Source organism: Paraburkholderia unamae (genome assembly GCF_003096875.1).
Classification (GTDB): domain Bacteria; phylum Pseudomonadota; class Gammaproteobacteria; order Burkholderiales; family Burkholderiaceae; genus Paraburkholderia; species Paraburkholderia unamae.
The window spans coordinates 1-47,574 of sequence record NZ_QEOB01000047.1 but is presented as its reverse complement, the minus strand read 5'-3'; the positions used below and the strand labels follow the sequence as shown (position 1 = coordinate 47,574).

The following is a 47,574-nucleotide window of genomic DNA, read 5'->3' as shown; positions in this document are numbered from 1 at the left end:
CGTGAACTGCACCCCGTGAAAGACAAACCCTAAACCCCGCAAGGCGGACACTTGAACTTGGCCGGAAAGCGGACATCTGAAAATGGCTTTGACATAAGAATGTTCGCAAACATCAACGACACCGGCAAACAGCCCCCAAAACCACCCACCAATCAAACCCACCCAGGACTCACGCCTGTGAACCGCATGAAAGTCCGCACAGCGCGCCCGTGCGTATCGTCATCAACCGGGTGCGAATTCGAAAGCGACGCGCCACGCGCCGCACCACAATCGGAATCATGCCTCGCAGACGATTCCCTTCGCACCCGGAGCCCCGACATGTACGTTCGACTTCTCGCACCATCCCTCATCGCCACGGGCGTGTTCCTGATGATCGGTGCGGCAACGCCGGGCGACTCCGGCTTGCGTGCGGCGTTCGTTGAGGTTGGCGGTCAGACGGAGTTGCCGCTCGAACGTGTCGCGCTGGGTATCGGCGAGGCCGCATCGCGCCATTCGCGCGCGCATGACGCGCCCGCCGAGGCGATACCGGCTGAGGCGATTGAATCGACGGATGCGACTGAACCCACCCGCGCGGCACGCGGGCAACGCAAGCGTCTCATGCGCCTGCAAGCCACGCCCGCCGTGCGGCGCGTGCGTGGCGACTACAAGTACTGGACTTGAGCGTACGCATCGCGCGTGTTCACGGCTCCATGGCGATATACCGCGACACGAACACCACGAACAGCCCGCATTTCACGACACATTCCACGAGCGAGAGCCAGAACGCGAGACGAAAATTCGCGTATTCGGCAGGCAGCGCGGGCGCGACGGCAAGCACGCTGAGCGCACAGAGAAAAACGAATACCCCGCGTGCCGTCGCGCCGCCCTTGAGCACGCGAAACACGATCGCAAGCCAGATCAACGTCGATACCGCGAGCGCCGCGCGCTCCAGGTCGTCAGCCGCGCTCCAGTACGCAACGGGCAACTCAACGAGCGCCCAGAGCGCCGAAAATTTCACGAGCCTGCGGGTCCACGCACCGTTGAGCCCGGCCGCCATTGCGTGGCTTGCACCAGCCGTCCCACGCCCGCGCAGCCACGCCGCGAAACTGGCGAACTCAGGCGCGTCGCCCATCGTGCGCGCGTCGGCGGCGGCGCGTTTCAAAGCATCATCGTGATTCATAGTCGTGTCTCCACACCGTGATTGCCGCGCCTCTCATCAATGAGGCCCGGCCGCTCGGTCATTGCGTTGCAGTATCGGGGCGTGCGGCAGCACCGGTGTTGTCAACGCACGATGCCTTTCAGGATTCGCACGCTCATCTGCGCCACCAGCCCACGCGTGGACAACGCCGCTCGAAAGCCCCCGCGCGCATTGCCGTGCGATTTCGAAATCGCCGTCCATGCGCCGCAAGCTGCGGCCACGCGAACACGTCACCCTTCGCACACGTGGCGTCCTCCCTCGCCGCGAAGGAATCGACATGGCTAGCGACAAGAAAACAATCCGCATCTATACGGAACCGGCGGGCGGCTGGGGCGCATTACGCGCCACGGGCGAAGCGCTCGCGCTTCAGGGCGTGGCAGTTTCCGGCGCTCGCACGCTGCTGCGCATGAACCAGCCCGAGGGTTTCGACTGCCCCGGCTGCGCGTGGCCCGATCCGAAGCACACGTCCTCGTTCGAGTTCTGCGAGAACGGCGCGAAGGCCGTGGCCTGGGAGGCCACGGACAAGCGCTGCACGCCCGACTTTCTCGCCGCGCACAGCGTGAGCGAGCTCGCCGCGTGGGATGACTACGACCTCGAAATGGCCGGCCGCCTCACCCACCCCATGCGCTACGACGCCGTCACCGACCGTTACGTACCCATCGGCTGGGACGAAGCGTTCGCGCTGATCGGCGCGCACCTCAACGCGCTCGAAAGCCCGAACGAAGCGGACTTCTACACGTCGGGGCGGGCTTCGAACGAGGCCGCGTTTCTCTATCAACTGTTCGTGCGCGAGTTCGGCACCAACAACTTCCCCGACTGCTCCAACATGTGCCACGAAGCGACCAGCGTGGGCCTGCCGCAGTCCATCGGCGTGGGCAAAGGCACGGTGCTGCTGGAGGACTTCGAGCACGCGGACGCCATCTTCATCTTCGGGCAGAACCCCGGCACCAACAGCCCGCGCATGATGAGCGACCTGCACGCGGCCTCGCGGCGCGGCGCGAGCATCGTCTCGTTCAATCCGTTTCGCGAGCGCGCGCTCGAACGCTTCGCCGCGCCGCAGAACCCGATCGAAATGGCCACCTTCAGTTCGACGCCCATCAGCACCTGTCTCTATCAGGTGAAGGTGGGCGGCGACGCGGCCGTGCTCAAAGGCATGATGAAAGCGCTGCTCGACATGGACGACGACGCGGTGGCGCACGACCGCCCGCGCATCCTCGATACCGAATTCATCGCGGGCCATACGCTGGGCTTCGAAGCGCTCGAAGCGGACTTGCGCGCGACGTCATGGGAATCGATCGCCGCCCACAGCGGCCTCGCGCAGGCGGACATCGAATCGGCCGCGAGCCTGTACGCGGCGGCAAAGAACGCGATCCTCGTCTACGGCATGGGTATCACCCAGCATCACTGCGGTACCGCCAATGTGCAGCAGGTCGCGAACCTCGCGCTCATGCGCGGCAACGTGGGTCGCCCCGGCGCGGGCGTGTGCCCCGTGCGCGGCCATTCGAACGTGCAAGGCAACCGCACGGTCGGCATCACGGAAAAGCCGTCTGCGGCCCTCATCGACGGCATCGAGCGCGCCTTTGGATTCCGGCCGGGCGCCGAGCATGGCCGCGATGTCGTCGCGACCATCGAGGCCATGCTCAAGGGCGAGTCGAAGGTCTTCATCGGGCTGGGCGGCAACTTCGCGGCGGCGGTGCCCGACTGGCCACGCGTGCAGGCGGCCATGCGCGGCCTCGCTCTCACGGTGCACATCGCGACCAAGTTCAATCGCAGCCATCTCGTGCATGGCAAGGACGCGCTGATCCTCCCCTGCCTCGGCCGCACCGAAATCGACGTGCAGGCGAACGGCCCGCAATCGATCACGGTGGAGGATTCGATGTCGATGGTGCACGCCTCGGCGGGCCGCAACCCGCCGGCCTCGCCGGAGCTGCGCAGCGAGCCCGCGATCGTCGCGGGCATCGCGCGCGCCACGCTCGGCGCGCGCACGCGCGTGCCCTGGGAGCACATGGTGGCCGACTACGACCGCATTCGCGAGGCCATCGAAATCGTCTTTCCCGCGTTCCAGGCGTACAACGCGCGCATTCGCGTGCCGGGCGGTTTCTATCTGGGCTCGACCGCGCGCGATCGCATCTGGGCGACGTCCACGGGCAAGGCCAATTTCCTCGTGTTTCAGGGGCTCGACGAAGACCCCGCGCACGGCGACCCCGACGCGCTCTGGCTCACCACCATGCGCAGCCACGACCAGTACAACACCACGCTCTACTCGCATTCGGACCGCTATCGCAGCGTATTCGGCCAGCGCGACGTGGTGTTCGTGAACGCCGGGGAACTGCGCCGCCGCGAGATGCAAGAGGGCGAGCGCGTGGATCTCGTCGCCCTGTCGCGCGACGGCGTCGAGCGCGTCGTGCGCGGCCTGATGCTCGTGGAATACGCGTTGCCCGACGGCTGCTGCGGCGCCTACTACCCCGAGGCGAATCCGCTCGTGCCGCTCTATGCCTATGACCCGCAAAGCCGCACGCCGTCCTATAAGGGCGTGCCCGTGAAGATCCGGCGCGCCGCCGCCGCGCAACAAGGAAGCCGCCATGGAGTTCTTTGACACCCTCGCCCTCTCGCGCCTGCAATTCGCCTTCACGGCCATCTTCCACATTCTCTGGCCGATCCTCACGATCAGTCTCGCGGCCTTCGTCCTGCTGGTCGAGGCGCTGTGGCTGCGCACGGGCGATCTCGCGTATTACCGTCACGCGCGCTTCTGGTCGAAGCTGCTGATCCTGAACTTCGCCGTGGGCGTGGTGAGCGGCATTCCCATGGAGTTCCAGTTCGGCACCAACTGGGCAGGCTTCGCGCAGTTCAGCGGGCAATTCATCGGCAACATTCTCGGCTTTGAAGGCGCGATGGCCTTCATGCTCGAAGCGGGCTTCATCGGCGTGATGCTGCTCGGCTGGGATCGCGTGCCGCGCGGCGTGCATCTATTCGCAACAGCAATGGTCGCGTTCGGCTCCAGCCTCTCCGCGTTCTGGATCATGGTCGCGAACTCGTGGATGCAGACGCCGGCGGGCGTCGAGGTCGTCGACGGCAAGATCGTCGTCACGAGCTATCTGCACGCGATCTTCAACCCCGATGTCGCATGGGGCGTGGGCCATATGTGGGTGGCCGCGATCGAAACGGGCATGTTCGTGGTCGCGGGCATTTCCGCGTGGCAAATGCTGCGCGGGCGTCATGCCGAATTCTTCGCGCGCTCGTTCAAGCTCGCGCTCGCGGTGCTGCTCGTCGCAGCGCCCTTGCAGGTATGGCTCGGCGATTCGAGCGGCGTGAGCGTGTTCGCCACGCAGCCCGCCAAGGGCGCGGCAATCGAAGGCCACTGGCACACCAATGCGCCTGGCACGGGGGCGTCGTGGTCGCTGCTCGCCTGGCCCGATCAGGACGCGCAGCGCAACGACTGGTCGATCGAGGTGCCGGGCCTGTTGAGCGTGCTGGGCACCCACACGCTGCACGGCACCGTGAAGGGGCTCGCCGACTTTGCGCGCGAGGACCAGCCGCCCATGCTGCCGCTGCTCTACTACGCGTTTCGCGTGATGGCGGGCATCGGCTTTCTGTTCGTGGCGCTCGCGCTGTGGACCGCCTGGTGCCTGCGGCGCGCGCGCGGCAGCCTCGACGCGCTGCTCCAGCGCCGCTGGCTGCTGGGCGCGTGGGTGGCCGCGATCCCGCTGCCGTATATCGCCGTCGAGGCGGGCTGGATCGTGCGCGAGGTGGGCCGCCAGCCGTGGGTGGTCTATGGCCTGCTGCGCACGCGCGACGCCGTGTCGGCCGTGCCGCCCGGCCATGTCGCCGCCAGCACCGTCATGTTCCTCTGCTTCTACCTCGTGCTGATCGTCACGTTCTTCCTCCTCGCGCGCCGCTGGCTGCGCACGGGACCGGATCTGCTCATCGCCCCGGCGCGCGCCGCATCGCAACCCGCCGATTCATACACCACGGTGGGCTGAAGCCGCCGCCTCCCGCTGATGAACGAAGGAATCCTCATGGAAACTTCCACGCATGTCATGCTGGCCTATACCTGGTTCAGCCTCATCGGGCTCATGCTCGCGTTCTACGTCGTCACCGACGGCTTCGATCTCGGCGTCGGCATCCTCACGCTCCTGCGCCGCGAGCGCACCGATCACGACGTGATGGTCGCCTCGATCGGTCACGTGTGGGACGCCAACGAGACCTGGCTCGTCGTGGTGGGCGGCGCGCTGTTCGGCGCCTTTCCGCTCGCCTACGCCCTCCTCCTGCAAACGCTGTACGTGCCCGTGATGGTGTTGATCGCGGGCCTCATCATGCGGGGCGCGGCCATCGAATTCCGCCACAGCGCGACGCGCGGCGCGCTATGGGACCGCGTGTTCGGCGTCGGCAGCCTCGTGGCGGCCACCGCGCAGGGCGTCATCCTCGGCAAGGTCATCACCGCGCTCGAACCGGGGCCCGTGAGCGCGCTCTTCGTCGCCTGCTCGGCGGTGGGCGTGGTCGCGGGCTACAGCCTGCTGGGCGCAACCTGGCTCGTCCAGAAGACCCAGGGCGCGATCGAACGGTGGGCGCGCGGCGCGGCGCGCGTGTACGCCGTGGTGTGCGTGGCGGCGGCGCTCGCGCTGAGCGCCGCGACCTGGCTCTACAGCAGCGTGGGCCACGACCGCTGGTCGCAAGCGCCGGTCGTGCACGTGCTTGGCGCGCTCGGCCTGCTCGCGGCGCTGGCCTTCGTCGCGATCCTGGTCGGCTTGCGGCGCGCGGCGGTGGGCCTGCCGTTTCGCGCCACCATCGCGATGTTCCTGATTTCGTTTCTGGGTCTCGCCATCAGCCTCTTTCCCGACTTCGTGCCGGGCAAGCTGCGCATTCTCGACGCCGCTTCCGATAGCGCGACGCTCACCTTCATGCTGACCGGCATCGGTTTCGTGTTCCCCATCATGATCGGCTACAACCTCTACCAGTACTACATCTTCCGCGGCAAGGTCGGCGTGCCCACGCATGCGGAGGAAAAAGCGTGAAACTTGGGCGTTCGTTCTGAACGCCCAATGAAAGAGGGGCGCTCCGGTGGAGCGCCCCTCTTTTCACATTCGCGACCTTCATCGTTTGCGGCTTCGACTGCCTTGCACCTTGCATCGCGCCGAGCGCGGCTTCCGCCTCAAGCGCGCCCCGCTTCGTCGAGAACGACGCTATGGATCATCGCGTCGGCGTTGAGCGCCTGCGGTCGCATCGGGCGCGGGCGATAGACGTCCTCGCCGCGGCGAATCTCGCGCCCGCTCACCGCGCACACGCCCGAGCGGCGCGCGCGGGTGCGGTACCACTCCTGATCGCAGTACGCGCAACGCGAGGGGTCGCGCCAGGCGAGCGTCACGCGCGTGGCGGTGGCGCGCTCCAGCACGCGGATCGTGAGGCCGGGCACGGGCTTGTCGGCGCTGCGGCGCGACGCGGGCTTGCGCGCCGCCGGAACGGGGTTGCCGGGGCACGTCTCGCCCGACAACAGCCCAAGCAGGCCAATCGTCATTTGCCACGGGTCGACAACTTGCGTTTGCGCTTCCATAGTTCGGACTCCTGTTATTACCGCATTCAACTTTGCTGTGGATTCTAGGATCTCGCTGCGCCAACGTTCGATTCTCGGCAGCAGCGTCAATGGTCAAGCATCAGGCCGGGAGCGGTTCCGCTTCGATGCCGGCAAACCCGTGCGGAAGCTCGAAACCGGATGCGCGTGCGGCGGGCGACGGGGGCATCGCCGTTTCCCCCTTCGGCTCGTGCGCCGCATCCGTGGCAAGATGACCAAGCAGATACTGCGTGCTGTGCGCCATGAAGCGCACGAGGTCGCTATCGAAGCCCATGGTTGCTTTTCCTCCAGGAACAAGGCGTCTCGCCCACGAAACGCTTGAAGACGGTCGTGAAGTGCGCCTGTGAGCGAAAGCCGCAGGCGAGCGCGACGTCGAGCACGTTGTGCTGCGAGCCGAGCAGCAGCGACTGTGCGTGGTCGATACGCCGGCGCAGCAGGTATTCATGCGGGCGCAGGCCGCTTGCCTGGCGAAACTGCGCCGCGAAGTGCATGCGCGTCAGGCCGGCGCTCTGCGCCATGTCCGCGAGCCCGATGGGGTCGCCGAGATGGGCGTCGACGTAATCCATCACGCGCGTCATGCGCCATTTCGGCAGCTCGGCCGCGGCGCGCGCGCTGCGCGAGGTTCCCGCGTACTGGCGGCTCACGAGGCGCGAAACGATGGCGAGGCTCACGCTGTCCGTAAAGACCTTGCCAAGCGCGGCGTCGTTGGTCTGCGAAACGGCCAGCGCCTGGCTCAGCCGTTCAATCGCGGGGTCGCGCAGCAAGCGGCCGTCGCCGAGCACGAGGTCGCCGTTGTGCGCGTGCTCGAACAGGTCCGCGTAGCATTCGTCGAGCACTTTTTGCGTCACGTACAGATGCAGCACATCGCATGGCGACGAGAAACACGCCCGCGCGGCCACGCCGGGCGCGCCCACGTGCGCGACGCCCGCCGACACGCGCCCGCGAATCAGCGGACGCGCGCCGTAGTCGAAATCGACCACGGTGCACTTGAGATTGAGCGCCACGCAATGCATCGACGCATGCCCGTCGCTCACGACATCGAGCGGCACGCGCGGCTTGCGCGACCAGCGCAGGACCTGCATCTCGGGCGACGATTGCAGCTTGCCGCCCGGCACGCGCCATTCGGTTTCCGCGTCGATCGGCTGGCGCGCCGCGTGCGGCGGCAGAAGACAGTCGGACAGATTGCTCATGAGATTCGCTCCTTTCTCGCCGCCGTCGTGTCGAAGTGCCGACCTGAAGCGCCGCGAAGATGAGTAATGTGATCAGGCTCCACGTTACCCGACGAATATCGCGCCCACTAGTCGTACAATGGATTGCGCCTTTGGCGTGAATGTTTGAGGCACTCATACCGACGTTTAACCCAATGCCCGCCGGAATATCCGGTAGTACGAAGCGAAGGCCGAGGCGCCCCGCGCACGCCCTGTTTCCGGCGGCCGTTGATTGGCGGCGCACCGTTCCACTCATACCTTGGTATGAGCCGCCGATAAAAAAGCGTGCTAAAGAGCAAAGAGAAATGCCGTGAACGACGGCGCGCCCGGTCATTCGCGCAATAGCGGAAATCGGCGGGCGTGCAAGCGTGGAAAACAGGGAATATTACGGGCGCTGCAATTCAGGATTCGTCGGCGGACGTGCTAATGCCAAGCGTCTTCGCCTTGAGCACGAAATCGGCGAATGAATTCGATTCCATTTTTCGCATCGCCTGGCCGCGATGAATCTTCACGGTGATTTCGCTCAGGTTCATTTCGGCGGCAATCTGTTTATTGCGCAGCCCCGAGGCCACCAGCGCCATCACTTCGCGCTCGCGCTGCGTGAGCGATCCATAGCATTTGCGCAGGTCCGAAACGGAGCGATCGGCGCTGCGCCGCTTTTCATCGGCCGCGAGCGCGTGATCGACGGCGTCGAGCATGTCCTGATCGCGAAACGGCTTGGCGAGAAAGTCCGTTGCGCCCGCCTTCATGGCCTTGACCGTCATGGCAATGTCGCCGTGCGCGGTCATGAAGATGATGGGAATGCGCAGATCGGTCTCGGCAATCTGCTCCTGCACCGCAAGGCCGCTCTGGCCTTTGAGGCGCACGTCGAGAATCAGGCAGCTCGGCACATCGGGCCGCTCGAAAGCGAGAAATTCGCGCGCCGAGGCGAACATCTGCACCGGCAGATCGACGGAGCGCAGCAAGGTACCCACGGCCTCGCGCATCGACTCGTCGTCATCGACCACGTAGACGAGCCGGCCCGGCGCCACGCCCCCTGCATCGCGCTGAACATTCATGTGACGATCTCCTCTTGTGCGGATTCCAGCGGCAGTGTAATCAAAAAGCGCGCACCGGGAGCCGCCGCCGCGTCAAGGCCGATGCTGCCGCCATGCGCTTCGACGATCGAGCGGCAGATCGACAATCCCATGCCCATGCCGTTGGCCTTGGTTGTAAAGAACGGATTGAACAGGCGTTCGCGATCTTGCTCGCCGATACCGGGGCCGGAATCCTCGATACTCAACTGCACCTCCTGTTCGTTCAACATTTGGGTTGCGACGACAACGCGGCGCGGCGCGCCCTCGCGTTCGGCCATCGCCTGCACCGCATTCATCAGCAGATTGATGACCACCTGTTGCAACTGGACATTATCCGCATGAACGAGCGGTTTTTCACGCGAGCGCTGCACGTCGCAGCGCACGCCGTTGCGCTGGAATTCGCGCGCCATCAGTTCCACGGCTTCGTCCACGACGTCGTCCAGCGCGATGCGGGTGAAGGCCGCGGGGCGCTTTTGCGCCATGGCGCGTATCTGGCGCACGATCTCGTTGGCCCGCCGCGCCGACTTGATCATCTGCCCGATCGAGCGCGCCGCCTCCTCGACATCGGGCTCGACGCGGTTGAGCCAGCGCAGCGCCGCGTCGCCCGACGTGACCACGGCGGCCATGGGCTGCGTGACTTCGTGCGCCATCGAGGCCGCCATTTCACCGAGCGTGGTCATGCGCGTGACGTGCGCGAGTTCCGCCATCGAGCGCGCAAGCGCCTCCTGCGTCTGGCGCGAGTCGGTGACGTCCATGAGCGCGCCCACGTAGGCGAGATCGGTCGATGCGGGTGGCCCGAGATGCGCGACATAGTGCACGTATTTGAGCGCGCCGTCCGGCATCACCAGCCGGTACTCCAGATCGATCAGCGGCGCGGGCGTGTCGCCGCCGCGGTGCGCGGCCTCGACCTGGGCGCGGTCGTCGGGGTGCGTGCGCGCGAGAATGAGCGCAAGGCTTGGCGTCACCTCCGAAGCGGGGTCGTAGCCGAAGATGCGCCAGGCTTCGTTCGACCAGATCATCTCGCCGTTCTCGGGGGCGACGCCAATGCTGCCGGTCTTGCTCAGCCGCTGCGCGTCGACGAGGAAAGCTTCGCTGCGCGTGAGCGCGTCCTCCGCCCGCTTGCGCGCCTCGATATCGGTGTTCACGCCGTACCAGCGGCGTACCGCCCCGCTCGCGTCGCGTTGCGGCTCGGCGGCGATATGCATCCAGCGGTAGCGCCCGTCGCGCTGGCGCACGCGCGAGAGATTGTCGAGCGGCCGGCCGGAAGTCACCGAGGCCCGCCAGTCGCCGCGCATGCGGCTCAAGTCGTCCGGATGCACGAGACCCGCCCACAGGTCCGCGCCCCGGTCCTTCGTGTCGATGCCGGACTCCTGCCAGCGCCGGTTCACGAACATCACGTCGCCTTCGTTCGAAGCGCTCCAGACCATGCCCGGAATCGCGTCGATCGCCGCGCGCAATTCCTTCTGCTGCTCCGCGAGTTCCTCGGCCATCTGCTTTTGCAGCGTGATGTCGTTGTTCGTCGCGAGGATCGCGCGCGGCTCGCCCTTGGCGTCGCGCCACACGGCCAGCCGGCTCATGACGCTCACGGCGCGCCCGTCGCGGCGCACGCGTTGCAGTTCGCCCGACCAGTGGCCGTTGCTCAGCAGCGTGGCGTAAATCTCGTCGAGCGGCGCGGCCGCGTGCGTTTGCGTGAGATCGTGGATGCGCTGGCCGACGGCTTGCGCCGCGCTCCAGCCATAGAGCGTTTCGGCGCCGTGATTCCAGAACGTGATCTTGCCGCCGAGGTCGTAGACGAGGATCGCGTCGTGCGTGAGGTTGAGCATGTCGATCTGCTCGTGCAATTGCGCGGTTTTCGCGAGATTGCGCAACGAGAGGATCGAGGTCGAACCGATCGCGAGCAGGCTCACCACGCAACGCGCGATCGAGCTGCCGGTGTAGTCGCTGCCGTGCGAGAACAGGAATCCCGCCAGCGTGAGCACGCCGACGGCGACCGTGGTGCCCACCACGGCCATGCTCGATCCGCTCGACGCGACGAGCAGCACGACCACGACATAGAACACGGCAACGGCGATATCGAGCGGCGTGAACGCGTCGACGCAAAATACGCCGAGCGCAACGAGCGCGGCGAGCCAGAAAACAAGGCCCCCTTCGGGGCGATGTCGTGTGGCGTCGGAACGAATGAGGGTGGCGTTCAAGTGGAACGACTGAGTTTTTCCAGGCATGCGAGAATCGCATCCCCGTTGACCGGCTTGTCGAGAAAGCACAGCGCGCCATTGGCAAGCGCTTCCTTGCGCCGCGCCTCGGAGCCGAATGCGCTGATAAAGATAATGGGCGGGGCGGACGCCAGTTCGTTGAGCTTGCGCTGCATCTCGATGCCGCCCATGCCGGGCATCTGCACGTCGGAAATCACGCAGTTCACGTCGCCAAGGCGGCCGGAATCCAGAAATGCCTCGGCCGATGCATACACCCGCACATCGCAACCCAGCGACCTCAGCAGGCTGCAAGTCGCGAGACGCACGTTTTCGTCATCGTCGACGATGGAAACTATCATGGGGGTTTGCAAGCGAATGGTCCTCGTCCAGTACAGCATTTCGGGCGGGGCTCGAGAAGTGCTGACCGCTCATGTTCGTTATCTTAGACAGGAGCGTCGTCGAGTAACACTATATCTCGATGTGTGACAACTATATCTAAGTATAGAGCGGCTAACGTTTCACTCATCGGGCCTCAAGCGGTTTGCAACGGCGAGCGGCGCCGCGCTCACGCAAGCGCCATTTCCTGCGGCACGTGCTGCGGGAGCATGGCGGGCCGCGGCGCGCCGTGCAACTCGTCGCTCAGGCGTGCGAAAGCGAAATCAATGAAACTTCGCACCCGCATGGGCATGGGCGCGCGCCGGGGATAGCAGAGCAGCACCTTGCGGCGCTCGCTCACATAGTCGGGCAGCACGCTCACGAGCCGCCCCGTCGCGAGATCGCCGCGCACGAGATACTGCGGAAGCTGCGCAATGCCCACCCCCGCCCGGGCCGCATGCACGATCGCGCCCACCTCGTTGAACGTGGCGACCGCCGCGATCGGGCAACTGAGCGGCACGCCGCCCGCGGCGAACTCCCAGGCCTGCGCACGCGAACCACGCGAGCCCCGTAGCCCGATGCAGCGATGCCGCGCCAGTTCATCGGGCGTGCGCGGCGCGGCGCGCCGGCGCAGATACGCGGGCGCAGCGCATTGCACCAGCTTGAGCGTGCCGAGCGCGCGCACGATCCAGCTACAGTCCGGCTCCACGCCCACGCGCACGGCCACGTCGATCTGCTCGTCGAGCGTCTCGTTGTGGCGTTCGTCGATCGACACGTCGAATTCGATCTCGGGATGCATCTCGCTGAAGGCGGCGATGAGCGGCGAAAGCATGGTGCCCGCAATCACCGGCGGCGCGCCAATTCTAATCACGCCGCGCAGGTCCGCGTTCGAGCGGCACACGTCGCTCATGCCCGTTTCGATCAATTGAATCCCTTCGAGCAGCGGCGCGAAAAAGAGCGCGCCCTCCTCCGTGAAACTCACCTTGCGGGTGGACCGGTTCAAGAGCCGCACCTTGAGCGCGCCTTCGAGGTCGGACACGGCGCGACTGACGGCGGGCGTGGACAAGCCCGACACGCGCGCGGCTTCCGTGAAGCTGCCCAGTTGCCCGACAGCGATAAAAGCCTTGAGTGACTTGAACATGTCCATAGCGAGACTCTCCACCTGTGAATGGCGCCGTAGCGCATGCCGGGACGCGTGACCTGGCGACGAGGTGGATGATGGACAGCCCGGCGAGCCCGAGTGCGTGATTTTTGCCCGCGTTTTCAGATTCGAACGATGCCGTGCGCCCAACCTAAACCAAGGTATGGAACATCAATCGATGGTCTGAAACGCACATATCACGGGCTGATGGTGCGGGCGCAGGCGCGTTGCTATCGTTGGCAGGCAGGAACCCGACGAGAGAGACACGACCATGCAGACCTTTTCCGAAGCCTTGACGACCCACGGCGCGAACGCGCCCTCGCCGCTGCCCCCGCCCATGAGCGGCGAAGCACGCGAGCGCCTCATCGTCTGGATGCGCCAGAAGATGGCGCGCGCGGGCATCACGCTGGAGGCGCTGGAGCACGCGCTCATGGCCGACACGCGCGCCGCGCTGGCCGTGCAGTACCGCGACGCCTATGGCAATACGTGGGACGGCGCGGGCGCGACGCCGCCGTGGCTCAATCGCGCGGTGGCGGCGGGCCAGTCGATCGAGCATTTTCGCTGCGCGGGCGAGACGTATTGAAGGCCAACTGAAGGACAACTGAAGGGGCAACTGAAACGGCTCCCGAAGCCGCGCCCGGCGCTTAAGCGCAAACATTTTTACCCTGTGCAATCCTGTCGGGCGCGCATCGACGGGTGTTTTGAATTGAGCCGAACGCAATCGACATACCGGCGAATCACAACGGCGTGACGCACGCGCGACCGACATCGAAGAGATCGAAAAGGACACCCATGAACGTGACGCCCGCTGGCGCCACACCGCCGCGCCTGCGCGACGAATGGCTCGCGTACTGGAACGACGACGCGCCGCGCTTCCTGCACATCGTCAAGGTGGGCCTGGCGGTCGTGCTGTCAATGGGCCTGTGCATGCGCCTGGAGTTGCGCTCGCCGGCCACGGCCATGCTTTCCTGCGTGATCGTGATGATGCACCAGCAAAGCGGCATCGTGATCGCACGCGGCTTCTATCGGGGCCTCGGCATGGTGGGCGGCAGCCTCGCGGGCCTCGTGCTGATCGCGTTGTTCGCCCAGCAGCCGTTGCCCTTCTTTCTCGCGCTCGCGGCGTGGATCGGACTGTGCGCGTTCGGCTCGGCGTACTTTCGCAATTTCCAGTCGTACGGCCTCGTGCTCACCGGCTTTGCCACGGCGATCACGGCGATGCCCGCGATATCGAATCCGTATGGCGTGTTCGACAATGTGGTGTATACGATCAGCGAGGTCGTGATCGGCGTGGTGTGCGCGAGCGTGGTGAGTTCGATCGTGCTGCCGCGCAACGTCGCGCCGGCGCTCTATGCCGCGAGCCGCGTGAGCTTCACGCATCTGCTGGGCGCCTTGCGCACGACGCTGGAGCGCGCGACGGTGACGCCGCAGACGCCCCCGCCGGCCGCGCCTCAAGCGGGCGCGCTGCTGGGCCTGATCGGCGAGCGTGCGAACGTCGAATTGCTGCGCACCGGCGCGCTGTTCGAAGATCCGTCGATGCGGCTCCTGCATTCGGTTTTTCTCGATCTCGACCGCAGTTTTCTCGACACGGTTACGTGGCTCTATGCGCTGCAACGGCTCAAGGCGCACGCGATCGTCGACGCGCATCCCCGCGCGCAGGCCGCCATCGCGACGCTGACCGACGCCACGCTCGCACTCATGCCTGCGCAGGCGGGCGCAACAGGCGTCGCGGACGACGCCGTGGCCGCCTTGCTTCCGCAACTCGATGCATTCGAAGCGGCGCTGCCCGGGCGGCTCGACGCGCAACTCCGGGCGCTCGCGGATCTGCCGCCCGCGCAACGCAGAGTGGTGGCCAGCACCGGGGCCGCGCTCCTCTTCATGACAGCGGATCTGCGCCTGCTCTGCCGCTGCTATATCGAGGCGCGCAACGCCGACCGCCAGCCCTGGACCGTCTCCGTGCTCCAGGCGATCGGCCGTATCGCCGGTATCGCCCGCCAGCACGCGGTGGCGAACCGCACGGCCGCGCTGGTCGCGGGCACGCGCGCGGCGCTCGCGGTGCTGCTGGTGGGCGCCGTGTGGGTCGCCTCGGGCTGGGTGGGCGGCGCGACCGCGATCGTCGCGGTGGCCATCACGAGCACGCTGTTCGCGCTCGTGCCCGATCCGCCCACGGCCGCGTGGCAAATCTTCCTGGGCTGTCTCGCGGGCTGGCTCACCGGCTTCGGCTTCAGCTTTTTCGCGCTGCCTCACCTCGGCACCTTCACGCTGCTCGCGGCGGCGACCGCCATCGTCGTGATGGTCGGCGGCTACCTCAACACGTTCCCGAAGACGGCCGTGCTCGGCCTCGGCTTCAACATCTACTTCTGCTTCATCGTCGGCATTTCGAATCCGGCCGTCTATAACCCGAGCGCGTATCTCGACACGGGCTTCGCGCTGCTGTGCGGGATCGCCACCGCCGCCGTGGCGTTTTCCGTGCTCGCGCCGCGCGCGGGCGAGTGGATCGCGCGCCGCTATCTCGCGGACGTGCGCGCCCTCATTGCCAGCGACGCGCGCGACGGCGAACTGGACGACGATCTGCTCTACGCGTTCGAGCAGAAAGTGCGCGACTGCATCATGCAGATCGCCTCCGCGCCCGCCGATCCGCGCGTCGATCGCGAACACATGATCGCGTGGGCGTTCGCCGTGCTCGAAGCGGGCCGCGCGATGATCCTGATGCGCCTCGACACGCAGCAGCTTGGCGACGCGCTGCCCGCCGCGTGGGCCGATCGTCTGCAAGCGTGGCTAGAGGCGCTCGCCGAGTTGTTCGACGCGCCCGCGCCCGAGCGCGCCAGGCGCGCGCTCGCCGCCACGGACGAAGCGCTCGCGGCGCTGCCGCCGGGCATCGATCTGGGCGCGGGCACGCAGGGCGACGCCCCGGCCGATCACGAGGCGCTCATTCGTTGCCGCATGCAGGCGTTGCTGCACTTCACGGAACTGGCGCTGCGCGACGATGCGCTCGCGCTCTGGGCCCGCACGGAGCGTTCCGCATGAAAGCGCGCACCGTACTCTCCTTTTTGGGTCCTCGCACCAGCGCATTCGCGGCAGCGCTGTCGGCGGCGCTCCTGCTCGGCGGCTGCATCAACAGCGGCGGCATCCACACGCACGCGACGATGGTCGATGCGAGCACGCTCGACCCCGGCGCCGCACTGCGCGCGACGCAAGCCGATGCGCAATGGCCGCAAGGCGACTGGTGGCGGCACTGGGGCGACGCGCAACTGGACCGCGTGGTGAGCGACGCCACGGCGGACAATCCCGACCTGCAAGCGCTCGCCGCGCGGGTGGAAGCCGCGCGTTTCCAGACGGAAATCGCTGGGGCGAGCGCGCTGCCCCAGGCGAACATGGACGGCTCGTTCGAGCGCCGCCGCTACGCGCGCTACACCACGCCCGCGCCGCCGGGCGGCACGACGGTGTGGAGCAACGACATCGGCGCGACGCTGTCTTACGACCTCGATCTCTGGGGCAAACAGCGCGCGATCCACGCGGGCGCGCTCGACAATCTGCACGCCACGGCCGCCGACGCGCGCTTCGCCGAGGTCGAGCTGCAAACCAGCGTCGTGCGCGCCTATGTGCAGCTTGCGCTCGACTACGCGCTCGCCGACGTGTATCGCGCCGTTCAGGACGAGGAGCGGCGCACCTTCGAGATCGCGACGCAGCGCTGGCGCGCGGGCATCGGCAGCCGCCTCGAAGCGACCCAGGCGCAAACGCAACTCTCCGTGAGCGCGACGCGCCTGCTACGCGCGCAGCAGCAGATCGCCCTGGATCGTCTCGCGATTGCCGCGCTGTGCGGCAAAGGCCCCGGTTACGGCGACGCGCTCGCGCGGCCGCAACTCGCCCTGAGCGTGCCGCTCGCGCTGCCGGCCACCTTGCCGGCGGAGCTGGTCGGTCATCGCGCGGATGTCGTGGCGGCGCGCTGGCGCGTGCTCGAAGCGGACAAGCGCATCGACGCCGCACACGCCGACTTCTATCCCGACATCAATCTGCTCGCGACGGCATCGCTCGGCTCGGCGGCCACCTTCGGCGGCTTCTTCAACTTCCTCAATAGCGACGGCATCGGGCATGGCGTCGGCGCAGCGATCTCGCTGCCGATCTTCGACGGCGGACGCCGGCGTGGCCAGTATGGCGTGGCGGTCTCGTCGCGCGACGCCGCCGTGGACGTCTACAACCGCACGGTCGTGAACGCGATGCGCGACGTGGCCGCGCAGGCGGTGTCGCTGCGCGCGCTGGAGGATCAGCAAGCCTCGACCCAGGCGACGCTCGACGCCGCGCGCACGGCATACCGCCTGGCCGATGCGGGCTACCGCAGCGGCATCAGCGAGTTTCTCAACGTGCTGGCCGCGCAGAACGCGCAGTTGCAGCAGGAGCAGAGCCTCGTGCAGGTCCAGGCGCAGCGGCTCGACGCGTGGGCGTTGCTGATGAGCGCGCTGGGCGGCGGCTATGGTCCTGCGAGCCCGGCGAACCCGGTGAATGCCGCATCCCCCACGCAAGGAGCGAGCGATGTCGCGCGAGATTGAGTTCTTTTCGCTGCTCGTGCCGGGCTTGCTGCCCATTCTCGCGGCCTGTGCGGTGTTGTTCGTCGCGGTCGATCTCGCCCTCGCGCGGCTCGGCCTCTATCGCTTCGTTTGGCATCCCGGCCTCTTTCGCGTCGCGCTGTTCGCGGCGCTGTTCAGCGGCGCGTCACTGCTGTTGCGTCAGTGACCGCGCCCACCCTGTGTGATCGACGATGACTACCCGAACCCTCTTGCGCGCCGCCACCACGCTCGTGCTGCTCGTCGTGTCCATCGCGCTCGTGCGAGCGCTCTGGCTCGACTACATGTTCTCGCCCTGGACGCGCGACGGGCGCGTGCGCGCCAAGGTCGTGCAGATCGCGACCGACGTGTCCGGCCTCGTGAGCGAGGTGCGCGTGCACGACAACCAGTACGTGCACAAGGGCGATGTGCTGTTCGTGCTCGACCGGGCGCGCTTTCAGTACGCCATCGACCAGGCCGATGCCGACTTCCAGCGCGCCCAGGCGCAACTCGCCGAAACGAAGGCGCGCATGGCGGCGGCCCAGACCGAGTACGGGATGAAGCGCGCCCAGGCCGCGCGCCGCGCAAGTCTCGCGGGCGACGCGATTTCCGAGGAAAACCGCGCCGACGCCGACTCGCTGGCCCTGCAATCCCAGTCGTCCTATGAAGGCGCGGCGGCGGCCTACGCGTCGGCACAGGCGCAGGTGAAGGCGGCCCAGGTCGCGCAGCGCACGGCCGTGCTCAATCTCGCGCGCAGCGAGGCGCACGCGCCCGCCGACGGCTATATCACCAACCTCGACCTTTACCCCGGCGACTTCGCGAGCGCGGGCGTTGCGCGCATGGCGCTGATCGACGCGCATTCCTTCTGGGTGTACGGCTATTTCGAGGAAACGAAGCTGCCCTCGGTGCGTGTGGGCGACCCCGCGCAGGTGCGCCTGCTCTCGGGCGGCACGCCGATCGAAGGGCACGTGGAGAGCCTTGCCAGCGGCATTGCCGATCGCGACAACCCCACGAGCCGTGGCGACCTGCTCGCCGACGTCAATCCGATCTTTACGTGGGTGCGCCTCGCGCAGCGCGTGCCCGTGCGGATTCACCTCGACCGCGTTCCCGAGGGCGTCAAGCTCGCCATGGGCATGACCTGCACGGTGACGCTCACGCCGTCCGCGCACAGATAGCCGGTCGCGCAGCGCATGCCGAACCGGCAGCGTGCGAATCCGAAAAGCGGGCCGCCGCCCGCAAACACGGGCGTTCCGGCGTGCGCACACTGCGCCTGAATCCCCTTTTGCATTGCGATTTTTGCAACGTGGGGTTGCGTGGCGTCCGGCTTCCGCAGGGCAGGCGCCTCTTCTAACCTTCCGATCTGACAAAGGTTGCCCTTCGTCCGCGCCAGAGCTCAACGGCCGCGAATACGGGGCAACCGGACCCGCCTCGCCAAACCAAGAGGCCATCGTTCAAGGAGTTAGCATGTCCACGCCCTCACGGACCCTCGGCGGCAAAGCAGAATCGGTCCGGCTCACGTCGGGACTCGTCGCGCTGTTTGCCTTCGCCTGCGGCGCCATCGTCGCGAACCTGTACTACGCGCAACCGATCACGCTGCTGATCGGCTCGTCGCTCCACATGTCCGGCGACACCGCGAGCCTCGTCGTCTCGCTCACGCAGATCGGCTATGCGCTCGGGCTGTTCTTCATCGTTCCGCTCGGCGACCTGCTGGAAAACCGCAAGCTCATGATCGCGACCGCACTGGTTTCGATCGCGAGCCTCACGGCGGCCTCGCTCGTGCATTCGGCGAGCTGGTTTCTCGTGCTGTCCTTCCTGATCGGCTTCAGCTCCGTCGCCGTGCAGATCCTGATTCCGCTCGCGGCGCACCTCGCGCCCGACCACTCGCGCGGACGCATCGTCGGCACCATCATGGGCGGCCTGCTGCTCGGCGTGCTGCTCTCTCGCCCGCTCGCGAGCGTGGTCGCCGACCATCTGGGCTGGCGCGTGGTGTTCGGCGGCGCAGCGGTTCTGATGGCGCTCGTCACGGCCGTGCTCGCGCTCACGATCCCGCAACGCCGTCCCGAGCATCGCGCCACCTACCTCGAACTGCTCGGCTCGCTCGTCGCCCTCACGCGCAACCTGCCCGTGTTGCGTCATCGCGCGCTCTACCAAGGCCTCATGTTCGCCACGTTCAGCCTCTTCTGGACGGCGGTGCCGATCGAATTGACGCGCCAGTACGGGCTCACGCAGTCGGAGATCGCACTGTTCGCGCTCGTGGGCGCAATCGGCGCCACCTCCGCGCCCGTGGCGGGGCGCCTTGCCGACGCCGGCCATTCCGTGCGCGCCACGCTCGTCGCCCTGATCACGGCCGCGCTGTCCTTCCTGCCCGCGCTCGTGCATCCGGCATGGGGCGTGTTCGGCCTCGTCGTCACCGGCATCACGCTCGATTTCGCCGTGCAGATGAACATGGTGCTCGGCCAACGCGAGATCTACGCGCTGCATGCGTCGAGCCGCAACCGCCTCAACGCGCTTTACATGACGAGCATCTTCGTGGGCGGCGCGATCGGCTCGGCGCTCGCCAGCACGCTGTTCGAGCGCGGCGGCTGGACGCTCGTTGCCGGCGTCGCCCTGGTTTTCCCGCTCATCGCGTTCGTCCACTTCCTGTTCGTCGGACGCACCCATGTGCGCACCGGCCGATAGAAGCCGCAGTTCATACCCGCAGTTTGTACCCGCAGTTCAACTCCAAGAACGTGCCCCACAGGAAACTCGCCATGTCTTCCTTGCTTACTCCTTACGACCTGTCCGGCCTCGCGCTGCCCAACCGGATCGCGATGGCGCCCATGACGCGCGCCCGCGCGCCGCATCACGGCGAAGCCACCGCGCTGATGGCGCAGTACTACGCGCAGCGCGCTTCAGCGGGCCTCTTGATCAGCGAGGCCACGAACGTCAGCCCGCACTCCGCCGCGTTCGAACTCGCGCCGGGCCTCGTGACCGACGCCCAGGTGCAGGCCTGGCAGCCCGTGACCGAAGCGGTGCACGCCAGGCACGGGCGCCTCTTCGCGCAACTCTGGCACAGCGGCCGCGTGAGTTCGATGGCGCTGCTCGACGGCAATCAGCCGCTCTCGCCCTCGGGCCTGAACGACGACCTGGAGCAACTCCAGGTGTGGGGCCAACTGCAAAACGGCTACTACACGAAGATCCACGCCACGCCGTCGCGCGCCATGACGACCGACGAAGTCATCCAGGCTATTGCCGAGTACCGGCGCGCCGCCGTCAATGCACTCGCCGCCGGTTTCGACGGCATTGAAATTCACGCCGCCAACGGCTATCTGCTGCATCAGTTCCTCTCGTCGACGACGAATACGCGCGACGACCAGTTCGGCGGCTCGCTTGCCAACCGCGCGCGCTTTCTCGCCGAAGTCATCAAGGCCGTGGGCGAAGTCATGCCGCTCGCGAAGGTGGGCGTGCGCGTCTCGCCGTATGCGGGCTACAACAACGTGCGCGATGCCGATCCCGATGGCACTTACGCGTACGTCGCGCGTATGCTCGACGAAGCGGGCATCGCATATCTGCACGCCGCCGACACGAACGGCTGGAGCGGCCAGCCCGACTTGCCCCGCATGATCGAGACCCTGCGCCCCGCGTTCACAGGCACGCTGATGCTCAACGGCTCCATTACGCCTGCGGCGGCCGATCGCCTGATCGCCACGGGCGACGCCGATCTCGTCGCGTTCGGCCGCGCGTATATCGCGAACCCGGACCTCGTCGAGCGTATCGCCGGGAACGTCGAGCTGGCCGCGCCGCGCCCGGTGGGCTGGTATGGCGGCGACAACGTCGGCTACGTCGATTACCCGCCGCATGGCGCCCCCTCCGGCGAACCGGCCACAGCCGACGCCCTCACCTCGTGAAGCCTTACCGCAAAGGCGCCCTTAAACAAGGAAACGAGGAGATAGCATGAATCGCAAACGCATTGCGCTGGCCGTTGGCGCGCTCGCGGTCGTGGGGCTGGCGGTGGCGGGCGCCATCATGTACGAGCCTGCCATCGCGCCCGTCACGCCCCCGTCCCCCGACAGCTTCGACGCCCAGCTCAAGCAGGAAGGCGCGCGCGTGGTCGCCCTGGGCGACTGCGTGGTGTGTCACACCGCGAAGAACGGCAAGCCGTTCGCGGGCGGCCTGCCGCTCGCCACGCCGTTCGGCACGATCTATGCCACGAACATCACGCCCGACCCGCAAACGGGCATCGGCAACTGGTCGGAGGCGGCGTTCGCCCGCGCCTTGCGCCGCGGCATCGCGCGCGACGGGCATCAGCTCTATCCCGCCTTCCCGTACGTGCACTTCACGCACATGTCCCAACATGACGTTTCGGCGGCCTATGCCTACCTGATGAGCCGCGAGCCGGTGCAGGCCACCGCGCCCGCGAACGCGCTTGTCTTTCCGCTGAACTTCCGCCCGCTCGTGGCCTTCTGGAACGTGCTGTTCCTGCGCCCCGGTCCGCTCCCGCCGGACCCCGCGCAAGATGCGCAATGGAATCGCGGCAAGCTGCTGGTGGACGGGCTCGGCCACTGCGCGTCGTGTCACTCGCCGCTCAACGCCATTGGCGGAGAAAAGTCGGGGCAGGCGTTCGACGGCGGCATTGTGGACGGCTGGGAAGCGCCGCCGCTCAACGCCCTCTACGCCGCATCGAAGCCGTGGACGCGCGAGCAACTCGTCACCTATCTGCGCACGGGCCGCGCTTCCGAGCATGGCGCGGCCGCGGGCCCGATGCTGCCCGTCACGCGCGACCTCGCAACCGTGCCGCAGTCGGACGTCGAGGCAATCGCCACGTACCTCCTGTCGCTTCAAAAGGGCGAGGCGGCGCATACGACGCCAACGGCCGCCACGGCGATGAGCGCCGCGCATGAGACGACACCGGCCGAGCAACGTGGCGCGGTGCTGTTCAACGCGTCCTGCGCGCAGTGCCACGGCAACGGCTCGCCCATGCAGACAATCGGCGAACGCCCCACGCTTGCCTTCAGCACGGCCATCAACGCCGACACGCCGCGCAACGCGATCCAGATGATCCTGAACGGCATCAACTGGCACGGCGAGGACGCCATGAACTACATGCCCGCATTCAGCGGCGTATACGACGACCGGCAAGTCGCCGATCTTCTCGCTTATGTGCGCGCAACGTGGTCCGCGAAACCCGCGTGGCCCGACGCCACCCCGCTTGTCGCCAAGCTCAGAAAGGAGGACAGTGCGCGATGATTACCCTGAATGTCAACGGCGCCCCGCACACGCTCGATATCGACCCGTCCACGCCGCTGTTGTATGCACTGCGAAACGATCTCAAGCTGCATGGCGCGAAGTTCGGCTGCGGCCTCGGTCAATGCGGCGCGTGCACGGTGATCGTCGATGGCGAGGCCACATTTTCCTGCCTCGTACCGGTGAGCGCGATTGGCGCACGCCCCGTACGCACGCTCGAAGGACTCGGCAGCGCAGCGCATCCCGGCGCCTTGCAGAACGCATTCATCAAGCACCAGGCGGCGCAATGCGGCTACTGCATCGCGGGCATGATCATGCGCGCCCAGGCGCTGCTCGACAAGAACCCGCATCCGAGCGAGCAGGAACTGCGCGATCACATGGAGCCGAACCTCTGCCGCTGCGGCACGCACATGCGTATTCTCGCCGCCGTGCGCGAGGTCGCGGGCATGCCCCAGCCCGTGGTTCGATCCGTTGCGCAATCCGTCGCTCAACCCCACACCGAAACGAAGGCGCAACGATGAGCCACCAGGACGATTTCGTCGACGAAGGCCGCCGCCACTTCATGATTTCGGGCGCGCTGTTCGTCGCCTTCAGCATGGCGCCCGGCGCCAAGGCGTTCGCCCAGGAAGTGATCGCCGACGAAGGCGCGGCGGTGCATGTCTCGAAGGAGACCCAGGCGCTCGCGGGCAGCCTCAAGACCAACCCGATGCTCGACGCGTGGATCAAGATCACACCCGAAGGCAAGGTCACCGTATTCACGGGCAAGGTCGAACTCGGCACGGGCGTGCGCACGGCACTGCTCCAGGTCGCGGCGGAGGAGCTGAATATGGCGCCCGCGCTCATCACCTTCCTGACCGCCGACACCGGCGCGTCGCCCGACGAAGGCCTGACCGCGGGCAGCCACACCATCGCCGACAGCGGCACGGCGCTGCTCAACGCCGCCGCCCAGGTGCGCGGCCTACTTGTGGACGCCGCCGCGAAGCACTTCAACGTGGACGGCGCGATGCTCGTCGCGAACAACGCCGTGATCCGCGCGCGCGACGGCCGCATGATGAGCTATGGCGAGGCCGTCGGGCTCGTCGACCTCCATCGCAGCGCCACGCCCACCTCGCCGCTCAAGGACCCGAAAACGTTTCGCGTGATCGGCACCTCACTGCCGCGCGTGGATATCCCCTCGAAAGTCACCGGGGGCGTGAGCTACGTTCAGGACATGGCGCTACCCGGCATGCTGCACGCGCGCGTGGTGATGCCGCCGGTGTACGACGCGCACCTCACGGCGTACGACGAGGCCGCGGTCATGAAGATGCCCGGCGTGGTCAAGATCGTGCGCAACGGCAGCATGCTGGCCGTCGTGGCAGGAGGCGAATGGCAAGCGGTCAAGGCGCAACGCGTGCTCTCGGCAGGAAGCACCTGGACGAAAGGCCGCGCGCTGCCCGATCCGCACACGGTGCATCGCGACCTGAAAGTCATCGCGACGGATCCCATCAAGATCGCGGATCACCACGCGCCCATGGCGCCCGCCGTCAAGACGCTCAGCGCGCAGTTCACGAAGCGCTACATGATGCACGGCTCGATTGGTCCGTCGTGCTCGGTCGCCCTGTTCGATGGCACGCAGATGACCGTCTGGACGCATTCGCAAGGCGTGTATCCGCTGCGCGACGCGCTCGCCGAAATGCTCTCGCTGCCCAAGGAGCAGGTACGCTGCGCACACGTGGAAGGCTCGGGCTGCTACGGGCACAACGGCGCCGACGACGTGGCCGCCCACGCGGCGCTGATCGCGGCGGCCATGCCGGGCCATCCGGTTCGCGTGCAATGGATGCGCGAGCAGGAACATACCTGGGACCACTACACACCCGCCATGGTGACGGAGGTGAAAGCCGCCATCGACGCGAACGGCCGCATCGTCGACTGGAACTACGCGCTGTGGAGCAGTTCGCACAACGAGCGGATCGTCAACGCCGGGCGGCTGCTGCCCGCGCGCATGCTGGAAAAGCCATTCGTCTCCGCGCCTTCCACGCCGATGCTGCAACCCGAAGGCGGCGGCGACCGCAACGGCATTCCGCTCTACGTGTTGCCGAACATCTACGTGATGAACAACTTCTCGCCGACCATGCCGCTGCAAACCTCGGCCATGCGTTCGCTCGGCGCGCACATGAACGTGTTTTCCATCGAAAGCACGATGGACGACCTCGCCCATATGGCCGGCGTCGATCCCGTCGAGTTCCGCTTGCGGCATCTCGACGACGAGCGCGCGAAGGATGTCATCAAGCTCGCCGCGAAACAGTTCGGCTGGCCGCGCGCGCCGCGCGCCCGCAATCATGGCGTGGGCTTCGGTTTCGCCAAGTACAAGAACCTCATGGGGTACGTGGCCGTGGCCGTCGAAGTCTCGATCGAGCCGGAAACGGGCCAGGTGACGCTCGAGCACGCGGAAGCGGCGGTCGATTGCGGGCAGATCGTCAATCCCGACGGCATCCGCAACCAGATCGAGGGCGGCATCATCCAGTCCGCGAGCTGGACGCTGCACGAGTCCCTGCAATTCGACACGCAGCGTATCCGCAGCTTCGACTGGGGCACGTACCCCATCCTGCGCTACTCGTCGGTGCCCAAACAGATCAACGTGCACTTGATCGACCGCCCCGGCGCTCCCTTCCTCGGCGCGGCCGAAGCGGCCATGGGACCGACCGCCGGCGCACTCGGCAACGCGCTGTTCGACGCGAGCGGCAAGCGCGTTCGCGACATGCCGCTGGCCGGCGACTCGCTGCGCAAGCTCATCGAGGTGTAAATGGCCATGGATACGCTACTGTCGATGCGCGTGTTCGCACGCATTGTCGAAACCGGCAGCTTCACCCGCGCCGCCGAACTCACGGGGCTGACCACGCCGCGCGTCTCCGCGCTCCTGCGGCAACTGGAGCAGCACCTGCGCTGCAAGCTGCTCAACCGCACCACGCGCCGCGTGTCGCCCACGGAAGACGGCAGCACCTACTATCAGCGCTGCGTGGCGGTCCTCGGCGAGATCGACGACATGGAGGCCTCGCTGTCGCGCGCGCGCGTCGCGCCCAAAGGCAAGCTGCGCGTCAACATGCCGACGGCCATGGCCAAGCGCATCGTGATTCCCGCGCTGCCCGAGTTCGTCGAACGCTTTGCCGACATCTCGATCGACCTCGCGGTCACCGACCGCCAGGTGGACCTCGTGGGCGAAGGCGTGGATTGCGTCGTGCGGGTGGGCGAATTGCCGGACTCTGCCATGGTGGCGAGGCGCATCGGCAGCATGTCCACCTGCACCTGCGCGACGCCCGCCTACCTGGAGCGGCACGGGACGCCCGAGAGCGTGGACGACCTCACGCATCACAGCGCCGTTGCCTACGTGTCGGCGGACACCGGACGGCCGCGCCCCTGGGAGTACATGGTGGACGGCGAGCGGCGCACGGTGCCCATGCGCGGGGCGATCGCGGTGAGCGACGCCGACGCGCAGGTCGAATGTGCGCTCGCCGGACTCGGCCTCGTCAAAACGTCGCTCTACCTCGTGGAGCCCGCCATTCGCGCCGGCCAGTTGCGAGAGGTGCTGCCCGAGTGCAACACGCCGCCGCGGCCGGTTTCCGTGGTGTATCCGCCCAATCGCCACATGCCGCCGAAGCTGAAAGTGTTCATCGAATGGCTCTCGGCGCTCTATGCGGACATTCCGGCCTTGCAGGGGCAGCGTCTTTCATGAGCGCGCTCGCGGGAACGGGCGGGCGCGGCATGGCGCCCGCTAGCCATCGGCGGGCAATCTTTGTATGATCCCCACGACGCAACCAGTGGTGATCCAGCATGCCGCGAAAGAAAACGGAGGAAGCCGCGACGCCGCAGGCGCAACCCGCCACGGCGCGCCGCCTCGCGCCCGAAGTGCGCGAGCGGCAGATCCTGCTCAAGGCCATCGACCACTTCGCCACGCACGGCTTTTCGGGCAGCACGCGCGAGCTGGCGCGTCAGATCGGGGTCACGCAACCCCTGCTCTACCGCTATTTCCCCAGCAAGGAAGCGCTCATCGACCGCGTGTACGACGAGGTCTACCAGTGGGACTCGTCGTGGGAAAAGCTGATTCTCGACCGCACGATTCCCATTCAGGAACGCATGGTCACGTTTTATCATGGCTATTCCCGCATCATCCTGCGCCGCGAGTGGATCCGCATTTTCATCTTCGCGGGGCTGACCAAGGAAGGCATCAACTCGAAATACCTCGCGCGCCTGCGCGAGCGTGTGTTCGTTCCCGTCATGAGCGAGATTCGCGAGGCGTACGACGTCGAACCCGCGAACAATGCGCAGCAACGCGCGGCCGATCTCGAACTGATCTGGAGCCTGCACGCCAGCATCTTCTATATCGGCGTGCGCAAATGGATTTACGGGCTGCCGGTTCCCGACGACCTCGAAGCCCAGATCGCCTTGCAGATCGACGCCTTCCTCAACGGCGTTCCGGCGGCGCTCAAGCATCTGCGGCCCGCGCCCGCGGCCAAAGCGCCCCGCACAAAACAGGCGAAAGCGGCGTCCTGACGCGCTCGTTCGTCCTCGCGCGTCATGCGGGGGACGAGCGCGCTGACGCGAACGTCGCGCATGTTGCACATGTTGCGCAATCCGCAACGCGGGATTGCGCTCGCCGCAGATTCCCGCCTCGCCGCGCCCTCCCTAAGCTACACGTTCCACTTCGCAAACAACCCGCGATTTCGCGCGCGCCCCGTGCGCGAAGCGCGCACTCATTACCCAGCGGGATCGTATGGACAGCGTGAACATGGAGGTCGTCAGAACGGCGGCCCGGTGGCTTGGCGAGCATCGCAAGGTGTTGCTCGTGACGGTCGTCAAGACGTGGGGCTCGTCGCCGCGCGCGCCGGGCTCGATGCTGGCGATCCGCGACGACGGGCTCGCGGCCGGTTCCGTCTCGGGTGGTTGTATCGAAGACGATCTGATCGCGCAGGTGCGCGCCTCGGGAATCGACGCGGGCCCGCCGCGCGTGCTGCGCTACGGCATCAGCGCCGACGAAGCCCACCGTTTCGGCCTGCCGTGCGGCGGCACCCTCGAACTCGTGCTCGAAACCCTGGGCGTTGCGAGCCAGATGCCGCAGCTCCTCGATGCGTTGCAGGCCGGGCGGCTCGTGACCCGCACGCTCGACCTCGCCACGGGGGCCGTGCGCATGGGCCCCGCGTTCGCGACCGAAGGGCTGCGCTTCGACGGCGAGCGCCTGCACACGGTGCTCGGCCCGCGCTACCGCCTGCTGGTCATCGGCGGCGGCCAGCTCTCGCAATATTTCGCACGCGTGGCCGTCGGACTCGACTACCACGTGACCGTATGCGACCCGCGCGAAGAATACGCCGATACGTGGGAAGTGCCCGAAGTGAAGCTCGTGCGCGACATGCCCGATGACGTGGTGACCGCCATGCACCTGGACGAACGCAGCGCGGTCGTTGCGCTCACACACGATCCCAAGCTCGACGACCTCGCGCTGATGGAGGCGCTCAGGACGCCCGCGTTCTATATCGGCGCGCTGGGCTCGCGGCGCAACAACGACGCGCGGCGCATCCGTCTGCGCGAGTTCGATCTCGATGACGAGCAGATCGCACGCATGAGCGGCCCCGCCGGCCTGCATATCGGCAGCCGCACGCCGCCCGAGATCGCCATATCGATCCTCGCGGAGCTGACCGCCGCGAAAAACGGCGTGTTCGTGCCCGCGCACATGCAGGTGCGCTACGGCAAGGCTGAGGCGGCGAATCAAAGCGCGAGCAGTTGCGGCATCTAGCCCATATTGCGCTGGACGCAACGTCGCTTTCCACTTTGCCGTGATTCTCAGCATGACGCTCGCCGCGTAAGGTTTCGTTACGGGATTCGCGAAAGCGCGAATCCCACCACGTCACACACTACGCAAAGGGATCGTCATGTCCAGCAAGCTTTTCTCCCCCGTCGATGTCGGCCCGGTTCGCCTGCCCAACCGCATTGCCGTTTCGCCCATGTGCCAGTACAGCGCCACGAACGGCGAGGCAAACGACTGGCACCTCATGAATCTCATGCAGCTCGGCATTTCGGACGCGGGACTGATCATGCTGGAGGCAACCGCCATCGAGCCGCGCGCGCGCATCACGCACGGCTGCCTCGGACTCTATGACGACGCAACGGAAGCGGCGCTCGCCCGCGTCATGGCATCGGCGCGCGCGGTCGCGCCGCAAGGCGCGCGATGGGGCATCCAGCTTGGCCATGCGGGACGCAAGGCGTCGGCGCAACGGCCGTGGGAAGGCCGTGGCGCGCTTGGCGAGAACGAGCAACCGTGGACGACCGAAGCGCCCTCCGCCATCCCGTTCGCCGCCGACTGGCACACGCCGCGCGCCATGACGGCGAGCGACATCGCCCGGGTTCGCGAACACTTCGTCGAATCGGCCCGACGCGCCGCGCGCCTGGGCTTCGACATCGTCGAGATCCACGCCGCCCACGGCTACCTGCTGCATCAGTTCCTCTCGCCGCTCGCGAACCAGCGCGACGACGAATACGGCGGCAGCCTCGAAAACCGCATGCGCTTCGCGCTGGAAGTCGCCGACGCGGTGGCCGCCGCGCTGCCCGGGCACGTTGCGCTCGGCTTTCGCATCACCGGCTCGGACTGGCTGCCGGGCGGCATCACGGTGGAAGAAGCGGCGACGCTCGCCACGGCCCTGAAGGCGCGCGGCGTGAGCTACGTGTGCGTGACCTCGGGCGGCGTGGCGCATGCCTCGATCAAGGTCACGCCGGGCTACCAGGTGCCGCTCGCCGAGCACGTGAAGGCCGCGAGCGGCATCGTCACGCGAACCGTCGGCATGATCGTCGATCCGCACCAGGCCGAAGCCATCATCGCCGAAGGCCAGGCCGATATCGTCGCCATTGGCCGCGCGTTTCTGGACGATCCGCGCTGGGTGTGGCACGCCGCCGAGCGTCTCGATGCGCTCGACGCGATTCAATACCCGCCGCAGTACGAACGCGCGGGCGCGCCCCACTGGCGCGGCGCGGCCCTGCTGCGCCCCCATGAAGCCCTGAGCCTCGCCTGAATCGAGCCATATGGCCCCTGGAGCGCCCGCCCGCTCCAGGGTAAACACCCGCGCCTTTGCGCTTGGTATTCAGGCGCGTTCTTCCCTACAATTTATCAACCGATCAGTTATCGATCGATAAATTACGAGGAGCATCTCATGCCGATTTCCCGGCTCGCCCACTACTCGATCCGCACGACCGATCTCGAACGTTCGTGCCAGTTCTACGAACGCGTGCTCGGCTTCAAGCGCGGCTACCGCCCGCCCTTCGACTTTCCCGGCGCATGGCTTTACCGGGGCGGCGACGAAGCCGACTACGGCATCGTCCACATCATCGGCGTGGACGCGGACAACCCCGACGGACTGACCGCGTACCTGGGCGACAAGGCCCTGGTGGAAAGCGGCACGGGAACTGTCGATCACATCGCCTTTCTCGCAACCGGTGTGCAGGCGATGTGGCAAACGCTGCGCGCCGAAGGGCTCGAATGGCGTGACCGCACGGTGCCGAGCCTCGGCCTGCACCAGATCTTCGTGGAAGACCCCTCGGGCGTCACCATCGAACTGAACTTCCCCGCCTCGGAAGTCGAACACGGCGAGGAAAAAGCGTTAGCAGCACTGAACGAAGCAGGCGATCTGGCAAAGGCAGGGAACTGAGATGAACGGCAAGACTACGAAGGGCACCGCGATCGTGGTGGGCGGCTCGCTTGGCGGCCTGTTCGCCGCCAACCTGCTCGCGCGCGACGGCTGGACGGTAAAGATTTTCGAACGCGTGCCGGAAGCGCTCTCTGGGCGCGGCGCGGGCATCGTCACGCATCCGGAGCTGTTCGCGGCGCTGAGCGCGGCGGACATCCGCTTTGACGACACGATCGGCGTGAGCGTCGACAAGCGCGCCACATTCGCTCAGGATGGCGAACTGATCTCCGCCTGCGACATGCCCCAGGTGCTTACCGCATGGGGCAAGATGTACAGCGTGTTGCGCGGCTCGATCGACGACGCTCACTATCACCCCGGCATGTCGGTCGTGCGCGTGGACGAAGACGCCGAACGCGCCACCGTCACACTGGCCGACGGCACGACGCACACGGCCGATCTCGTGATCGCGGCGGACGGACTGCGTTCGGCAATCCGCGAGCAGTTCTTGCCGCGCGTGGCCTTGCAGTACGCGGGCTATGTCGCATGGCGCGGTCTTGTCGATGAAGCGGCCATCTCCGCGCCCACTCACTCGGCCCTCTTCGACAAGTTCGCGTTCTGCCTGCCCCCGCGCGAACAGATTCTTGGCTACCCGGTGGCCGGCCACGCCAACAGCACGCGGCCCGGCGAGCGGCGCTACAACTTCGTCTGGTACCGCGCGACCGACGAGCAGGCGGCGCTGCGCGACATGCTCACCGACGCGTCGGGCAAGCGCTGGGAAGGCGGCATCCCGCCCACGCTGATTCGCGACGACGTGCTGGCCGACATGGAAGACGCCGCGCATGCGCTGCTCGCGCCGCAGTTCGCGGAGATCGTGACGAAGGCCGCGCAGCCGCTTTTCCAGCCTATTTTCGACCTCGAAGTGCCGCGCATGGCCTTTGGCCGCATCGCACTGCTCGGCGACGCCGCGTTCGTCGCGCGCCCGCACTGCGGCATGGGCGTGACCAAGGCCGCGGGCGACGCGATGGAACTCGTGAAAGCATTGCGAGAAGGCGCCGACGTGCGCGGCGCGCTCGAAGCCTATAGCGCCGTTCGCACCGAATTCGGCGCCGCCATTGTTCAGCATGCACGCCACCTCGGCGCGTACATGCAGGCGCAACTCAAGGACGAGTCGGAGCGCGAGATGGCCGAACGTTACCGCACGCCCGAGGCGGTGATGCGCGAGACGGCCGTTCCCTGGGCGGCTTGACGACGCAAGCGCGGCGCGCCACAGCGATGCATGCCCCACGCGACGCCGCGCGATTCAAACACGACGCAAACGGAGACAACGTGGAACACACTCTTTCCTCTCACGGCGCATATGGGCACGAAGAGGCGGCCCTGCCCGCCGATCCCCCGCAGACGCTGGTCGGCAACCCCCGCTTCACCGCGCTCGTGAAAACGCGCCGCGCCTTCTCGTGGGGGCTCACTGCGTTGATGCTCAGCGCTTATTTCGCGTTCATCCTGTCGCTTGCCTTCAACGCGAAATGGCTTGGCATGCCCATCACGCAAGGCGAGCCGATGACCTGGGGGTTCCCGGTCGGCTTCGGCATGTTCGTATTCACGTTCGCGCTCGTGGCCATCTACGTCGCACGCGCCAACAGCGTACACGACGCGATGGTCGAAGCCTGCGCCAAAGGGGAAAAGTCATGAAACGCCTGGCACTCCTCGCCTGTTTTGCGCTGGCGATCCTGCCCGTAGCGGCGCAAGCCGCGCCGGCTTCGTCCATCGCACAAGGCCACAATACGCTCGCCATCGGCATGTTCCTCGTGTTCGTCGCCTCCACGCTCTTCATCACCAAATGGGCTGCGCGCAAGAATAACAGCGTATCCGACCACTACGCGGCGGGCGGCAAGATCACCGCGCTCCAGAACGGTTGGGCGATTGCGGGCGACTACATGTCGGCCGCCTCGCTGCTCGGCATCTCCGCGCTGGTATTTACGAGCGGCTACGACGGCTTGATCTACTCGATCGGCTTTCTCGCAAGCTGGCCGATCATTCTGTTCCTCATCGCGGAGCCGCTGCGCAATCTCGGCAAGTACACACTCGCGGACGTCGTGTCCTGGCGTCTCGCGCAGCGCCCGATCCGTGCGTTCGCGGCGTCGAGCTCCATCGTCATCGTGCTGCTTTATCTCGTCTCGCAGATGGTGGGCGCGGGCAAGCTGATCGAACTGCTGTTCGGCCTGCACTACAGCGTGGCCGTGGTGATGGTCGGCGTGCTGATGGTCGTTTATGTGTTCTTCGGCGGCATGCTCGCCACCACGTGGATCCAGATCATCAAGGCGGTGCTGTTGCTCGCGGGCGCGGCGTTCATGGCGTTCATGGTGCTCGCGCGCTTTGACTTCAGCCTCAATGCGCTCTTTGCGCAGGCCGTCGCCGTGCATCCGGCGCACGACGCGATCATGCGGCCGGGCGGTCTCGTCTCCGATCCGGTTTCGGCAGTTTCGCTAGGCCTCGCGCTCATATTCGGCACCGCCGGTTTGCCGCATATCCTGATGCGCTTTTTCACGGTCCGCGACGTCAAGGCCGCGCGCAAGAGCATTCTCTACGCAACGGGCATCGTCGGCATCGGCTACGCCCTCATCATCGTGATCGGCTTCGGCACGATCGCGCTCGTGGCAACGCAGCCGAGCTATCACACCCCTTCGGGCGCGGTGATCGGCGGTGTCAATATGGTCGCGATCCATCTCGCGCACGCGGTGGGCGGCAACGTCTTTCTCGGCTTTATCTGCGCCGTTGCGTTCTCGACCATTCTTGCCGTCGTGGCGGGTCTCACGCTCGCCGGATCTTCCGCGATCTCGCACGATCTGTACGCGAACGTGCTGCGCCGTGGCAACGCTTCCGAGCGCGACGAAATGCGCGTCTCGCGCATCACCACCCTCGTTCTGGGCGTACTCGCCATTCTGCTCGGGCTCGCTTTCGAAAAGCAGAATATCGCGTTCATCGTCAGCCTGACGTTTTCGATTGCCGCAAGCTCGAATTTCCCGGTGCTGCTGCTGTCGATTTACTGGCGAGGCATGACCACGCGCGGCGCCGTGGCGGGCGGCACGATTGGACTCGCCGTCGCCGTCGCGTTGACCATACTCAGCCCGACGGTATGGGTGCAGGTGCTCGGCCACGCTCACGCCGCTTATCCGTATGAGTATCCCGCGCTCTTTTCGATGATCTGCGCATTCGCGGGCACGTGGTTTTTCTCGGTCACCGACCGCTCAGCGCGCGCGCAACGCGAGCGCATGCTGTTCGATTCGCAAACCGTCAGATGTGAAATGGGCGCCACGCATGGTGCGTAAGCCTCTCAAGACACACTCAACATAAAAGCAGAAGGAGACAACGTATGGATTGCACGTGCTGTATTTCCCCGACACGCCGCCGTTTGCTCGGCGCACTGGGCGCGGTTGCCGGGGGAGCCGCGCTCGGCGTGAGCGGCAAACCCGCGCAGGCCGCACAAGCGACACAAGCGACACGACCTGCGGTTGCACCCGCCTCGCAGCGTTCGATCGACGTTCACGCGCACTACTACCCCGAATCGTACTGCGACCTCGTGGGTAAGGAAGGCTCGAACTACGGCGGCAGTTTCGTGTGCGACGGCCACTCGTTCACCTTCAAGACGCCGGCGGGCGGCCTTGGCCCGTTGCCGATGAAGTTCATCGACGTCGACCAGCGCCTGCGGGACATGGACGCGAGCGGCGTGGACGTTCAGGCGCTTTCCCTGAGCGTGCCCATGGCGTACTGGGGCGACCGCGCGTTCAATGCGCGATTGGCGAAGACGTGGAACGCGGCCGCATCGGACGTCTATCGCGCCCACCCCACACGATTCGTCGTGCTGGCGACGCTGCCGATGCTGGACGCGCACGACGCGCTCGACGAACTCGATCGCGCAGCGGCGTTGCCGGGCGTGCGCGGCGTGTATATGGGCACGAACATTGACAATCGCGATCTCGACGATCCGCGTTTCGATCCGATTTTCGCCCGCATCGCGCAGATGGGACTGCCGGTCTTTCTGCATCCACAGCAAACCGTGGGCGGTAGCCGCCTCGCCGACTACTATCTGAGCAATCTGCTCGGCAATCCTTTCGACACCGCCATTGCCGCGTCGCATCTGATTCTCGGCGGCGTGATGGACCGCTATCCCACGCTGGAAATCACGCTGCCGCACGCGGGCGGCGCCTTGCCGATCCTGCTGGGGCGCATCGATGCCGGGTGGAATGTGCGGCCCGAAACGCGCAAGCTCGCGCAGCAGCCCAGCAGCTACGCGCGCCGCTTCAGCTACGACTCGGTTTCGCATTCCGGCCCCGTGCTGGAATTTCTCATCAAGAACGTCGGCGTGGATCGACTGGTGCTTGGCAGCGACTACTGCTTCGACATGGGTTACGAACAACCCGTGCGCTTTCTCGACCGCGTGCCGCTCGACAACGCCGAACGCAACATGATCGTGGGCGGCAACGCCGCGCGACTGCTGCGCATCTAGCCGCCCCCTCCCGCCTCGACACGCGAGCGTCCCGCCACCGCGCGGGACGTCGCGCGTCCGCCTTCCCTCCTTGAGCCGGCGTGGTTCGTTCGGTTCGGCCTGCGCTCGCGCGTTTTCCGCGCGGCGTATTCCATTTATCCATTTCACCAGTCGCCGGTTGCACCCGCGAATCTCGCAACCCGAGCATGCCCGTCTTCGCGCCCGTGCATTGCAGAAAACGCAACGCGGCGTTCGCACCATCCCCCGTTTATCGCGCTTTTTGTCGGCCCTATTCTTGAGCCCGTCGATGCAGCGGCATCGGCGCTTGAACGATAACCCCGGTTTATTTCGCGCGTGCGTCGGCACGACACCATCGGCCTCGATCCGCTCGGCGGCCGGAAATAATCCAGACACAGGAAATGTATGCGCAAGCTTGACGAATTTTACAGAGGCTGGCCTCAATTGATCGCTTGCACGGCCGGCCTCGGTGTCGGGGTGATCGGCTTGGGGTCTTATAACCTCGGCCTGTTTGCCAAAGACCTGGAACACGCCTTCGGCCTCACGAAAACACAGTATGGCGCGGGCTATCTGGCGTTCACGCTTGGCCTCGCCCTGGGATTGCAGTTCTGGGGGCGCATGCTGTCGCGCTTCGGCGCGGCGCGCACCGTCGCCGCCAGCGCCCTGGCGCTCGCGCTGTGCTTTCTCGCGATTGCGGCCGGCGCGCGCTCCCCGGTCACCTATATCGGATTGATCGGACTCCTTGGTTTCGTCGGCGGCGGCACGAGCGGCCTGCCTTATACGCGCGTCGTCAGCAGCTGGTTCGATCGCGGCCGCGGGCTTGCGCTCGGCCTCACGCAGGTCGGCCTGGGCCTGTGCGGCGCCGCGTTCCCGTTGTTGATCGCCGCCGTGATTCACCAGCAAGGCTGGCATGTCGGCTACGTGGCGTTGGCCGCGCTGGCCGCGACCGGCGTGCCCATCGCGCTGCTGGTGCTGCGTGATCCTCGCGCAGAAACGACAGCATCTGAAGCACCGCCGCAGCGCGCCGGGAAACTCGGCCCCGTCGACATGCAAGCGCTCGAGCGCGAGTTCGCCGAGGCCAAACGCAGCCGCGCATTCTGGCTGATGTTCGTCGCCTTCACGCTCTCCACCCTCGTGGTTTCCGGCAACGCCCAGCACATGGCGCCGTTGCTCACGGAGTCCGGCGCCGCGCCGGGTACGGCCGCCAAATACATCAGCCTGGTCGGCATCGGCACGATCTGCGTGCGACTGATCTGCGGCTGGCTCTCCGACTACGTTCAGGCGTCCTGGCTCATGGTCTTTTCGTGTCTGGTCGGCGCGGCCGGTCTGCTCGCGATCCATTTCGGCGGCATTCGCTACGCGGCCTTCTACGCGTTCTCCGTGGGCTGGACGTTCGGCGGCGAAATCGATCTCGTCTCGTACATGTGCACGCGTTATTTCGGCCTGCGCGTGTTTCCCCGCGTCTACGCGTGGCAATACGGCTCGCTTTGCATCGTCGCCGGTATCGGTCCGTTTTCCATCGGTTGGCTCGCCGACCAGTTCGGCAGCTACCAGCCCGGCCTCATGCTCAGCGCGGTGCTCGCCATCGCCGCCTCGGCCGTGTTCGCCATGATGCCTCGATACGAACAGAACGAAGCTTCAACGGAAAACGCGAATTCGTCACCGAATTCGCCACAAATCGAGCCATCGCTTCATAACCAGTAAGCCTGGCCCGAATTCAACGCAGCAAAGCAAGGCAGCAACGGCTCGCCCTCTCGTCACATCACAACAAGGAATGCACTCACGATGATTCACTTCGATCATATTTGCCTCGCCGCGCAAAACGTGTACGAAGCCACATTTCGACTGAGCCAGGAAACCGGCATCGGCAATTACGACGGCGGATTTTTCCCGCTCTATGGCATCGGGCATCGCGTCGTGCCGCTCGCCGAAGATATTTACATCGAGGTCGAAAGCATTGTCGATCATACGATCCTCAAGCGCGGGCAGCCGCTCGCGGAGTTCTTCGCGCGGCAAACGCAAGCGGGCGACTGTTTCGTTGGCTGGTGTTTGCGCGCCGACACGCTCGATGAACTGGAGGCCTTCGCGCGTCATCACAATACCGTGGTCGATCCGAACACCACGGGCAAGGAGGCCGGCCGCCAGATGATGAACGGCAACCGCAGCTCTGCCTTGCAGACGCCGAGCGCGCTGACCGCGTGGCCCATGGGCAAGCCGAACCTCTACTTCAAGATGACGAACGGTCCGCACCCGGCCACGCTGCCGGTCGTGCCGGGCTCGGGGTCGGTGCGCGGCGAAGGCCTCAACTGGATTGAAATCGGCGAGGACGAAGACGCGCTCGCGCGCTGGCTTGGCGATATCGCGCGCCCCGCCGACTTTCCGTTCGAGATTCGCTACAACAAGCAGCATTCCGGCCTCTACGCCGTGGGTGTCCAGACCGACGCAGGCGAAAAGGTGATTCGCCGCGCTGCGGTCAGTCCCGTCGCTTCCTGATCTCCCGTTTTCGCTACGCGTTATAGCGGCGTCCGCGCACTCGCGCGCGGACGCGGGAATCGTCACGTCCATTGAACGCGCTTTGGTCCGCGGAATGACCGGAATCCAGAATGAAACTAAAAACACACGCACTCGCACTGATTTGTCTGGCCGGCGCGCATGCCGGCGCGGCCAACGCACAAAGCACCGTGACCCTGTACGGTCTCATTTCCGTGGGCATTGCGTGGTCGCCCAATCAATCCGGCCATCACACCTGGCAAGCGCTGAGCGGACAGAATCAAAGCCCGCGCTGGGGCCTGCGCGGCACCGAGGACCTGGGCGGCGGCAATAGCGCGGTATTTACGCTGGAAAATGGCTTTAATCCCTACAACGGCAGCGCGAGCCAGAGCGGCCGCCTGTTCGGACGCCAGGCCTATGTGGGTCTTTCCAGCCAGCGATGGGGCACGCTCACGGCCGGCCGTCAATATGACGCCGTGGTCGATTACCTTGGGCCGAACACGGCGTGGAGCTGGCTCGGCAGCGTTGGCGACAGCGACAACACGTTCAACAATATTCGAATCCAGAATTCGCTCAAGTACGTGACGCCGAACATCAAGGGCTTCAAGGCGACCGCGCTTTACGGATTCAGCAACGCGCCCGGCGGATTCTCGAACAATCGCGCATTCAGCTTCGGCGCGAGTTACGACTTTGGCGGTTTGAACTGGAACATCGCCTACGCGCAATACGACTCGCCGTATAGCTCGACGAATCAGCCGGGCGCGGTCGATAACGATTACTCGGCTAGCTATCTGATCTTTACGCACAGCGCGGCGGACCCGAAGGCCTACGCGAGCCGCCAGAAGATCTTCGGCACCGGTGGATTCTATACGGCGGGGTCGGCCATATTCGGCGCGATGTACAGCAACGTCAATTACGACTATCTCGACGCCACGCACCTCACGCTCAACAACTTCAACGTCAGTGCGCGCTATTACGTGCGACCGTGGTTGCTGCTCGGTGCCGCCTATGTGTTCACGCGCGGCGTCTACGATCACCCGCGCGAGATTCCCATGTGGCACGAACTGAACCTTGCCGTCGTGTATTCGCTGTCCAAACGCACGGATCTTTCGATGCTCACGTTCATGCAGCGAGCCGCGGGCGATGCTCACCACGCAACCATACTCGGCTACGGATCGGCCAGCGGCAATCGCCAGCTCGTCGTCACGCTGGGGATCAAGCACAAGTTCTAAAGGGACGAGAAAGGGACGAGAAAGGGGCAAAAGAAAAGGGACGCAAGAAAAGCCCCGCAGGCGCGCGCGTTTTCGCGCGCGCCTCTTTTCGTCCAGACACCGGCTTGACTTAGAATCGAACGGGCCCACAGGCCAATCGGGAACCGAAATGGACAAGTTGTTAGCCCTGCGTACCTTGCTGAAAGTCGCGGATTGCGGGGGATTCACGGCGGCGGCACAGGAGCTCGGCAAAACGACGTCTTCAATCGCGCGCATCATGGACGGCCTGGAGGCATCGCTCGGCACGCCCCTGCTCACGAGAACATCGCGCAACGTCTCGCTCACCGACGCGGGATGCGCGTATGTCGAACAGGTGCGCCAGGTGCTGTCCGACCTGAACGATGCCGATAGCAGCGTGATCGATCGCGGCACCGAACTCACGGGGCATTTGCGTGTTTCGGTCTCCGCCACCTATGGCCGCCTTCACCTCGCCACGCGCATTCCCGAGTTTCTTCAGGCTTATCCCAGGATCACCGTCGACCTGGTGGTGTCGGACATCCACCTCGATCTCGTGAACGACCGCCTCGATGTGGCCCTGCGCGTCGGCGTGCCCGACCTCGACGACCGTCTCATCGTCAAGACGCTCGGCAAAAGCGAGCGCTTTCTCGTGGCAAGCCCGGCGTGGCTGGAGCGGCATGGACGCCCCGCAACGCCCACAGACCTGGCGCGCGCCGAATGCCTGCAATTCGCCTATAAGCCGGGTCGACGGCAACGCTGGAATTTCCGCTCGGGCGACGCGATCGAGCCCGTTATCGTCACCGGTCAACTCGTGACCAATAACCTCGACATGATCGCGGGCGCCGCGATTGGCGGCCAGGGCGTGGCCTTGCTGCCCAAATGGCTCGTCGCGCCCGACGTCGCGGCCGGACGCCTCGTGAGGCTGTTCGAGGACCGGGAAATCACGGCCGACGCGGGCGAAGCTTTCGTCTACGCGACCTACCTTCCTAACCGGCGCCTGTCGCGCAAAGTTCGCGCATTCATTCGATTTGTCGAGAGCTTCTCCATTTAAAACGTAACACGCAACACATTGCAATGAAGCGCGTTTACACTTGTGCACTCAATTCCCCCGCCCATTTGGCCACGCGCCATTCAGCCTTAAAGAACGGAGGCAGAACGTGTACGTTTTAGGTCGAGTTTCGGTCTCCCTCGAAAGGCGCCAGGTGTATCTCGACGGAGAGCCGTTGGCGCTGGGCGCACGGGCGTTCGACATTCTCGAGTTGCTCATTCGTGCCGAGGGCGCCCTCGTGACCAAAGACGAAATCTTGCGGCTCGTCTGGCCCACGACCTTCGTTGTCGAAAATAATATTCAGGTCCACATTTCGGCGCTGCGCAAGCTGCTTGGCGAAGGATGGATTCGCACCGTCTCCGGGCGAGGCTATCAGCTTGTGCGCCCCACGGCGCAGCCATCGGGCGCCGCGAGCACGGTTGCGGCAGCGGCTGTGGTTGACCAGGACAGCGAAGTCCGCCAGCGCGCGTGGGCGCTCGCCGGCCGCGCAGATCAGGCACGCCGCCTATACGAACGGCTTCATCATGAATCGTTCGTCACGCTAACCGGGCCTGGCGGCGTGGGCAAAACGCGGCTTGCTTTCACTGTGGCGAAAGCGTGGGCCGAGGACAATCGCGCCGCTTTTTGCCACGCCGATTTCGCCGACCATATCGATCGCTATTCCTGTTATGCAGAGCGTCTGCCCATGCTGTTGCAGGAGCTTCGCGACGGCAGCGCCGCGATTGCGGATATCACGAGCGAGATTGGCGACCGGCGCATCGTGCTCATGCTCGACAATTGCGAGCGTGAAATCGAAACCGTCGCCGCACTCTGCGAATCCATTCTCGCCGCGAACCGTAATGCGGTGCTGGTCGCGACCAGCCGTGAGCCGCTGCGCGCAAAGGGCGAACACCTTTACGTGGTCCCGCCGCTTTCACTGCCCCATGAAGGTGCAGACGAAGCGGCCATTCTCGCCAGCGGTGCAGTGACGATGTTCTTCGATCGCGCGAGAGCCACGGGAACCGAATTTCCGCAAAACCCGCAAACGCTCGCCGCAATCGCCGACGTTTGCCGGCGCCTGAGCGGCTTGCCGCTCGCGCTCGAACTCGCGGTTGCGCGCGCCGCGTTGCTGGGCGCACAGGCGCTCGCGCAGGAGCTACAGGATGGCGCGTTAGGTCTCGCAGGCGGGTCGCGAACCGCGCATCCTCGCCAGCGCACCCTGCGCGCGTCGATCGAATGGAGCTATCTGCGGCTGGGCGAAGCCGAACGCGCGGTGCTGCATCGTCTGGCCGCTTTCGAAGGCCCATTCGACCTGGCGAGCGCCTGCGAAGTCGCCGCGGTCGACGGCATTCAGCGCGACACGGCTCTGGAATGCGTGCACGGGCTCGCCGCGAAATCGCTGCTTAATTCGCATGCGGAAGGGGCGAATCGGCTCTACTCGCTCTTTCCCGTCGTGCGAGCCTATGCGGCCGAGCGGTCGGCCGAGTCCGGCGAGCGTGTCCCGGTTGCGCCGCAAAGCCCGTTTTCGCGCGCCCTTGCAGCCGATCACGCCAACCTTCGGCCACTGCGCGACTCAAGCAGCAAGCTTTACTCGCATTAAAAGCGGGCTTGCCGGGTTCTAACATAATCTGTCCCACATTTTGGCACGCGTACGATTTTCCCAAACCCTGCGCTAACGATTGAGTCGCCTTGCTCAATCATTACGACCGCGCCCGAATTCGCTAAAAATTCTTAAGTGTTATGAACGCGGGCGGCAAACGCTGGAGTTGCCGGCGTCCGTCCCGCATACTTCCGCTTACGCGCGAGGAATAGGTCATTGTGGTATTCCTTGAATACTGCTCCACGAGGTTCTTGCAACGGCACATCCACGGCCGACGAGCGCGAAGCCAACAGGCTGCCCATACAGGAAACGCGTGCGCAGTCGCTTCGTGAAGAAGGCATTAGCGAAGTCATGGTGAAAATCCATCGAAATCGGGCAGGCGAGAAACAAGGCGCAGCCGGCCGCGCCCTGTTCGCCAATCTCTTATCGATCGTTCAGGAACTCGACATACGCATGGCCGTAACATGACCACGCACGCAAAGCCCTCCGGCTCGGTTGCCGCACAGATTGGGAATGGCGCGGCAGCGGACGCCGCTTTCCCGGGCGTGCCATTCGACATCGCATGGTTCGAGCGCTGCGAGAAACGCGAACTCGACCATGCCGACGGCGTGACGACCAGCCTGCTCGGCGAGCCCGGTGACGGCAGGTATTGGCTCGCGCGCCATGCGCTGAACACGTCGGCAATCGGCTCCGAGCGCCTGAAGCGCGAACTCGCCGCAGGCGCGCGAATTCGCCTGCCCTGGGGCCTGCCGCCGGTGGCGACGCTCTGGGGTGGCGAGCGCATCGTTGTCGTGTACGAGGCATGCGCGAGCAGCACGCTCGCCTCGTCGCTGGACCCTCGGCAACTCAGCCTCGAAGCGTTTCTCGCCGTGGCCGCGGGCGCCGCGCGCGCACTAGGCGAAGCGCACTCAGCGGGCCTTTGCCACGGCGATCTGAAGCTGTCCAGCATCGTGATCGATAAAGGCCGAGCCGGCGGCGAAGCGGACGTTGCCACTCCCGCGATCAGCCTGACCGGTTTCGATCCCGCGCCGCCGCAAGCGTACCGGGAGCGCTTGAGCGCACAGCCCTATCTGGCTCCGGAAGTCGCGCTCAACGACGCCCCTGCCGATCACAAAAGCGCGGACCTCTATGCGCTGGGCGTGGCGCTCTACACCCTGCTGACCGGCGAACTGCCCATCGACGCGCAAAGCGCGGCGGGCTGGTATCACGCACGCCTGGCAATCGAACCCGTTCATCCGCGCCGCCGCCGCGCGGACGTGCCCGAGCCGCTCTCCGAAGTCCTGCTCAGGCTGCTCGCGAAAGACCCGCGCGAACGCTACGCCACGGCCGCCGCAGCCTATGCGGACTTGCAACGCATCTGCGACTCGCTTTGCGCGCCTGGCGGCGAGGCCCCCTTTGCCGTGGATGCCGGGGCCTCGTCTCATCTCCTCAGCGTGTCGAGCCGGTTGTTTGGCCGGGCAACCGAGAAAGCCCTGCTCGACGATGCCCTTGCGCGCGTGGCCGCAACCGGCAAGACCGAGATCGTGCTGATTTCCGGCAGCGGCGGCTGCGGCAAGTCGGCGCTCGCCGAATCGCTTTTCAACGACGTGCAGCGGCGCGGCTCCCGATTCGCGTCCGGCAAGTCAGACAAGCTTCGCACCAATATTCCTTACGCGCCGATCGTCCAGATCGTGCGCGCGTTGACGCAGGCGCTGCTAGGCGAGGACGACAACCTGCTCGCGTCCGTTCGTGAGCGCTGGACCCAACGCCTGGAAGGGCAAGGCCGAGCGATCGCCGAACTCGTACCGGAAGTCGAACACATCATCGGCCCCGGCGCGCCGCTTGCCGACGTGGCCGCGCCGCTCGCCCAGGCGCGTCTCGTGCGCACCCTGCTGCACACGTTCGCGGCGCTCGCGCAGCCGGGCGCGCCGCTCGTCCTCTTCTTCGACGACGTTCAGTGGGCCGACCCCGCGAGCCTCGCGTTCCTGAGGGCATTCTCTGCGGAACCGCCGTCGAACGTGCTGCTCCTTTGCGCGCACCGCGAATTCTCCGTCGACCGGCCTGGCCAGCTCCAGTGGCAGCGCGAGCTCGACGCATGCAAGACGATGCGCGTGACGCCAGTGCGCCTGCACGCGCTGTCGGTACGCGACCTCGCCGCGCTGATCGGCACGACGCTCAGCGAAGCGGCCGAGCGCGTCGAGCCTTTGGCGCGCGCCGTTCACGCGAAAACGGCCGGCAATCCGTTCTTTTCGCGCCAGCTCCTGCGCATGCTGATCGACGACGAAGTGCTGAGCTACAGCGTCAAAGCCGCAGCCTGGATGTGGGACGAAGCGAGCATCGCGCAGCGTCTTTACTCCGACAACGTGATCGACCTGTTGATTCGCCGCTTCGATCGATTTCCGCAGGAAAGCACGAAACTGGTCGAGTGGCTCGCCTGCGTCGGGATGCGCTGTGACGTGGCATTGCTCGCGCAAATCAGCGGCATGACGCCGGACGAGGTTCATGAGCGTCTTCGTCCGTTCGTCGACGCGAATCTGCTGGCGGCTCAACCCGACGCCTATGCGTTTTTGCACGATCGCGTGCTCGAATCCGCTTACGCGCTCATCGAAGCGCAAACGAAGCCGCATTATCACGCACGTATCGCCTCCGTGATGATCGACTACTGGTGTGCGCGTCTTCCCGAGTATGCGTTCGATATTGCCAGTCAGATCGAGCGCGCGCCCAAAGAGGCGCTCAATTCCGAAACGCGGGTGGCCTATGTGCGCGTATTGATTCTGGCGGGCAAGCGAGCACGCAACGCCGCTGCGCTCGACCAGGCGACGGAGTACGCCGACGCGGCCCTCGGCATGGTGGATGACCAGTGGTGGTCGAACCACTACGGCCTGACTTACGGAGCCCAACTGCTGCACTGCGAGTGTTTGCTGGCGCAGGCCAGACTCACGGACGCCCAACAACGCATTGACGCGTTGCTCGCCCACCCGCTCGCGATTCTCGACCGCGCCGACGTGCACCGGCTCAAGGCCGTCTTGCAGACCGTGCAATCCGATTACGAAGGCGCCTTGTCCACCGCACTGACCGGGCTTTCGCTGCTTGGCGTGCATCTGCACCGCTCGCCCACCGCCGAGCAGATGCGCGCCGCGTGCGAGTCGGTGCAGATCGCGCTGCGGGGCCGCGCGATTGCGAGCGTGCGCCATCTCCCGCGCAGCGAGGACCGGGGCAATCAGGTGGTCATGGGCCTGCTCGCGACGCTCACGTCCTCGTTCTTCGTGACCGACGGACTCGGCATCCTGCATCTCGCCAAGATGGTCGAACTCACGCTCGAACATGGCGTGACGCCGGAGTCGCCGTACGGCCTCGCGTGGTTCGGCGTCCTGTTCGCGGGCATGTACGAAGCCGCCGACGAAGGGCTCGCCTACGGGCAGGCGGCGCTGGCACTGGTCGATCAGCACGGTTTCGAAGCGCAGCGCGTGGCCACGCTCGTGGCCATCGATCAGGTCAGCGTCTGGACACGCCCACTCTCCTTCGCCCTGGAGCACGTGCGGCAGGCGCGCGTGCTCGGACGCGCCTCGGGCGACATCGGCATGGCCTGTTACGCGTGCAATCACATCGTTTCCGACCTGATTGCCATGGGCGAGAATTTGTCGCTCGTCGACGAAGAGGTCGAACGGGGGCTCGAACTCACAGCGATCATCCAGTACCGCGATATCGAAGCGGTCCTGCTGGCGCAACGCGATTTCATCCACCAGTTGCAGCGGGGAAACAACAGGACGGATCGCCCTGAGCAGACCGGCGCGGCGGTTTCGCAAATCGCCCGCTTCTTCCTGTACTTTTACGACGGCCTCGCGAAGGTATTCGCCGGGGATTATTCCGCCGCGCGCACTCGCCTCGACAATGCGAGCGCGCTTGCCTGGACCGTGCCCGCGCATATCAACGTGGCCGATTGCCACTTGTACGGCGCGATCGCGATTTCCCGCGGCCAATACACCTCGCACGACAGCGCGCTTTTTGAGCTTCGCACGCAACGCGGCCAGTTCGCGCGCTGGGCCAATCAGAACGGTGCGACGTTTCGCAACAAGCTCCTCCTGATCGACGCCGAAATCGCGCGGCTCCAGGGCGATGCCTTCGGCGCGCTGGTGGCTTACGAGCAGTCCGCGCAAGCCGCTGAAGCAGCGGGATTCATGCACGAACAGGCGCTCGCGCACGAATTCGCGGGCGAGCTTTGCATGACGCACGCGCTGGAGTGCTCCGCGCGCCATCACTTGCGTCAGGCGGCGATCTGCTATCGACGCTGGGGCGCGGCGTTTGCCGAGGAGCGTATTCACGAGCGCCACCCGCAACTGGCGTCCCAGGCAGCCGACGAAGCGAGCCCGCGCAATGCAGCGCGGCAGCAGCCCTTTGTCGATCTGGGCGTCGAAGCCGCGAAGGCGATCTCGGGCGAAGCGGTGACCGATCGCCTGGTCGAGAAGTTGCTCACGGGCATCACCATGTACGCCGGGGCGCAATACGGCCTGTTGCTGCTCATGCACGACGACGGGCCGAAAATCGAAGCGTCGGCGCGCGTGGAGTCGAATCACGTGGTCGTCACGCTCAGCGGCGTGGCACCCGTCGATGACGCATTGCCGCTGGCCGTGCTCAACAGCGTTGTGCGCACGCGCAAGACGCTGGTGTTTGCGGAAGCGAGCATCGAATCGCCATCGCTGCGCGCGCGGATCTCCGCCGGGCGCATGCAACGCTCGGTGCTCTGCATGCCGCTCCTGCGTGGCGGCTCGCTCGTTGGCGTCGTCTATCTGGAGAACAATCTCGCGCCGGGCGTCTTTGACCCGAACCGCGTCGCGGACCTCGAAGTGCTCGCGCCGCAGGTGGCGGTTTCGCTCGAAACCGCGCGACTCTACGAGAAGCTCGTCGAGGAAAGCGAGCACCGCCTGAATGCGGAAGTCAGCCTGCGCTCCGCGCGCGACGAACTCGCCCGCACCTCGCATCTCACGGTGATGGGCAACGTGGCGGCCTCCATCGCCCACGAGGTCAATCAACCGCTTTCCGCGATCACCACGTCGGTCGACGCCAGCCTGCGCTGGTTGCAGCGCGCCACGCCCAATCTCGAGGAAGTCGCGGCGGGCCTCGCCCACATCAAGCGAACGAGCCTGCGTGCGGTCGAAATCATTCGCGCCTTGCGCGCACTCGCCAAGCAGGCACCCGCGATTCTCGCGCCGCTACGCATGAACGATGTCGTGCGCGACGTGCTGGACCTGCTCCACCCCGAAGCCGAGGCTCAGCAAATCAGCGTCGCCACCCAACTGGAGGCACGCGACGCGATCGTTCAGGCGGATCGCATCCAGCTACAGCAGGTGGTGCTCAATCTGTTTACCAATGCCGTGGAGGCGATGAGCGAAACGGCGCTTGAAACGCGCACGCTCGCGATTGCCACGCGAGTCAGTGAAGGCAAAGTCGTGATGTCCGTGCGCGATCGCGGCACGGGCATTCCGGCCGACGTGCTGGAGCGGATTTTCGATCCGCTCTATACGACGAAGTCGTCGGGCATGGGCATGGGGCTGGCGATCTGCCGCTCCATTGTCGAGAGCCACCACGGCACGCTCGATGCGTTTAACGTGCAGGACGGCGCGGAGTTTGTCATGACGCTGCCCGTCGCCTGACGCGACATCATGCCCCAGCGCCCGCAGCATTAACATTCAAGACATTCTCGGTGACGCGCGTTAGCCTCTTGCCTATCCAGGCGTCCCACGCCATCCGGGTTGAATCGTGAAATCAGCGACATTCTCAGACCACGAGCTAGCCAGCGAAGTCTTCACGGTATATGTCGTCGAAGACGACATCATCATGAACGAGGCCATCTGCCTGCTCGCACGCTCCGTTGGCGTCGACGCACAGGGCTTTCTGAACGTGCAGGACTTCCTCACATGCAAGCGCAGCGCGGGGCCGAGCTGCCTCGTACTCGACATCCGGCTCAGGGGCAGCAGCGGCCTGGCGCTACAAGACCTGCTCAAGTCGGAGCACGACCCCATTCCGGTGATTTTCGTCACCGGTCATGCGGATATTCCCATGAGCGTGCGGGCGATGAAAGCGGGCGCCATCGACTTCCTCACAAAGCCGTTTCGCGATCAGGATCTGCTCGACGCCATTGCGATCTCGCTGGAACGCGACGCCGCGAGGTTGATTCAGGAGCGGCAGGATAACGACGTGCACGTGCGCTTCGAAGCGATGGTCGAGCGCGAGCGCGAAGTGATGGCCGCCGCCGCGGCCGGAAAACTGAGCAAGCAGATCGCGGATGAGCTTGGCATTAGCGAAGTCACCGTGCGGGTGTACCGCAGCAGCGCGATGCGCAAGATGCGCGCCAATTCATTCGCAGAGCTTGTCCTTCTCGCGCATCGACTGGGGATCGTGGTGAAGGACGACCGGAACAGCCTGAATTGAGCACGCGCCGCGGCGGTCGGAGGCGCGTGCGTATTAGATGATTAGATGATTAGATGATCTGCGGAAGCAGCGCCACGCCCGGCTTCACCGCGCGCTTGCGACGGCGGCGCAATGTGAGCGGCGCACGCGGAATATCAAGCCACGTGCGCGCCGCAAGCCGCACCGCGCGATCGAACG

The 47,574-nt window shown here is 65.9% G+C and carries 39 protein-coding genes; 31 read left to right on the top strand and 8 right to left on the bottom strand.

What is annotated here, in order from left to right:
* Positions 1–318 precede the first annotated feature (318 nt).
* Positions 319–660, top strand: a complete 342-nt coding sequence (locus C7402_RS45150; RefSeq protein WP_116615182.1) for a hypothetical protein — start codon at positions 319–321, stop codon at positions 658–660.
* Between the two features lie 19 nt (positions 661–679).
* Here C7402_RS45150 and C7402_RS45145 read toward each other — a convergent pair whose 3' ends face one another.
* Positions 680–1,159, bottom strand: a complete 480-nt coding sequence (locus C7402_RS45145) for a hypothetical protein (RefSeq protein WP_116615181.1) — start codon at positions 1,157–1,159, stop codon at positions 680–682.
* Between the two features lie 295 nt (positions 1,160–1,454).
* Here C7402_RS45145 and C7402_RS45140 point away from each other — a divergent pair, with 295 nt between their 5' ends.
* From C7402_RS45140 to C7402_RS45130, 3 genes are read left to right on the top strand one after another with little or no spacing between them, the layout of a single operon-like run.
* Positions 1,455–3,773: an FdhF/YdeP family oxidoreductase gene (locus C7402_RS45140; protein ID WP_116615180.1), complete on the top strand. Its 2,319-nt coding sequence runs from the start codon at positions 1,455–1,457 to the stop codon at positions 3,771–3,773.
* The gene (locus tag C7402_RS45135; RefSeq protein ID WP_116615179.1) at positions 3,760–5,157 is read left to right on the top strand and encodes a cytochrome ubiquinol oxidase subunit I; all 1,398 of its coding nucleotides are present in this window, start codon (positions 3,760–3,762) and stop codon (positions 5,155–5,157) included. Before C7402_RS45140 ends, C7402_RS45135 begins: the two co-directional genes overlap by 14 nt.
* 36 nt (positions 5,158–5,193) lie before the next feature.
* Positions 5,194–6,189: a cytochrome d ubiquinol oxidase subunit II gene (locus C7402_RS45130; protein WP_116615178.1), complete on the top strand. Its 996-nt coding sequence runs from the start codon at positions 5,194–5,196 to the stop codon at positions 6,187–6,189.
* A gap of 137 nt (positions 6,190–6,326) precedes the next feature.
* On the opposite strand, the gene C7402_RS45125 is transcribed toward C7402_RS45130, so the two are convergent.
* The 7 genes from C7402_RS45125 to C7402_RS45095 form a co-directional block, all read right to left on the bottom strand.
* Positions 6,327–6,725, bottom strand: coding sequence for a DUF3331 domain-containing protein (locus tag C7402_RS45125; protein ID WP_112177647.1), 399 nt, complete (start codon positions 6,723–6,725; stop codon positions 6,327–6,329).
* Between the two features lie 100 nt (positions 6,726–6,825).
* Positions 6,826–7,017 (bottom strand): hypothetical protein, encoded by a 192-nt coding sequence (locus C7402_RS45120; protein WP_116615177.1) that lies wholly within the window; start codon positions 7,015–7,017, stop codon positions 6,826–6,828.
* Complete coding sequence (locus tag C7402_RS45115; protein WP_116615176.1) at positions 7,004–7,933, bottom strand: helix-turn-helix domain-containing protein; 930 nt, start codon at positions 7,931–7,933, stop codon at positions 7,004–7,006. Before C7402_RS45115 ends, C7402_RS45120 begins: the two co-directional genes overlap by 14 nt.
* 419 nt (positions 7,934–8,352) lie before the next feature.
* Positions 8,353–9,009 (bottom strand): response regulator transcription factor, encoded by a 657-nt coding sequence (locus C7402_RS45110; protein WP_116615175.1) that lies wholly within the window; start codon positions 9,007–9,009, stop codon positions 8,353–8,355.
* A complete protein-coding gene (locus C7402_RS45105; protein WP_116615174.1) occupies positions 9,006–11,249 on the bottom strand; it encodes a PAS domain-containing sensor histidine kinase in 2,244 nt (747 codons plus the stop codon). The genes C7402_RS45110 and C7402_RS45105 overlap by 4 nt, the downstream gene beginning before the upstream one ends.
* Positions 11,219–11,617: a response regulator transcription factor gene (locus C7402_RS45100; protein ID WP_224045297.1), complete on the bottom strand. Its 399-nt coding sequence runs from the start codon at positions 11,615–11,617 to the stop codon at positions 11,219–11,221. The genes C7402_RS45105 and C7402_RS45100 overlap by 31 nt, the downstream gene beginning before the upstream one ends.
* 167 nt (positions 11,618–11,784) lie before the next feature.
* Positions 11,785–12,741, bottom strand: coding sequence for a LysR family transcriptional regulator (locus tag C7402_RS45095; RefSeq protein ID WP_116615172.1), 957 nt, complete (start codon positions 12,739–12,741; stop codon positions 11,785–11,787).
* A 331-nt stretch (positions 12,742–13,072) separates the two neighbouring features.
* Here C7402_RS45095 and C7402_RS45090 point away from each other — a divergent pair, with 331 nt between their 5' ends.
* The 27 genes from C7402_RS45090 (at position 13,073) to C7402_RS44965 (ending at position 47,397) form a co-directional block, all read left to right on the top strand.
* Positions 13,073–13,318, top strand: coding sequence for an H-NS family nucleoid-associated regulatory protein (locus C7402_RS45090; protein ID WP_112177675.1), 246 nt, complete (start codon positions 13,073–13,075; stop codon positions 13,316–13,318).
* A gap of 209 nt (positions 13,319–13,527) precedes the next feature.
* Positions 13,528–15,759: an FUSC family protein gene (locus C7402_RS45085; protein ID WP_116615171.1), complete on the top strand. Its 2,232-nt coding sequence runs from the start codon at positions 13,528–13,530 to the stop codon at positions 15,757–15,759.
* Positions 15,756–17,279 (top strand): efflux transporter outer membrane subunit, encoded by a 1,524-nt coding sequence (locus C7402_RS45080; RefSeq protein WP_116615170.1) that lies wholly within the window; start codon positions 15,756–15,758, stop codon positions 17,277–17,279. The genes C7402_RS45085 and C7402_RS45080 overlap by 4 nt, the downstream gene beginning before the upstream one ends.
* On the top strand, positions 17,263–17,463 hold the full coding sequence (locus C7402_RS45075; protein WP_116615169.1) for a DUF1656 domain-containing protein: 201 nt from the start codon (positions 17,263–17,265) through the stop codon (positions 17,461–17,463). Before C7402_RS45080 ends, C7402_RS45075 begins: the two co-directional genes overlap by 17 nt.
* A 25-nt stretch (positions 17,464–17,488) precedes the next feature.
* A complete protein-coding gene (locus tag C7402_RS45070; RefSeq protein WP_116615168.1) occupies positions 17,489–18,448 on the top strand; it encodes an HlyD family secretion protein in 960 nt (319 codons plus the stop codon).
* Between the two features lie 289 nt (positions 18,449–18,737).
* A complete protein-coding gene (locus C7402_RS45065; RefSeq protein WP_116615167.1) occupies positions 18,738–19,952 on the top strand; it encodes an MFS transporter in 1,215 nt (404 codons plus the stop codon).
* A gap of 71 nt (positions 19,953–20,023) precedes the next feature.
* The gene (locus C7402_RS45060; protein WP_116615166.1) at positions 20,024–21,160 is read left to right on the top strand and encodes an alkene reductase; all 1,137 of its coding nucleotides are present in this window, start codon (positions 20,024–20,026) and stop codon (positions 21,158–21,160) included.
* Positions 21,161–21,206: 46 nt separating this feature from the next.
* On the top strand, positions 21,207–22,499 hold the full coding sequence (locus tag C7402_RS45055; protein WP_112177634.1) for a c-type cytochrome: 1,293 nt from the start codon (positions 21,207–21,209) through the stop codon (positions 22,497–22,499).
* On the top strand, positions 22,496–23,017 hold the full coding sequence (locus C7402_RS45050) for a (2Fe-2S)-binding protein (protein ID WP_112177633.1): 522 nt from the start codon (positions 22,496–22,498) through the stop codon (positions 23,015–23,017). The genes C7402_RS45055 and C7402_RS45050 overlap by 4 nt, the downstream gene beginning before the upstream one ends.
* The gene (locus tag C7402_RS45045; RefSeq protein ID WP_116615165.1) at positions 23,014–25,278 is read left to right on the top strand and encodes a xanthine dehydrogenase family protein molybdopterin-binding subunit; all 2,265 of its coding nucleotides are present in this window, start codon (positions 23,014–23,016) and stop codon (positions 25,276–25,278) included. The genes C7402_RS45050 and C7402_RS45045 overlap by 4 nt, the downstream gene beginning before the upstream one ends.
* A 6-nt stretch (positions 25,279–25,284) precedes the next feature.
* Positions 25,285–26,205, top strand: a complete 921-nt coding sequence (locus tag C7402_RS45040) for a LysR family transcriptional regulator (protein WP_112177674.1) — start codon at positions 25,285–25,287, stop codon at positions 26,203–26,205.
* Between the two features lie 98 nt (positions 26,206–26,303).
* Positions 26,304–27,023, top strand: a complete 720-nt coding sequence (locus tag C7402_RS45035; RefSeq protein ID WP_116615164.1) for a TetR/AcrR family transcriptional regulator — start codon at positions 26,304–26,306, stop codon at positions 27,021–27,023.
* Positions 27,024–27,243: 220 nt separating this feature from the next.
* Entirely contained in the window at positions 27,244–28,260 is a 1,017-nt protein-coding gene (locus C7402_RS45030) for an XdhC family protein (RefSeq protein ID WP_116615163.1), read from the top strand.
* Positions 28,261–28,396: 136 nt separating this feature from the next.
* Positions 28,397–29,530 (top strand): NADH:flavin oxidoreductase/NADH oxidase, encoded by a 1,134-nt coding sequence (locus C7402_RS45025; RefSeq protein ID WP_116615162.1) that lies wholly within the window; start codon positions 28,397–28,399, stop codon positions 29,528–29,530.
* Between the two features lie 138 nt (positions 29,531–29,668).
* Positions 29,669–30,163: a VOC family protein gene (locus tag C7402_RS45020; RefSeq protein ID WP_116615161.1), complete on the top strand. Its 495-nt coding sequence runs from the start codon at positions 29,669–29,671 to the stop codon at positions 30,161–30,163.
* A gap of 1 nt (position 30,164) precedes the next feature.
* Positions 30,165–31,388 (top strand): FAD binding domain-containing protein, encoded by a 1,224-nt coding sequence (locus C7402_RS45015; RefSeq protein WP_116615160.1) that lies wholly within the window; start codon positions 30,165–30,167, stop codon positions 31,386–31,388.
* 80 nt (positions 31,389–31,468) lie between these two features.
* Entirely contained in the window at positions 31,469–31,831 is a 363-nt protein-coding gene (locus C7402_RS45010; protein WP_224045306.1) for a DUF485 domain-containing protein, read from the top strand.
* Entirely contained in the window at positions 31,828–33,468 is a 1,641-nt protein-coding gene (locus tag C7402_RS45005) for a cation acetate symporter (protein ID WP_112177626.1), read from the top strand. Before C7402_RS45010 ends, C7402_RS45005 begins: the two co-directional genes overlap by 4 nt.
* A 44-nt stretch (positions 33,469–33,512) precedes the next feature.
* Positions 33,513–34,646: an amidohydrolase family protein gene (locus C7402_RS45000; protein WP_116615159.1), complete on the top strand. Its 1,134-nt coding sequence runs from the start codon at positions 33,513–33,515 to the stop codon at positions 34,644–34,646.
* Positions 34,647–35,048: 402 nt separating this feature from the next.
* Positions 35,049–36,347, top strand: a complete 1,299-nt coding sequence (locus tag C7402_RS44995; protein WP_116615158.1) for an MFS transporter — start codon at positions 35,049–35,051, stop codon at positions 36,345–36,347.
* An 81-nt stretch (positions 36,348–36,428) separates the two neighbouring features.
* Positions 36,429–37,136, top strand: a complete 708-nt coding sequence (locus C7402_RS44990; protein ID WP_112177623.1) for a VOC family protein — start codon at positions 36,429–36,431, stop codon at positions 37,134–37,136.
* Positions 37,137–37,246: 110 nt separating this feature from the next.
* The gene (locus tag C7402_RS44985) at positions 37,247–38,365 is read left to right on the top strand and encodes a porin (RefSeq protein ID WP_116615157.1); all 1,119 of its coding nucleotides are present in this window, start codon (positions 37,247–37,249) and stop codon (positions 38,363–38,365) included.
* Positions 38,366–38,513: 148 nt separating this feature from the next.
* Positions 38,514–39,413: a LysR family transcriptional regulator gene (locus C7402_RS44980; protein ID WP_116615156.1), complete on the top strand. Its 900-nt coding sequence runs from the start codon at positions 38,514–38,516 to the stop codon at positions 39,411–39,413.
* Between the two features lie 151 nt (positions 39,414–39,564).
* On the top strand, positions 39,565–40,989 hold the full coding sequence (locus C7402_RS44975; protein ID WP_165842135.1) for an ATP-binding protein: 1,425 nt from the start codon (positions 39,565–39,567) through the stop codon (positions 40,987–40,989).
* A gap of 216 nt (positions 40,990–41,205) precedes the next feature.
* Entirely contained in the window at positions 41,206–41,457 is a 252-nt protein-coding gene (locus C7402_RS46665) for a hypothetical protein (RefSeq protein ID WP_133254673.1), read from the top strand.
* Entirely contained in the window at positions 41,454–46,619 is a 5,166-nt protein-coding gene (locus C7402_RS44970) for a trifunctional serine/threonine-protein kinase/ATP-binding protein/sensor histidine kinase (RefSeq protein ID WP_116615154.1), read from the top strand. Before C7402_RS46665 ends, C7402_RS44970 begins: the two co-directional genes overlap by 4 nt.
* Positions 46,620–46,725: 106 nt before the next feature.
* Complete coding sequence (locus tag C7402_RS44965; RefSeq protein WP_258397416.1) at positions 46,726–47,397, top strand: response regulator transcription factor; 672 nt, start codon at positions 46,726–46,728, stop codon at positions 47,395–47,397.
* The last annotated feature ends 177 nt before the right edge of the window (positions 47,398–47,574 follow it).

What these genes read in the sequence shown, in the direction of transcription:
- C7402_RS44995 (WP_116615158.1), top strand. Translation starts at nt 35,049, where the DNA reads ATGCGCAAGCTTGACGAATTTTACAGAGGCTGGCCTCAATTGATCGCT.
- C7402_RS45035 (WP_116615164.1), top strand. Translation starts at nt 26,304, where the DNA reads ATGCCGCGAAAGAAAACGGAGGAAGCCGCGACGCCGCAGGCGCAACCC.
- C7402_RS45020 (WP_116615161.1), top strand. Translation starts at nt 29,669, where the DNA reads ATGCCGATTTCCCGGCTCGCCCACTACTCGATCCGCACGACCGATCTC.
- C7402_RS45080 (WP_116615170.1), top strand. Translation starts at nt 15,756, where the DNA reads ATGAAAGCGCGCACCGTACTCTCCTTTTTGGGTCCTCGCACCAGCGCA.
- C7402_RS45005 (WP_112177626.1), top strand. Translation starts at nt 31,828, where the DNA reads ATGAAACGCCTGGCACTCCTCGCCTGTTTTGCGCTGGCGATCCTGCCC.
- C7402_RS45070 (WP_116615168.1), top strand. Translation starts at nt 17,489, where the DNA reads ATGACTACCCGAACCCTCTTGCGCGCCGCCACCACGCTCGTGCTGCTC.
- C7402_RS45115 (WP_116615176.1), bottom strand. Translation starts at nt 7,933, where the DNA reads ATGAGCAATCTGTCCGACTGTCTTCTGCCGCCGCACGCGGCGCGCCAG.
- C7402_RS45105 (WP_116615174.1), bottom strand. Translation starts at nt 11,249, where the DNA reads ATGCCTGGAAAAACTCAGTCGTTCCACTTGAACGCCACCCTCATTCGT.
- C7402_RS45075 (WP_116615169.1), top strand. Translation starts at nt 17,263, where the DNA reads ATGTCGCGCGAGATTGAGTTCTTTTCGCTGCTCGTGCCGGGCTTGCTG.
- C7402_RS44990 (WP_112177623.1), top strand. Translation starts at nt 36,429, where the DNA reads ATGATTCACTTCGATCATATTTGCCTCGCCGCGCAAAACGTGTACGAA.
- C7402_RS45095 (WP_116615172.1), bottom strand. Translation starts at nt 12,741, where the DNA reads ATGGACATGTTCAAGTCACTCAAGGCTTTTATCGCTGTCGGGCAACTG.
- C7402_RS45015 (WP_116615160.1), top strand. Translation starts at nt 30,165, where the DNA reads ATGAACGGCAAGACTACGAAGGGCACCGCGATCGTGGTGGGCGGCTCG.
- C7402_RS44980 (WP_116615156.1), top strand. Translation starts at nt 38,514, where the DNA reads ATGGACAAGTTGTTAGCCCTGCGTACCTTGCTGAAAGTCGCGGATTGC.
- C7402_RS45000 (WP_116615159.1), top strand. Translation starts at nt 33,513, where the DNA reads ATGGATTGCACGTGCTGTATTTCCCCGACACGCCGCCGTTTGCTCGGC.
- C7402_RS45025 (WP_116615162.1), top strand. Translation starts at nt 28,397, where the DNA reads ATGTCCAGCAAGCTTTTCTCCCCCGTCGATGTCGGCCCGGTTCGCCTG.
- C7402_RS45110 (WP_116615175.1), bottom strand. Translation starts at nt 9,009, where the DNA reads ATGAATGTTCAGCGCGATGCAGGGGGCGTGGCGCCGGGCCGGCTCGTC.
- C7402_RS45145 (WP_116615181.1), bottom strand. Translation starts at nt 1,159, where the DNA reads ATGAATCACGATGATGCTTTGAAACGCGCCGCCGCCGACGCGCGCACG.
- C7402_RS45045 (WP_116615165.1), top strand. Translation starts at nt 23,014, where the DNA reads ATGAGCCACCAGGACGATTTCGTCGACGAAGGCCGCCGCCACTTCATG.
- C7402_RS45150 (WP_116615182.1), top strand. Translation starts at nt 319, where the DNA reads ATGTACGTTCGACTTCTCGCACCATCCCTCATCGCCACGGGCGTGTTC.
- C7402_RS45125 (WP_112177647.1), bottom strand. Translation starts at nt 6,725, where the DNA reads ATGGAAGCGCAAACGCAAGTTGTCGACCCGTGGCAAATGACGATTGGC.
- C7402_RS45140 (WP_116615180.1), top strand. Translation starts at nt 1,455, where the DNA reads ATGGCTAGCGACAAGAAAACAATCCGCATCTATACGGAACCGGCGGGC.
- C7402_RS45090 (WP_112177675.1), top strand. Translation starts at nt 13,073, where the DNA reads ATGAGCGGCGAAGCACGCGAGCGCCTCATCGTCTGGATGCGCCAGAAG.
- C7402_RS45135 (WP_116615179.1), top strand. Translation starts at nt 3,760, where the DNA reads ATGGAGTTCTTTGACACCCTCGCCCTCTCGCGCCTGCAATTCGCCTTC.
- C7402_RS45055 (WP_112177634.1), top strand. Translation starts at nt 21,207, where the DNA reads ATGAATCGCAAACGCATTGCGCTGGCCGTTGGCGCGCTCGCGGTCGTG.
- C7402_RS45065 (WP_116615167.1), top strand. Translation starts at nt 18,738, where the DNA reads ATGTCCACGCCCTCACGGACCCTCGGCGGCAAAGCAGAATCGGTCCGG.
- C7402_RS45100 (WP_224045297.1), bottom strand. Translation starts at nt 11,617, where the DNA reads ATGCTGTACTGGACGAGGACCATTCGCTTGCAAACCCCCATGATAGTT.
- C7402_RS45120 (WP_116615177.1), bottom strand. Translation starts at nt 7,017, where the DNA reads ATGGGCTTCGATAGCGACCTCGTGCGCTTCATGGCGCACAGCACGCAG.
- C7402_RS45040 (WP_112177674.1), top strand. Translation starts at nt 25,285, where the DNA reads ATGGATACGCTACTGTCGATGCGCGTGTTCGCACGCATTGTCGAAACC.
- C7402_RS45050 (WP_112177633.1), top strand. Translation starts at nt 22,496, where the DNA reads ATGATTACCCTGAATGTCAACGGCGCCCCGCACACGCTCGATATCGAC.
- C7402_RS45030 (WP_116615163.1), top strand. Translation starts at nt 27,244, where the DNA reads ATGGACAGCGTGAACATGGAGGTCGTCAGAACGGCGGCCCGGTGGCTT.
- C7402_RS45130 (WP_116615178.1), top strand. Translation starts at nt 5,194, where the DNA reads ATGGAAACTTCCACGCATGTCATGCTGGCCTATACCTGGTTCAGCCTC.
- C7402_RS45060 (WP_116615166.1), top strand. Translation starts at nt 20,024, where the DNA reads ATGTCTTCCTTGCTTACTCCTTACGACCTGTCCGGCCTCGCGCTGCCC.
- C7402_RS44970 (WP_116615154.1), top strand. Translation starts at nt 41,454, where the DNA reads ATGACCACGCACGCAAAGCCCTCCGGCTCGGTTGCCGCACAGATTGGG.
- C7402_RS45085 (WP_116615171.1), top strand. Translation starts at nt 13,528, where the DNA reads ATGAACGTGACGCCCGCTGGCGCCACACCGCCGCGCCTGCGCGACGAA.
- C7402_RS44985 (WP_116615157.1), top strand. Translation starts at nt 37,247, where the DNA reads ATGAAACTAAAAACACACGCACTCGCACTGATTTGTCTGGCCGGCGCG.